Below are 57,671 nucleotides of genomic sequence, written 5' to 3'. Positions count from 1 at the left end.
AAACTTCTTTCCATTGACCGTAAACTATCAAGAAAAAATGTACGCTGCGGGTAAAATCCCAGGTGCTTACGGCAAACGTGAAGGCCGTGCGAGCGAGTTTGAAACGCTGACCTCTCGCTTAATCGACCGTCCGATTCGTCCGTTATTTCCTGAAGGTTATGTAAACGAGATTCAAATTACTGCCACCGTCGTGTCATCAGACAAGACGCAGCACGCAGACATCGCCGCGATGATTGGTGCATCAGCGGCATTGGCAATCTCAGATGCGCCGTTTAACGGTCCTATCGCTGGCGCACGCGTTGGCTTTATCGATGGCGAATACGTGCTAAACCCAACGCTTGAGCAGCTAGAAACCAGTGACCTTGACCTTGTGGTTGCGGGCACCAAATCAGCAGTATTGATGGTTGAATCAGAAGCAGCAGAGCTGTCAGAAGACCAAATGTTAGGCGCAGTCTTGTACGGTCACGAGCAGCAACAAATCGTCATCGACAACATCGTTGCCCTTGCTGAAGAAGTGGGCACACAAAAGCAAGAATTCACCGCGCCTGCTGCCAATGCTGAGCTAGAGTCTGCGGTAAAAGAACAGTTCGGCGACAAAATCGCTGAAGCCTACACCATCACTGAAAAGCAAGAGCGTTACGCGGCCCTTGATGAGATTAAGCAAGCCATCATTGAGAGCCTAGCAGGTGATGCTGAAGCGGACGACTACAGTGACAAAGTGTCTGAGCTCAAAGACATCTATGAAGAACAAAAATACCGCACCGTGCGTGACAATATCTTGTCAGGTAAGCCGCGTATTGATGGTCGTGATCTTGAGACGGTTCGTGCACTTGACGTACAAGTGGGTGTTCTACCATATACACATGGTTCAGCACTGTTTACCCGCGGTGAGACGCAAGCATTGGTGACAACCACGCTTGGTAACACCCGTGATGTCAATATGATTGACTCACTAGGTGGCACGATTCGCGACCATTTCATGCTGCATTACAACTTCCCACACTTTTCAGTAGGTGAGACGGGTCGTGAAGGCGCGCCAAAGCGTCGTGAAATCGGCCATGGTCGCCTTGCACGCCGCGGTGTACAAGCGATGCTTCCAGATAGCGAACGCTTCCCATACGTCATCCGTGTGGTATCAGAAATCACTGAATCAAACGGTTCATCTTCTATGGCGTCTGTTTGCGGTGCAAGCTTGGCGTTGATGGATGCAGGCGTACCATTAAAAGCACCAGTTGCTGGTATCGCGATGGGTCTGGTTAAAGAAGGCGAGCGTTTTGCTGTCTTGTCAGATATCTTAGGTGACGAAGATCATCTAGGTGATATGGACTTTAAAGTAGCCGGTTCTAAAAACGGTATCACTGCACTACAGATGGATATCAAGATTGAAGGTATTACCCCTGACATCATGGAGCAAGCGCTTAAGCAAGCCCACGCTGGTCGTATCCATATCTTGGACGCAATGAACCAAGTATTGCCTGAGAGCCGTACTGAAATCAACGCTCATGCACCAAACTATGCCGTTATCGAAATCAACCCAGACAAAATTCGTGACGTTATCGGTAAAGGCGGCGCAACTATCCGTCAGCTAACCGAAGAGACTGGTGCGGTTATCGATATCGATGACGCTGGTACGATTCGTATCTTTGGTGAAAACAAAGCAGCGACTAAAGCCGCTATCGGTAAAATCGAAGCAATAACTGCTGAAGTTGAAGTTGGCAAAACTTATGAAGGTACGGTTGCTCGTATCGTCGACTTTGGTGCGTTTGTTAACCTATTACCAAACACTGATGGCCTAGTGCACATCTCACAAATCGCAGAAGAGCGCGTAGAAAATGTATCTGATTATCTGAAAGAAGGTCAGGTCGTTAAAGTGCTTGTGCAAGACGTTGATAACCGCGGCCGTATCAAACTGACGATGAAAGGTGTTGAGCAGAACTAAGGCTCAGTATTTGATGTAGTTTGATTCATAAAAACCGCCTTGGGATGCTCTTATGAGTGCCCAAGGCGGTTTTTTTATGGGCGCAAAAAAATGATGACTGGCTAGAGAGCCATTTATAAATCAATGCTTTTGGGCATATGTATATCGATACGCAGTTTTGGTAGGTCTTGTAAATACGTGGTCAATAATGGCAACGTATCAGTCTGCCAATCTAGAGGTAGCGAATTTATACTCCCATTTTTATTAGATATAGGATCGCGAGGATTATCGGAGATAAGCGGACGAGCGAGTAGCGCAACCCTACGGATACCCTGATAGCGTATGAGCGGAATTAATTTCTGCTGTAGGTCAATCAAAGCCGCGATGAGCCAACGCGACCGCGCAGGATGGTATGGGTGGTTTGATACAGCAAGGTTGGCGATATAACTTGGTTGATTGCCGTTACTACTGATGCCAAGACCAGATTGCTCACGTGTGCGCTTATACAGTAAGCAGCTGCCAACACTCAGACTGCCATCACGGCACACGCTATGATAATGATGATAGTTATCAGGAAACAATGTTTTGGCTCGCGTGAGCACAGGGTCTAGAATGACACCAGCGTTATTGACAGGTAAAACAAGCAGCTGTGCATTGCTATTTAAAATAGAGGCATGCGTAAGTTGCAGAATCGCCATTATAGACCTCTTTGTGAAAATCCTACGTTTATTGTGTCTCTGTACTAGTAGAGCTATCCGCTTCTAATTGTGCTATTTGCTGTTCAAGTAGAGCGATTTGTTCTGCTTTCATATCGGTTAGCTGTTTATTCATTGCCAATTGCTCAGCAGCCAACTTTTCTTGTTCAGCTAAGCGTTTACGTTCATCTTCTAAACGATCAATTTCTTCTTTGGCTAAGCTGTCCGTCTTTGGCAGCGGTGCATTTAAGATAGCTTTAGGGTTTCGCGTTTCAACACCCTTATTGTCGTCTGCACTGGCGCTTTCATCAGTGAAACTGCTGTCAGTGAGTACAGTGTCAGGCTCATCAGTTATGATGTGTGGAGTCGAAGCCGCTTGAGCAGCCTCGGTTTGCTTATTCATCGTAGTTGATTGAATGATAGGTGAAACCACTTCTGGCTCGGGTTTTACCCAAAGTAAGTAACCAACAGCAATGAGTATCACCGCAAAAATAAGGATAATCCAAACTCGTCGGCCAGCTGTCGCAGATGTTGCCCTAGAAGGCTTGGTCGATAAAGGGCGCATTTTTTTACGGTTCATATTATGATCGATTTGTGTCAAGAATATAAGTAGACCTACTATAGCAAACTCAAAATAAAAAGCCTATCTATTGATAGATAGGCTTAAGTCAGTATGAAATAGTGAGTTGCTTAGGTGGTAGTCTAGAAACAACACTGGATAACTAGGGTTTGAACTTGACTGTACCACTGGTGCCTGTTGTCATGGCATCGCGAGCAAGCTGATCCTCAAGATGGTTTTTGGCGCTGATGGCATCAGGGTCAGGGCGATGTTCCGAATGTCCGCATTTTGTGCATTCGATGTATTCATCTGGCGCTGGCGTAACAATATTTATCTGTACCACAGCATCCATCTCCTGGCATTTTGGACAGCGCACTCCTGCTAAAAATCGACGTTTAGGGCTTGATGACTGATAGCGCATTTAGATAGCCTCGCGTGTTGTTTGAGCATTTGCAGCATCAGTGTTTTTTGCATCAGTGAAACCGTTATGGCGTAGCAAGGCATCTATGTTCGCACTACGGCCACGGAAGTTTTCGAAATTGGTTTTGGCTGGAAAACTGCCTCCAACAGACAGGATCGACTCACGAAAAGCTTTACCCGTTGCTGGGTTAAAAATACCGTCTTCTTCAAACTTACTAAACGCGTCAGCTGATAGCAGCTCAGCCCATTTATACGAGTAATAACCTGCAGCATAGCCACCTGCGAATATATGGCTGAAGCCATTGGCAAAGCGGTTATAGTCAGGTGTTTGCATGATAGCGATATCGCTACGCACGGCATTTAAAGTCGCTAAGATACCCTCATAATTAAGTGCTGGTGTATGGGCATGAATCAGCAAATCAAACAGCGCAAACTCAATCTGGCGCAGCGTTTGTAGGCCGCTTTGGAAGTTTTTGACAGCCAATAGTGCATCAAGTTTGTCTTTAGGCAATGGCTCGCCAGTGTCGACATGACTGCTAATAAGGGCAATGCCTTCAGCATCCCAAGCCCAGTTTTCCATAAACTGACTAGGAAGCTCGACGGCATCCCATTCGACGCCATTGACACCCGCGACATCACCGACCGTCACTTGAGTTAACAAATGATGTAAGCCGTGACCAAATTCGTGGAATAAGGTCAGCACCTCTTCATGGGTCAATAAGCTTGGCTTGCCATCAAGTGCGGGCGTAAAATTGCCAACCATGAAGCAAACAGGTAGCTGCTGATGGTTTTGTTCCTCGTAACTGTAACGAGATTGAAAACCACTCATCCAAGCACCGCCGCGCTTGCCGCTACGAGCAAACAAATCAAAATAAAATCCGCCAATCAATTGATCATCAGCATCAAACAGTTGGTAAAAACGTACGTCATCGTGCCAGCGTGATACAGAATGATCATCTGCACCCTCATAGCTTTGCTCTTGTACTGTAATACCATATAGACGTTCGACAATGGCAAACAAACCGCTCGTCACTTTTGGCAGTGGGAAATAAGGACGAATCTCTTCTTGTGACAAGCTAAATTCACTTTGTTTTACTTTCTCAGCGATGTAGGCGCTATCCCAAGGTTGCAATTTATCAATGCCATAATCCTGCGCATACCTCTGTAACTGTGCTAAATCTTTCTGCGCGGCTGGGGTCGCTTGAGTGGCCAAGTCACGCAGGAACGTTTCTACCTCTGAGACACTGTCTGCCATCTTAGTCGATAGGGATACTTCAGCATAATTATCAAAGCCTAATAACTTGGCCTTTTGTTCACGTAAGGTGAGAATTTTGCTCATGATGTCAGCATTGTTTAATGACTCACCTTTAGCATTGGTATGCGTATCAAATTCAGAGGCGCGCGTGACATAAGCGCGATACAGCGTTTCCCGTAAGCTGCGATCATCAGCGTGGGTCATAACCGCTAGATATACAGGAATGTTCAAGCTTGCGACATAATAAGGCGTCGGAAGCGCGTCTATATCTGTTTGACTCAGGGTGCCATTAGCAAGCTCACGCGTTTTGTACTGTGCACCTGCATCTGCCAATAGCGCCAAACCGCTCTCTGTTAAGCCTTTTAGCTGACTTTCTTCTAAAGGCAATGCAAAGGCTTGGGTTGCATCCAAGATATGATCTGAGAATGTTGCAGATAAGGTTGATAGCTCGCTTTGGATCGCGGCAAACTGCTCTTGCTCAGCTTGAGGCAAGGCGACCCCTGATAACTCAAAGCTACGTAGTGCCAGCTCGATCGCCCGCGCACGTGCCGGCTCAAGTGCCGCAAAAAACTCGTTATCATCGGCGATCGTTTGATAGCGGGTAAAAAGTGGCTGATGTTGACCAACCCGCGTCCCGTAAGCCGATAACTTGGGCAGTAGCTCGTGATGGACATGACGAATCTCATCGTTACTCATCACGCCATTGAGATGAGACAAGATTCCCCAGCTACGATCCAGCGCTAGATTGATATGATCAAACTGCATCACATCTGCCAGTGCTTGCTCAGCGCTTAATTTTGCAATGCCAGTACTATTGTCAGCCCCCGCCGTCAAGTTATCTAAGAAACTATTGGCATCGTCGATAGCATTGATGACTTGGGTTTGTAATGTACTTGGCGCAGCATTGGTAAAATCAACAAGGCGCAAATCTGAAGAAGGAAGAGACATAAAGGTATCCGATATTAATGATTATTATGAAAGAAACATTGGGCAAACGTAGCTTTTAAATCGCGCTTGATACGATCTAACTTTGCGATGTACTACGACTCGCGCCATTTAAAATTTATATTTAGTTATATAAAAGATGGGTTCATTTAGTCAAAATACAACCTGAGTACTTATAAACTAAGAGTGAATGCTTAAACTAAAAGTGAATGCTCAAAGGAAACGACAAATAATATAGTAAGTTGAGATGTTAGAAATCTTTAACAATACAGAGTGCTCTACTTACAAAGTGCTATCATTTGCTTGCAAATTAACCCTATAGCGAGCTTAGGGTAGCTGATAGCATCAAGATAAAGGAATTTAAAAATTGTACGCCGATCAGGCGTACAGATAGACAATGGACAAAAAATATTGATGAATTGACAGAATAATTCGTTGTTTACCGACAATGATTAGAGCTGCTATTAATAATAAATAAGGCAAGATGCCCTGACATTGTACTCATAAAAGAATGTATAAAATCGACAGTAAATGATAATAAAACAAGGAGCAATATATGAAAGCGACTCTTAAAAGCTTACGTGAAACCAAAGCCAATCCAGCGGTAAGTATCTTTGTTAAGACCCACCGCGCGCATCCAGCTAACGAGCAAGATCCTATCGCTCTAAAAAATCAGTTGAAAGTTGTCGAAGACCGCCTAAATAAAGAATATGATAAGAGCACAGCGACGACTATTTTAGATAATATTCATGCAAAGACCAAAGAATTAAATCATAACTATAATCTTGATACTTTAGCGATATTTGCTAGTACAGATGATGTGCAAATCGTCCGTATGCCAATCGATACGACCGAGCGCGTTGTCATATCAGACAGCTTTGCCACTCGTGATTTGGTGCGTGATATGGCCAGTGCGGTACATTACTACACGGTTGTCCTAACCCGCGATAATTCTCGTCTGATTGAAGCATCAAATGATCGCGTCATTAGAGAGTTTGATAAAGATGACGACATACAAAACAACATGGAAAATATCCAGTTTCCTGTTGAAAATAACGGGCTGTATACCACAGGTGACGGTGGGTCAGATCGTTCATCAAATAATGAAAGCAGCCACTTAAAAGAATACTTTAATCAAGTCGATAAAAGCGTACAAGAGCTATGGGGTGAGCACAAAATGCCACTCGTGATCGTTGGTGACGCCAAAAACATCGGTTACTATAAAGAAGTCTGCGACCGTCCAGACAACATCATTGCTACCGTGTCAAATGTTACTAATTTAGAAGATGGCAGCGCTCAGCATATCGTTGATAGTGTACAAGAAGCGGTAGAAGAATACCGTACATCATTACATCATGCTGCTTTGGGCGAAATCGATAAAGCCCGCGGTGCGAATATGCTGCAGACTGATCTGCAGGAAGTATACCGTAGCGCTTTCCAAGGCGCTGGCGAGACCCTTTATGTACGTCGTGGCTATATCCAATCTGCCAAAATTGATGAAAAAGCGCAAACTCTAAGCCTTGTAAGCGACGCTAGCGCAGAAGGCGTGACTGATGATGCGATCGGTGAAATCATCGAGCATGTCATCCATAATGGTGGTAAAGCTGTATTTATGCCACAAGATATCATGGGTGAAGATCAACCAATCGCGTTGGTTATTCGTTACTAATTTAACGATGATCTAACAATAACACCTACGTGCGATATTCATTTATGAATTGGCCATCAATAATGCATAGGTGTAATATGAGAGCATTGGTTCGATATGAGCCAGTGCTCTTTTTATTTCTTTCATTACTATCACTCTGGGTGTTATCGTAGCTGAGCTATTGATTTTTACTCCATAAATATTGAGCGTACAATTAACCAAATTATGACTACCACCTCTTTTGTTTTGACCAGCTACAACATTCATAAAGGCATGTCACCACTAAACCGTCAGGTGAAAATGCAAGGTATTGCTCAAGCGTTAGAAGCGGTGGGCTCCGACATCTTATGTTTGCAAGAGGTGCAAGGGCAAAACCTTAAACGCAATATGCAATATAACGAATATCCCAATCAGTCTCAGCATGAATGGTTTGGCGAATTTTTGGATTTAGAAAATAGCTATGGCAAAAACTCAGAATACGAGAATGGTCATCACGGCAATGCCGTATTAAGCCGGTTCCCATTAGACCCAAAGCACAATGTCAATATTACGGTCAATCGGCTAGAGCAGCGCGGCGTCCTGCATTGTGAAGTGCAGCCTATCGGTTGGGACAGACCAGTTGTTGTACTGTGCGCGCATCTAAATCTGTTTGAGCGTGACCGTATCAAGCAATATCAGGCCATCAGCGATTATGTAAGAAATGAGATTGCACCTGATCAACCGCTCATCTTGGCAGGCGATTTTAACGATTGGAAAAAGATGTCTTGCGACAAACTGGCTACCGAGCTTGGTATGATAGAAGCATTTAGACATTGTCATGGCAAATTGCTACCGACATTCCCAGCAAAACTGCCAGTGCTCAGTTTAGATCGTATCTATCTGCGTAATTTGGTTGTCAAAGACGCATGGGTACATGGTGGGAAGCCGTGGTCATCATTGTCGGATCATTTGCCGATTAGTGCAGAACTGATGCTGCCTTAATACTTTCTTAATACTTGGTGGTGATGTGCTCGGATGCACTGCCTTGATAATCTATCGAGACTAAAACATCTTTTTAGCAAAAATACTATCGACTAAAATTGCCCCTTATGAAATAGTCATCTAACTTGCAATAAATAGTAAGCACTAACTAATAAACAAAATATAAGGATATATCACTATGGCAACGCCATCTACTAACGACAATAACCAACAACCTCAACTCCCCAATACCCAGCACGCTGCCCTGATATGTGAATTCGGTGAACCAGAAGTAATGATATATCAGGATGGTGTCGACATCCCTGAATTACAGGACGATCAGGTATTGGTCAAAGTCGCCTATGCCGGTATCAACCCTGTCGATTATAAAACCCGCCAAGGCAAAGGGTGGGGCGCAGAAAATATCCAAAAACAAAAATTCGACAATAACCAGCCTGCTATTTTAGGGTTTGACGTATCAGGTACAGTGGTTGATAGCAACAGCGATGAGTTCGTTATTGGAGATCGCGTTGCCGCCTTGACCTTTACTGGTGGTTGCTATGCGCAGTACGTGGCGGTAGACACCAAAATGCTTGCCAAAGTGCCAGAGAGTGTGACATTAGAGCAGGCAGGGGCATTGCCGTGCATTGGGCAAACAGCGCTACAGTTTGTGGAATTTGCAGATATCAAAGAGGGTGAGCATGTCGTAATCAATGCACCAGCAGGCGGCGTCGGTCACTTATTAATACAGCTATTAATGGACAAAGTAAGCCGTGATGATATTAAGGTCACAGTTATTTGCTCACCAGAAAAATATGCCAAGCTCGGTGAGCTTATCGATACTGACAAGCTGGCAGGCTGGATTGATTATACCAAAGACGAAGCGTTCCCTGACTTGCAAGCCGACGTACTACTTGACTTAGTTGGCGATGATGCTGGCGTGCGCGCCCTGAGTGTGCTCAAATCGGGCGCGCGCGTGAATGTGTTGCCAACCATTTGGGTGGATAAACTCAAAGAAGCAGGCGAGCAAAAAAGCTTAGCAGTATCAGGGTATAAAGCGCAGCGTAGTGGTAATGATATGGCGCGTGTTTTACAGCTCGTTGCTGATGGTCAATTAACCTTAAAAATCCAAAAAATCTATCCTTTATCAGAAGTGGTAGCCGCGCACCATGAGCTACAAAAGGGTGATGCCTTTGGCAAGATTGTCCTTGCTGCTTCTGAATAAGAGGCGCTAACCAGTTTTTTAAAAATCATAGGGTCCTTTACGTACTTCATAAAACTCTACAAGAATGGTGTCTCTGACAACACAACAGGCCTACTCTCTAATGTTGTCTGCTGTGGGATAGTGAGAGACACGCTGATAAATGAAGTAATAACAAAGGATGTTCTATGACTATGAATAAAGACATTGAAAATAAAGATACAGAGAATAAAAAACAGACGAAAAAGTCATGGATCATGTCGCCTATGAAGCGCAAGTGCGTGAAGAAATAGAAGCATGGAAAAACCCTGATAAAGGTGTTTTGGACAAAGCTTTTGCGGTCCTTAATACGCCTATTGTCGCGGCAGGTGATGCATTAATGGATGTGCCGCAATTCGGCGATGCCTTAAAAAAAGCAACTGAGCAAACCATTAGTACTTTGAGTAATGCCGCCAATTGGACATTGAACACTCAAGGCGTTATCGAGAGCTATCAAGAGGAGCCTGATATTAAAGGCTCATCAATCAAGACGCTTTCTGATATCAAACATCTACCAATTGCGGTTGTCGATAAACAAGTCAAGCTGCTCAAAAGTAAATATGTCGCGCTAACCAGTGCGCAAGGCGTGACGACAGGGGTGGTTGGCTGGGTAGGTATTCCTGCCGACGTCGTTGGTCTTATCTCTACCAATCTACGCGCTATCGGAGAGTATGCGACTTACTATGGCTTTGACATGAATGATAAAGGCGAACAGTTGTTTGCCATGTCTTTGTTGGCGGTGGCTACTCCTGCCTCTGCTGAAGCGCGCAAAGCATTCATGCGGTGGGTGCAGTAGTGGCAGGCGGTGTTAATGCCAACTATACGGCCAATGTCTGTGAAGCGGCGTATCAATGCTACCGTGAACGTTTTTTAGATCGCATTGCATAGGTAATCGTTTACTCAACCTGACCATGGCAGTTTTAGTTTGCAAGCATTTGACGAAAGGTTAGGCTAATCCGTCCAGTATCGACTGTTTTTGTTTTCGTGATTGTATGCTTCCAAAAGCGCTGTGTCTCCCCATGCATGACAATTAATTGTCCAGACTCAAGATAAAGCGCGACTTTTTCTTGAGTTTTTTTGTGCTTAAAAACAAATTTGCGGGTGGCACCAAGGGAGAGAGATGCAATGATTGGTTGATGACCGAGCTCTTTTTCATCATCGGCATGATAGCCCATGCCATCAGTGCCAGTTGGATAATAGTTGAGCAAGCAGGTGTTGAAATGTGCTGCAATACCGATGTCTGCCAACGCTTTTTCTACATATTGTTTCACATGGAACACTATATCTGACCATGGTATTGTCTGTCGCGTGTGCCCTGAATACTGGTAATCTGCATCCGTGTCTCCCATCCAGACAATTTGGCGAGTCGTCACATGAGTTTTACCAAATAACGTCACTATATCCGATTGCCAAGGCAACCCATTTAGCAACGTATTATAGAGGACATTGGCATCGTTTATGACTATGCCTAGATCGTTTACATTACCATCATAGGGCAATATATTATCTGTGGGTGCGGACGCAAAAAGGTCAGTCATAGATTAATAGTTATCTCTCATTATTTGCTGCGTTGATAGTGCTCTTGAATGATCTGAGCACACAGTTTGGGCGCTTCCATTGGCAGCAGGTGACCATAGTCTAGCAATGAGATGATGCTGCTATCAGGCACAAATTTTTGCCATTGTTGTCGTACCTTATCATTGATGAATAAAGTAGGCTTACCGGTAATCAGCGTATAGGGGCAGCGTAGTTTTTTGAGCGCGGCATCGATATGAGGGGCGCCAAAATAGTTGGCCAGCTCTTGCTCTGGAGCAAACATCAAGCTGTAACTTCCATTTGGATTTTTGCTCAAGCTCTGTTCGGCAAATATCTGCAAGTGTTCATCACTGATGCGTCTATAAGCACGCTGCGCACGCAAGTTGTCATAATAAGCATCGACACTTGGCCACGTAGATTGCCGATTTACTGTGCTTTTGAAAGGCTCACGACTCAGCAGGATAGAGCGCGGTAACAGATTATACAAAATAGCTTGGTTTTTGGTGAATGTGACAGGCTCTATCAGATATAGCTGCGAAAATAGCTCTGGACGTTTGGCTGCTGCCATGGCTGTGGCGGTTGCGCCTTGTGAATGTCCGATACCGACGACAGGCTTATCTTGTGTTTTTTCTAAAAACTCAATAAGCAGGTCAGCATCTTGCTCACGCGTTAGACGACGGCTGTGCGGTTTGTCATACCAATAGCCACGCAGGGCAAGTGAGCTGATATCAAACTCAGTTGCCAGCTCATTTAGCAATGGCGTATAGGTACCAACGGTGAAACTATTACCACCATAAAAATGCGCGGGTGTGCGGCGATGGTTATCTGTTTGAACTGACTGATTGAGCTGGCTAAGATGATAGTAACGTGCTTTTTTACCATCAAGATTGATGCTGTTTGTAAATGCTTCCATAAAATAAACACTTCCTTGTGATTTATTTTGATGGGTCTTAGTTGTCTTCACCTAAGAAACCACCGCTTTGACGTTGCCATAATTTAGCATAGACGCCATCGCGTGCGAGCAGCGCCTCGTGACTGCCTTGTTCAATAATACGCCCTTTGTCCATCACTACTAGTCGATCCAGTGCCGCAATGGTTGATAAACGGTGGGCAATGGCAATCACGGTTTTGCCAGTCATCATGTCGTTTAAGCTTTCAGTAATAGCAAATTCGATTTCAGAGTCAAGGGCACTCGTGGCTTCATCAAGCAGCAAAATTGGTGCGTTTTTCAGCATTACGCGGGAGATGGCAATACGCTGGCGCTGACCACCTGAGAGTTTGACGCCGCGCTCACCGACCTGAGTATCAAGGCCGGTGTTGCCTTTGTCATCGCTTAAGTCTTTGATAAAGTCCCATGCTTGGGCTTGCTTAGTGGCTTCAATAATTTCAGCATCGGTGGCATCTGGACGACCATAAGCAATGTTTTCACGGATGGTACGATGCAATAACGAGGTGTCTTGGGTCACCATGCCAATTTGCTGGCGCAGTGACTCTTGAGTGACTTCATCAATTGCCTGTCCATCAATAAAGATTTTGCCACTATCGACATCAAAGAAGCGTAGTAGTAAATTCACCAAGGTTGATTTGCCTGCCCCAGAGCGTCCGACCAGACCGATTTTTTCACCTGGTTTGATGTCCAAATAAAAGTCATCTAGCAGCTTCACACGGTTGCTCGCCAGTGCGGTACCTGCAGTGTGCGCCTCATCGACGCGCGCGCCTTCATCATCGGCAGCGCTCATATCCTCTTCGTAACCAAAATCAATATGATCAAAGACAATACGACCATCAGTGACCGTTAGTGTTTGCGAATTAGGCTTATCGACGATTTTTTGCGGGGCTGATAGAGTACGCATACCATCTTGTACCGTACCAATACTCTCAAACAAACTGGTAGTCTGCCACATAATCCAGTGGGTCAAACCGTTTAAGCGCAGTGCCATAGCAGTCGCTGCGGCAATCGCACCAACACCCACATCACCTTGTTGCCACAAATATACACCGATAGCTGCAGTCGAGCCAATCAGAGTCACACTGATGGCATGGTTGACGACCTCAAGATAGCTGACCCAGCGCATCTGTGCGTGTACCGTACCCAAAAACTGATTCATCGCGTATTTGGCATAACCCAATTCGCGCTGCGAGTGGCTAAACAGCTTGACGGTCATGATATTGGCATAAGCATCGGTGATGCGTCCTGTCATCAACGCACGGGCATCCGCTTGGACAATGGCCGTACGTTTGAGGCGCGGAATAAAGTACCACATGGAAAGCCCAAACAGTACAAACCAAACCGCAAATGGAATGAGCAGCAAGCTGTCCAGATTAAATAAAATCACCCCAGTAGTGACAAAATACACCACCACATACATCATCATATCGGTGATGGTCATCACTGTATCACGCACGGCCAATGCCGTTTGCATCACCTTTGCTGAGACACGTCCTGAAAACTCATCTTGATAAAACTGCATCGACTGCCCAAGCATTCGGCGGTGAAAACGCCAGCGCATCTGCATCGGAAACACGCCTTGGATCACTTGAAAATGTACCAATGACGATAAGCCAATCCAAAATGGGCTGAGGATTAAGACAGCAAACATCAGCAGTAGCATGTCGCTTTTTTCTGCCCACAGTGTCTGCGGGGTATAAGCACCCAGCCAATCCACCAAGTTACCAATCCATGCAAACAACATGGCCTCATAGACCCCAACACCTGCGGAGAGGATCATAAATAAGAACAGCCAGCCACGCAAACCATGAGTACAGGCCCACAAAAACTTCAATAACCCCTTACGAGGCAATGGCATGGGCGTTTCTGGGAAGGCAGGAAGACGGGATTCAAAAAAACGAAAGAGAGCGTTCATAGGCGGCAATAATACGTCAAAACAGAACGGTTTTGAGTCGTTACTTATGTTAATAAAATAGCAGGGTATTTTATCAAAACTTGGCAATCAGGCGTGCAGTAAATTGTAATTTATCCATGCATAGTGCTTTTGGTTGATACGTTATTGCCAATAACGCGCATGGAAATACGGATAAATAGATTGCTGTCAAAAATATATTTTGCTACCTTCTAGACCGCAACTGGCTTAGTTGATCGAATGATGAGCGTTGTAATCATATTTTTTAATGAAATCAGTCAAATACAAAGCGGCTTACTTGATGCTGCGCCACCAGTGTATGGATAATAAATACCCAGTACTAGGGTTCAAAAGGTAGGCCTTAATGATGTATCTAACCATTGCGGTGCTGTGTAGCGTCGCTGTTTCAGTGCTTTTAAAAATACTACGCCAAAAGAAAATGGATATTCGTCAGACCATTGTCGCAGGTTATCCCGTCGCTTTTTTACTGACTTGGCTTTTATTGAAGCCTGATGTCGGCGCCATACATGCGCTAGACAGTGCTTGGGGCATCATCATCGCGCTTGGGATCTTGCTACCGGCCGTGTTTATCATTCTTGGACGTGCTATTGAGGCGGTGGGAATGGTGGCAACGGATGCCTCCCAGCGCCTATCATTGATTATTCCGATCATTGCCGCTTTTTTGCTATTTGGTGAGGTGCTGACAGATACGCGTGTGCTGGGATTGGTACTTGGCTTTTTGGCACTAGGAGCACTGGTTTATCGACCACAGCAGACAGATACCCCTAAGCAAACAAAATACACACCGCTGTGGTTATTCGGTGTATGGGCGGGTTACGGCATCATCGATATCTTGTTTAAGCAGGTTGCCAAGCAGGGTACTGCTTTTCCGTTGACACTGTTTGTGAGTTTTGGCGTCGCAGGGTTATTATTACTCGTCTATTTGCTCGTCACTCGGGTGCGCTGGCAGGCAGACGCCCTTGTCGCTGGATTGCTACTTGGCGCGCTCAACATGGGTAATATTTACGCTTATGTCAGAGCCCATCAAGTGCTCTCCGATTCACCTAGTATTGTGTTTACGGGGATGAACGTGGGTGTCATCGCAGTCGCCACATTGATCGGAGTGGGCGTGTTTAAAGAACGACTCAATCGCATCAATTTGGTGGGGCTGCTACTCGCAGTATACTGTGTGGGCGTCTTATTTTTGGCGTGAGATATGTTGTCCAAAGAAGAATTCAGTAGAGTTTTTAGTGATGTTGTCACGTTTTCTATATAGGCATACTTATCATCCTATGATAAGGTCATCTACAAATAGCAGACCTTATATAGGTGATAGAAAGCTTGATTTATAATGTTTAATTTCACTCAATAAAAATAGGATGTACTTTCAATGGAATACGACAATCAGTTACAGCGCATAAAAGACGGTTCAGGGTTTATCGCTGCGCTCGACCAAAGTGGCGGCAGCACACCAAAGGCTTTAGAGAATTACGGCATCAGCGGCGATGAGTATGAGAATGATGAGGCCATGTTTGATTTGGTGCATGAGATGCGTGCCCGTATCATGACGTGCGACTGTTTTGACAATGAGCGTGTGCTTGGTGCGATCTTATTTGAAGATACCATGGAGCGCGACGTCAATGGTAAGTCGACCGCCAACTATTTGTGGGAAGACAAGCAAATCGTTCCATTCTTGAAGGTAGATAAAGGTTTGGCGGAGCAGATGAGCGGCGTCCAAGTCATGAAGCCGATGCCTAATCTAGACCTGTTGCTAGATAAAGCCAAGAACTATCCAGTATTTGGTACCAAGATGCGCTCAGTCATTTATGAGCCAAATGTCGATGGTATTGAGCTCGTTGTACAGCAGCAGTTTGATGTGGCCAAGCAAATCATCTCAAAAGGCTTGATGCCAATCGTTGAACCAGAGGTTAATATTGATAGTGCCCAAAAACATGATTGCGAAGTGCTATTAAAAGCCAATATTTTGCGTAATCTGGAACGCTTAAATGACGAACAGCAAGTAATGCTCAAGCTGACATTGCCTGAGGAAGCAGGATTTTATCAGGAACTGGTTGACCATCCAAAAGTGCTCAAAGCCGTGGCGCTATCTGGTGGTTATAGCCGCACTGATGCGTGCGCGAAGCTCAAACAAAACCCCGGTATGATTGCCAGCTTCTCGCGCGCCTTTACCGAAGGGTTGAGTAAGCAGCAAAGCGATGAAGAGTTTGCCGATACCATTAATACGTCGATTGAGGAGATTTATCAGGCGTCGAAGGTTTGATATTACTAAATACATAAACTAAAAAAGCCCAAACCTGATAGTCAGGTTTGGGCTTTTTTATTATAGTAAAAAGCTTATACCTCTTTGTATAACTGGCGTCCTTCCTTGTTGTATTTTTCCATCATCTCAGCCATGCCTTGACGGACTTCTTCAGCACTGGCTTCGCCTACTTGTCCGACCAGTTCTGTATCGACTTTTTTGATCAAATGATCATCATCGCTTAAGTCGCCTGATTGCGGCGTTACCTTTTTATTGGCGGCATCTTTGTCCAGTCCTGCTGCATACTCACGCACGTTTTGCGTGATTTTCATGGAGCAAAACTTCGGACCACACATAGAGCAAAAGTGTGCCGACTTGTGCGCATCTTTTGGCAACGTTTCATCGTGATATTCGCGCGCGGTATCAGGGTCGAGCGCCAAATTGAACTGATCATCCCAGCGGAATTCAAAGCGCGCTTTGGATAGCGCATTATCACGCGCCTGTGCACCAGGGTGACCTTTGGCAAGGTCGGCGGCGTGTGCAGCGATTTTATAGGTAATAATGCCGTCTTTGACGTCTTTTTTGTTTGGTAGACCCAAGTGCTCTTTTGGTGTGACATAGCATAGCATCGCGGTACCAAACCAGCCAATCATCGCCGCACCAATCGCACTGGTGATATGGTCATAACCTGGGGCGATGTCAGTCGTTAATGGGCCCAAGGTATAGAAAGGCGCGTCCGCACACAGCTCAAGCTGCAAGTCCATGTTTTCTTTGATACGGTTCATCGCCACGTGTCCAGGGCCTTCAATCATCACCTGTACGTCGTGCTCCCATGCCACTTTGGTCAATTCTCCAAGGGTGCGTAGCTCACCGAACTGCGCTTCATCATTGGCATCTTGCAAGCAGCCGGGGCGTAGGCCATCACCTAGACTGAACGCCACATCGTATTGCTTCATAATCTCGCAGATATCTTCAAAATGCGTGTATAAAAAGCTCTCTTTGTGATGCGCCAGACACCACTGCGCCATGATAGAGCCACCGCGTGAGACGATACCTGTCAAACGCTTTGCGGTGAGCGGTACATAGCGGAGCAGGACGCCTGCGTGAATGGTAAAGTAATCCACACCTTGCTCGGCTTGCTCGATCAAGGTATCACGGAATATCTCCCACGTCAGATCTTCAGCGACGCCATCGACTTTTTCTAAGGCTTGATAAATCGGTACGGTACCAATCGGCACAGGCGAGTTACGGATTAGCCATTCGCGGGTTTCGTGAATGTGATTGCCCGTCGATAAATCCATGATGGTATCCGCGCCCCAACGCGTGGCCCACGTCATTTTGGAGACTTCTTCATCGATCGATGAGCCGAGCGCTGAGTTGCCGATATTGGCATTGATTTTTACCAAAAAGTTACGCCCGATAATCATTGGCTCAGATTCAGGGTGGTTGATGTTGTTGGGGATAATTGCGCGTCCAGCGGCTACTTCATCACGGACAAACTCAGGGGTGATAATTTTGGGCATATTGGCACCGAAGCTCTCACCCTCATGTTGACGCATGTCAGTCAGTTCATGCTGCTTTTGCGTCTCACGTATCGCAATATATTCCATCTCAGGGGTAATGATGCCGCGACGCGCGTAGTAAATCTGCGTGACGTTTTTCCCTGCTTTGGCACGGCGCGGTTTGTCAATATGAGCAAACCTGAGGTTGGCAGTACTGATGTCACGAGCACGCGCTTGCCCGTACGAGCTAGATAGACCGCTTAGTTGCTCGGTATCACCGCGCTCAGCGATCCAGTTTTCACGCAGTTTGGGTAGACCGCGGGTCAGATCAATCTCGACATTGGGGTCAGTGTACACACCTGAAGTATCGTACACATAAAAAGGCGGATTGTGCTCGCCATCCTTATCACCCGTACCGCCAACTGGCGTATCCGTTAAGCTGATTTCACGCATCGGTACTTGAATATCAGGCCGTGAGCCTTCGATATAGACTTTGCGCGAGGCGGGTAGGATACGGTGTAAGTCGCGCGCGTCTTCTTCAAAGCGTGCATCACTGGCGGCGCGGTGGGCAGGCGTTTTTAGTGCGTCGGCTTTTTTATCGGCTTTGGTGTCTGATACGAGAGGTATGTTATCGGCTGGGTTGTGCGTTTGGACTTGTGATGCCGCTGAGGCACTGTCAAAAGAGCTGCTGTTTGAAATAGTCATATGCTGTCCTAGCGTGTTGGTTTTTGAATAAAAGCAACACCGCCAGTAGCTGCGGGGCAAACACTCGTCATTCAGACAAATTTATATTATCAACACCTAACAGCGAGCAAAGAAGTTGTCGCGGTTAATGGTCATCAAATAGTGGACGCCCCTTTCTATCTTCTCTCGTTATCTACGTATGCGGCGTGCATCGTTAGACAATAGCGATGATAAAAAAGTATTTCTACGCGTCCGTTGTCATCAATAACAACGTGCTTAAGACTTCCCTGCGTCGGTACTAACCGCATCAGGTTCGGCGGGTGATCTCTCAGCGAATGTAGATAAGCGGCTACTTTTATCAATGTTTAACTATAAACGTTTAATAAAGTAGGCCAATGCTACACCGCACCCCGAGTCTGTCAGTGTTGTAAATCTTCTTCATACTAACAAAATTCTGCGTTAACGGCTAATGGAATTTGGATGAAAATATCAGGCGCTTATTTTGCTATTTAGCATGGATACAAAGAACAGGAGTTATTGATAGTAATTAAAATTCCTTGATATTACTGATACTTAGAGGCGATTGCTAAATATTGTGTAAAGCGAATGCAGGATTTGAGAGGTTGTCATTAAACTGTCATAAAGATTTGGCAAGATAACGCTCATATCACAAACAATGCTTTTTTATATCGTTGTTAAATTTTAGGAGTCCTACATGCGTTATTCGTTATTAGCAGTGGCCGTTAGTTGTACATTAATGCTTACGGCGTGTAATAAGTCAACAGAGACGGCAGAACCAGCTGCTGATACGACCAGTAGCGCCGCTACCACGGCTGAAACCACCACTCAGACTCAGGCAACGCCTTCTGCTGACACGGGTTTCAAATCTGCTGAAAACATCGCCATGAATATCACAGGTGCAGGCGCATCATTCCCGCAGCCGATCTATGCCAAATGGTCTTCTGACTATAACGCTGCCACAGGTGGCCAAGTCAACTATCAATCTATTGGCTCATCTGGTGGTATCAAACAAATCCAATCAAAAACCGTCGATTTTGGTGCTTCTGATGCGCCATTAACACCTGAAGAGCTTGAAGAGTCTGGTCTTATCCAGTTCCCAACCGTGATTGGTGGCGTTGTGCCAATCGTTAACATCGATGGCGTTGAGCCAGGTCAGTTGAAGCTAGATGGTGAAACCTTAGCCAATATCTATCTGGGTAAAATCAATAACTGGAATGATCCTGCGATCAAAGCCTTGAACCCAGATTTGACTTTGCCAGATGCCGCCATCACCACAGTATTCCGCTCAGATGGTTCAGGTACGACGTTTAACTTTACCGATTATCTCGCCAAGGTATCACCAGATTGGAAAGACAGCGTTGGGGTTGATAAAACGGTCAAGTGGCCAACCTCTGCGACTGGTGCAGGTGGTAAAGGTAATGAGGGCGTCTCAAGCTACGTCAACCGCATGAAAAACTCTATCGGCTATGTGGAGTATGCCTACGCCAAGCAAAACAACATGTCACATGCCGCGCTTAAAAATGCCGCGGGCAATATCGTGCAGCCATCTGCTGAAACCTTTGCCGCCGCTGGTGACATCGATTGGTCACAACAAGAAGGCTTTTATAAAGTCATCACCAACTCTGAGACGGATCAAGCATGGCCAATCGCTGCTGCTACTTTCATCTTAGTACACAAGCAACCAGAGAATCCTCAGCAAGTCGCTGGCGTGTTGAACTTCTTTGACTGGGCGTATACCCAAGGTGATGATGATGCCATGGCGCTAGACTATGTCCCATTCTCTGATACAGCAGTGGCTCTATTCAAAGAGAAATGGAATGAGGTCAAAGGTAGCGATGGACAGCCTGTTTATAAGCCAGCGCAATAAACGATCTGTACAAGCTGCTGCTTAATGACTTTTTGATCTCCTCTTAAGCCACTATTCTCCGGTAGTGGTTTGAGAGGTTTTATCACAGCAAATTTGACCAAAACACTAATCGCTATGTTTCACGATAACCATTAGTACGGATACAAGTTGCGTTTGCTGTCATAAAACGAAATGAACCCCCTGGTTTTTTGAATTCACCCATTCAATGCTGAGACACTTATGACAGACTTAAGGTCCCAACTGGCTAAACAAAAACGTTACGACGCTTTATTTGTCAACTCTACCAAAGCGTTTGCCATACTCGTCCTCCTATCGTTAGGGGGCATTTTGGTGTCTCTGATTGTTGGGGCGTGGCCGAGTATCCAAGAGTTTGGTCTGGGGTTTTATAGCAGTAATAATTGGGATACGGTTGCCAATGAGTACGGGGCACTCGCGCCTATTTATGGCACCTTGGTGACGTCATTTATCGCGATTGTTATCGCTGTACCAGTCAGTTTTGGTATTGCGATATTTTTGACCGAAATGTGTCCAAAGTTCCTCAAAAAACCGCTTGGCATTGCCATTGAGCTGTTGGCAGGTATTCCTTCTATCATTTATGGGATGTGGGGCTTGTTTGTCTTTGCGCCTTTCTTTGGTGAGCATATTCAGCCATGGTTTATTGAGCATGTGGGCCCGCTACCGATCATCGGTAAGCTGTTTACAGGCGCACCCATGGGACTAGGGATGTTTACCGCGTCCTTGGTACTTGCCATCATGATTATCCCTTTTATCGCTGCCACCATGCGTGATGTTTTCTCTGTGGTGCCAGATCTACTCAAAGAGTCGGCCTACGGTATGGGTGCGACGACGTGGGAAGTGATGTTCAAGATTATCTTGCCTTATACCAAAGCGGGTGTCGTTGGCGGCGTGATTTTGGGACTGGGTCGTGCGCTCGGTGAGACCATGGCAGTGACTTTCTTGATCGGTAATGCGTTCAATATCAGCCCAAGTCTATTTACTTCTGGTGTGACCATCACCTCAGCATTGGCCAATGAGTTTGCCGAAGCGTCAAGTGAGCTGCATCTAGCATCTTTACTACATCTGGGCTTAATCTTGTTTATTATCACCTTCATCGTGCTGTCGTTGGCCAAACTGATGCTCATGCGCATGGATCACAAAGCAGGTAACCGATAAGCCTAAGCATGGTTATTGGATCTCGATTGATATTGATAAAAGATATGGGAAATAAATAGTATGGCTGCTAACAATGCGATGAATGCGCCCATGACCACCAAGCCAAGCAGCGTGGGGCGTTACAACAAGAGTCTGTACAACAAACGTCGCTGGATGAATAAGCTGGGTTTGGGGTTTGCCATGTCAGCCATGGTGTTTGGCTTATTTTGGTTATCATGGATCTTGGTGACGCTGTTTATTGAAGGCTTCCAAGGCATGGTGCAGCTGCCAATTTTTACCGCTGACACGCCACCGCCGATGAGTCCAGGTGGTTTGCGCAATGCGATCGTGGGTTCTGCCATGCTGGCGTTTTCAGGGTTGTTCATCGGCGCACCCATCGGGCTTATGACTGGTATTTATTTGTCTGAGTTTTCTAGAGGCAGTATGCTTGGCCAAGTGACGCGCTTTTTGAACGATATTTTATTATCGGCACCATCCATTGTCATTGGTCTGTTTATATATGCTTTAATGGTCAAAGGTCAAAGTTTCTCTGGTTGGGCAGGCGCATTGGCATTGGCATTGATTGTCATTCCAGTCGTCGTACGTACCACAGAGAATATGCTGAATCTGGTACCCAATAGCTTGCGCGAAGCGGCTTATGCACTTGGCACGCCCAAGTGGAAAATGGTGACGCAAGTGACTATCAAGGCTGCCAAAGCGGGACTGACGACAGGGGTACTTTTGGCTTTTGCTCGTATCACTGGTGAGACGGCGCCATTACTATTTACCGCCCTCAATAATCAGTATTTCAGTACCGATATGGGTCAGCCAATTGCCAACTTACCCAATACCATCTATCAGTTTGCGATGAGTCCTTATGATAATTGGCACACACTGGCATGGTCAGCCGCGCTGCTGATCACAGCGTCGGTCTTGGTATTGAATATTTTGGCAAGATTTATTGGCAATCGCGGTCAGGTCAAATAAAGACAGATATCGCTGCAAAGATACCAAGTATTTACTTATATTTATACGAAATACACTAAGCTAGGTTGGATAATATTATGAATGATGTCGTAAGCAAAGCCCGCACAGAAACAACGGCTGATCGCTTTAACAGTACAACAGACAGCTTGTTAAATAGAACCACGTCTCATAGTGCGCAATCGCAGCAACCCAATACTGCTGACTTCACCAAGCAAAGTATTCATGATATGCCCAAAAACATGCCTAAAGCAAAAATGGAAGTCCGCGATCTTAACTTTTACTACGATGATTTTCAGGCATTAAAAAACATCAATATCGATATCGCAGAAAAGAAAGTAACGGCGTTCATTGGTCCATCAGGTTGCGGCAAATCGACGCTGCTACGTACCTTTAACCGCATGTATGATCTGTATCCAGGAATGCGTGCAGAGGGCGCTATCAACCTTGATGGGCGCAATATTTTGGGCAAAGACATCGATGTCAACTTGCTACGCGCGCAGGTCGGTATGGTATTTCAAAAGCCAACCCCGTTTCCCATGTCGATCTATGACAATGTTGCCTTTGGTGTCAAACTCTATGAGAAGCTCAGCAAAGACGAGCTAGATAATCGCGTGGAGTGGGCACTAAAAAAATCGGCGCTATGGCCAGAAGTGAAAGATAAGCTAAAAGCATCCGGCCTGTCGCTATCAGGTGGTCAGCAGCAGCGTCTGTGTATTGCCCGTAGTGTCGCAACCAAGCCTGAAATATTGCTGCTCGATGAACCAACCTCTGCGCTTGACCCTATCTCGACGGGCGCTATCGAAGATCTGATAGAAGATCTCAAAAATGACTATACCATCGCCATTGTTACCCACAACATGCAGCAAGCGGCGCGGGTATCAGACTATACCGTCTATATGTATCTAGGCGATATGATCGAGATGGGTGAGACCGATCAGATCTTTACCAAACCTACCCAAACTGCGACAGAAGATTATATTACTGGTCGCTATGGCTAGGGGTGATTAATTAGTACTGAAGAGCTAATACTGAAGTTGGGTCGTTTCACTCAATCAGCATATCGCGCTACTAAAATATAGATTTCAGGGAATACCTCTTATGCAAAGTGATAAGCATATCTCCAAAAGTTTTGACCAAGATCTTGATGAAGCCATCCGTTTGTTCTTATACATGGGTGATAGTGCTGCCAACCAAGTGGCCAAAGCGATTCATGCACTTATTGATAGAGACGAGACACTGGCGCAAGAGGTCATCGAGATGGATTTTGATATCAACCGCATGGAGGTTGAGCTCGATGAACATATTTTATTGTTGGTTGCCAAGCGTCAACCTGCCGCAGGAGATTTGCGTCTGGTTATGTCGATCAGTAAAGGCGTGGTAGATTTGGAACGTATTGGCGATGAGGCGGTAAAAATCGCGAAAATGGCCAGCAGAATTGCCGCACAAGGCAAATCGTCTTACGGCTATGCTGAAGTGCAGCATTTGAGCAATCAGGTAAGACTGATGCTTAATAATGCGCTAGAGGCTTTTAGTCAATCAAATGCTGAGCAAGCGTTTGAGGTCATGCGCAATGACAGTGTGGTCAATAACGAATATCAATCTGCCATTCGCGCGTTGATGACCTATATCATGGAAGACTCAAGACAAGTCTCAAAGGTTATCAATATCATGTGGATTTTGCGCTCGCTTGAACGTATCGGCGATCATGCGCAAAACGTGGCCGAGCTGGTGATCAACTATATCAGTGGTCAAGATGTACGCCATTCAGACTATGCCATGGTCGAAAAAGCAGTGCAAGAAGCCAATGATCGTCTGGCTGCTCGTCAAGTGAGCACGATGTCAGTCGACGACTACGAAGCTTTAGAAAGTAATGACGACTAATAACGCAGGCAAAATAGTCTTCTTACGTAAAAAACGCGCTTACTATAGCGCGTTTTTTATGGATGTAATACAGTGGTCTCAGCCTAGCTTTCTGGCGTCCAGCCTTGGGCGCGCTCATAATCTTCGTTGTCCAAAAACTTATCACGTTGCTCGGTCAAGAATTTTTTGGCTTCAGGATCCATCATGCTTAGATGGTTCTCATTGATAAGCATGGTTTGATGTTCTAGCCACTCTTTCCATGCCTTGTCAGAGACTGTGTCTTGTAGCTCTTGGCCTTTTTTGTTAGGGAAGGGCGGATGCGGCATTTTAGGCAGTTTTTGCTTATATTTGCGGCAAAACACGGTATTGTCTTGGGGATTAAAAGTCTCAGTCATCAGGTGTTCCTTATTTATCATATTAGGGCATGCCATCAATTAGCCCATTAAATCATTTAGCGGTCTTAAAATGGCTACATCTTGTCAAACATCGTCAAAAACTTTGTGAATATACCGATATTCTCTGCAGTTTTTTCCTTGTTTGACTACCATTTATCTTATTTTGAGCCTCGCTATCTAAATGATGACATGCCCTAGCAGGCAAGTTAAATAATCATATGAGTCTATGATAACGCTCTTGGTCAATTTAGCAAAGGGTATCTCGTGTCTGTTATTAAACAGACACAAATCTATAAGGTGTTATCCGTACATTCTACTTTTTTTCTGCTTTTATTGTTGCTGGTTTCATATGATGCCGAATGAGGCTACGCTATAGCTCTTTTACAGGGGATTGACTATAAATAAAAAACACCCGCATCAATAGCGGGTGTCAGATGTAGCGCGGTCAGTTCACTTATGCTTAAAACGATATGATCAAGCAAAGGCTTTTAAACGAGCGCGGCCATTGATTACGGCTTGCTTGACTTGGTTTGGCGCAGTACCGCCCAGATGGTCACGAGCTGCTAGTGAGCCCTCTAGCGTGAGATAGTCAAAGACATCCTCACCGATGGCATCGCTGAATTGCTGTAGTTGTGCCAAGGATAAGTCACTGAGATCAACGCCTTCTTTAATGCCTAGTGCAACCGCATTACCCACGACTTCATGCGCATCACGGAACGCAACGCCTTGACGGACCAGATAATCGGCTAAGTCAGTGGCAGTAGCATATCCTTTCATTGTCGCAGCACGCATACTTTCTTTGTTTGGGACAATGTTGGGCAGCATATCAGCAAAGGCAAGTAGTGAGCCTGTTAGCGTGTCAACACAATCAAACAAAGGCTCTTTGTCTTCTTGGTTGTCTTTATTGTAGGCGAGTGGCTGGCTTTTCATCAGGCTGAGTAATGTCATTAGCTGACCAAAGACACGTGCCGCTTTACCGCGTACCAATTCTGGCACGTCAGGGTTTTTCTTCTGCGGCATGATTGATGAGCCAGTACAGAAACGATCGGGTATCTGCACAAAGTTAAACTGCGCTGACATCCACAGAATAATCTCTTCACTCATACGTGACATGTGCATCATCAGAATCGAGGCGGCGGAGGTGAACTCAATCGCAAAATCACGATCTGAGACCGCATCGAGCGAATTTTGACAAATACCTTCAAAACCCAATAGCTCAGCGGTGATAGTACGATCAATCGGGAACGTCGTGCCAGCGAGTGCGGCGCTACCAAGGGGCATCTGGTTGATACGGCGACGGGCGTCAACCAAACGTTCGGTATCACGATACAACATCTCAAACCACGCCATTACATGGTGACCAAAGCTGACAGGCTGGGCGGTTTGTAAATGCGTAAAACCAGGCATAATGGTATCGGTATGTTGATCAGCCAGGTCAAGCAAGCCACTTTGTAAGCGTATGAGCAGCTCGATAATATTATCGGTTTCTTCACGTAACCACAAACGAATGTCGGTCGCGACCTGATCGTTACGGCTACGACCCGTGTGTAGTTTTTTGCCAACAGCGCCTATAATATCAGTGAGGCGTGATTCGACATTCATGTGCACGTCTTCGAGGGCGATTGACCAGCTAAACTCACCTGCTTCGATCTCGCGTAATACTTGATGAAGACCGTCGATAATGGTGGCCACTTCATCAGCAGTCAAGATATCGCATTCTTTGAGCATCGTTGCATGGGCAATCGATCCTTGAATATCGTGACGAGCAAAGCGTTGGTCGAAGCCGACAGAGGCGGTAAAGGCAGCCACGAAGCTGTCCGTCGCTTCACTGAAGCGTCCACCCCACATCTGCTGGCCCTGAGCGCTGCTAGGGCTGTTTTGTGCATCTTTGTTTGTTACTGAGACATTCGTGCTAGAATCAGAAGTAAATGAATTTTTACTTGATTCAGGATTACTAAGGTTTGAAGAATTGGCGTTCATATTGGTACAAGACAAGTCAAGAGAGTAAGAACTCAAGTATAGCAAATGATGAGGTTGCCTTACTAGCTACGCGCTTAGAGTTTTTTATTCCAAAACTCATGGAGATCATGAGGCCTTTGCAGTGGCTGACATATATTGCTTTTTGGTCACTGTTTCTCACAGTGATTGAGCGGCATGGTCTGTCCAGTTGGTCGGACTTTATCATCAAGCTTGTTGCGCGAACCATACAAAACGGTTTGACCGTTATACCTTCATTATATTTGGTAGATTATCTGCGCCCTGTCTTCAAAAATGCCAGTATTCCTAGTGTTAGTGTGTGTATCGTCATGCTCATGATGTTTGCCGCTACGGTATCTATGGCTTTAGTCGTTTTGGTTTTGATTAATATGGGTTTGATGGAATATGATCGTCAAGCTTTTATGACCAATCTGTTTTTCAATACCGTACTGACGGGCGGTTTTACCATTGTATTTTTATTATACTTTTTGCGTAGCTACCGTGAGCTTAATGCGCTCAAGCTATCGTTTGAATACAAATTGACCGCACAGAATGACTTAATAAAAACTCGCACTGCCCCGCACTTTTTCTTTAATACCATTAACACACTGGTCTCACTCATTGAGTCCAATCCGTCAAAAGCCTCTGCTTTGTTACAAAACGTTTCGGTCTTATATCGTGCCAGTTTTAGCGGCGTACGTGAGATTAGCTTTGAAGAAGAAGTTGCGTTGTGTGAGCATTATCTAGCAATCGAGTCTAGCCGTTTGGCAGACAAACTCGAGGTCCATTGGGATTTGCCTGATGAGGATATTATGTATGATATGGTGATTACGGCGTTAACCTTACAAAGCGTCCTAGAGAAAATGCTACTCAATGTGGTTGAGATGACCACTGAAACCATCCATTTTAATATTAAAGTCACTTGGGAGCAGCACAGAGTAGCTATTCAGATCGACGTGGAACTTCCTACAAAGACCTTAATCATTAACCATGATTTGCGTCAGCATATGGATTTTTATATTCAAGCGGATCGATTACGTGCGTACTTTGGTCAAAGTGCTGATATCCAAAGCACAGTGACTGGTAACCACATCACTACCATTATTGACTATCCCTTACAAGACGTCAGTTTATAATCTTTCCTCTTTTACCGTTTTTTATGATGTTCTCAGACACTATATTCTTATTATAAGATGTTGTGGCATATTTATTGCATCGTCTTTTATATCTATATGGTTATTGCGATTTTTATTTGGCAATTATTGACAATGAGTGGTTACTATCAAAAATATGATGCAGAAAATTTCACCATATTGAACTGGCCAGTACATTCGTCATACCATCGAAACATATTCAGTAGAGTTTGGGGGTGGGAGTTTACATGCGTATTGTAGTTTGTGATGATGAGCCTTTAGCGCGTGAGCGTTTGGTCAGAATCGTACAGGAGTCAGGTCATGAGGTGGTTGCTCAAGCTACCACAGGGGCAGAAGCAATTGTCGCCGTAAAAACTCAGCAGCCTGACATTATATTATTAGACATTCGTATGCCTGAGATGGATGGGGTGCGCTGTGCCCAAGAGCTGGACAAACTTGATCATCCACCAGCCATTATATTTGTCACCGCTTACGATCATTATGCGATAGCGGCACTAAAAGCCAATGCAATCGGTTATCTGTTGAAACCGGCAAATAAAGACGAGCTATTAGAAGCACTGAACAAAGCAAAAAACCTAAACGCGGCGCAATTGAACGAAATTCGCAAGCTTGCAAATCCAACGGCGCGTCCGATACGCGAGCATATTGCTGCTCGTACCCATCGCGGGGTCGAATTGATTAAGCTCAAAGATATCTATTATTTTGCGGCAGATCAAAAATACGTCAAAGTACGTCACAAAGATGGCATTGTATTGATTGATGAGACCCTAAAAGAGCTAGAGCGAGAGTTTGACGATCGTTTGTTCCGTGTGCATCGCAACGCTATTATCAATCTGAATTTTTTAGACTTTTTAGAAACCCTAGACGCTGGACAATATCAGATACGTTTTAAAGGAATCGATGAGACGTTGGCCGTGAGTCGTCGTCATCTGCCAGCCTTACGTGACAAAATTCAAAGCATGTAATAGGATGTTTTCAGAGCGACATAATCATCCCATATCATCAAACCCTTATTTATGCTTAAATAGGGGTATTTTTTTGCGCCAGCATTTACTATCTCTGATGTGAGTCGACCATTTTTTGTGGCAAGTTTTCCTAATCGCTTAGCAGCAACTTAGCACTGACATTGTAGCATTTAGATTATAGTACCGAATTTATTGAGGCCCTTTATGAGCAATCTGCAGCAACCTGCTTTGACTACCTTAACCATCGCCACGCGACAGAGTCCTTTGGCTCTATGGCAAGCGGAGCATATTCGTGATCGCTTACTGGCGCTCTATCCTGAGTTGACAATTGAGTTACTAAAAATTGTCACTAAGGGTGACAAGATTTTGGACACACCTTTGGCCAAAATTGGCGGTAAGGGTTTATTTGTCAAAGAGCTTGAGCAAGCATTGTATAACAAGCAAGCAGATATTGCGGTACATTCGCTAAAGGACGTACCGATGCAGATGCCTGAAGGCTTGACACTAGGTGTCTATTGCAAGCGTGCTTCACCAACTGATGCTTTTGTCTCAAATACTTATAATAGTATTGATGAATTGCCGCAAGGTGCAGTTGTTGGGACGTCAAGTTTGCGCCGTCAGTGTCAGATCAAAGCCTACCGCCCAGATCTACAGATCAAAACCTTGCGCGGCAATGTTGGTACGCGTTTAGGCAAGCTAGATGCAGGCGAGTATGATGCCATTATTTTGGCGACCAGTGGCTTGCAGCGTATCGAATTAGATGAGCGCATTCGCGGACAGCTAGATATTGATGCCTGTTTGCCTGCCGTTGGTCAAGGTGCGTTAGCCATTGAATGCCGTGAAGGTGATGACGAGGTGTTGAAATTACTAGCGCCATTGAACGATGATAAAGCGCGTATTCGCCTTATCGCTGAGCGTGCGCTTAACCGTCACTTGGAGGGTGGCTGCCAAGTCCCGATTGCAGCCTATGCTGTCTTGCAAATGGCTGATGAAACCAGTGCGAATAACGATGACAATGGTGAAAACGGCAACAACGATAACGGTAATGTACTGTGGCTCCGTGGTCGTGTGGGTCAGGCGGATGGCAGTAAATTGCTAAAAGCAGAAAAGCGAGTGACATTGGTTGGTACACAAGACGAGCAAGAGTCGCAGGCAAATCAGCTCGGTATTGATGTTGCCAATATACTACTTGCTGATGGTGCAGGGGCTATCTTGTCAGCGATTTATCACGCTGAGTAGCGTATTCACTTTGTCATACTGAGTCATTGATCCACATATCCACTGTTTGGTCGATGATTCAGTCCATTCTACAAGCCTTTTGTCGTGGTACATCTATGTCATCAACGTCAACTAAAGCTAGGTCTACTCATAAAAATCAATCCACTGATGGGTCGGTGCCAAAAATTGTCATCAATACGCGGCCGATAGCACGCGCTGCGCCATTGACGAATCATTTGCGAGCAGCAGGGTTCACGGTGGTTGAGATACCGATGTTGACGTTACAGCCGCGCCCAACGACTGGCGATGACCTAGCATTAATGCGTGCGTGGCTAGCAGGTGAATATAAGGCTCTGGTCATCATAAGCCCAACGGCGGCCACTTCTGGGTTGAATGTTTGGCAGTCGCTTGTGTACAGTGAGCATGACGATAGTAGTTATGCGCAACTGGACAATAAAGCAGCCAACATAGCTTCTGAAGCTTTGGTAGCCCCAAGTCAAATCATTGCAGTGGGTCAAGCAACCGCTACGGCATTGACTCAAGCCAATATAGACTCGGCAAACTACCAAGTACGACAGCCTGAAGTTGCCAATAATGAAGGTATGCTAGCAATGCCTGAGATAGAGCGTTTACAGGCGGGTGATAAGCTTTTGATATGGCGCGGACTGGGCGGGCGACGATTATTGGTCGATACTTTACAAGCACGCGGTGTACATGTCGATAGTATTGCGTGGTATAAGCGTACAATGCCTACCGAGGCAATGACTCAGTATCAGCAGTGGCAAAAAGATTTTTTTGTATGTAATCAAACGACAAATACAACACCAAAGCAAGCAAAACCTATCGTCGTCGTGAGTAGTGGCGTTGCTTTTGAGCATTGGACGAGCATCGTCCAAGGTGCAAGAGAAAGAATGTCAGAACCAAAACGTAGTAATGACATAATGACTGATGGAAGAGATAATTTGCCACTCACGCTAGCGGACTTTTCTTATGTCGTATTGGGTGAGCGCTTAGCAAATATGGTTGCAGCGCAGCGCTTGAGCTATTGGCGTGTAGAGGATTTGGCGCCAGACACCATTCTTTCAGCCATCACTACCAATACTTAGGGCGTGTCTCTATTTTAAAAATGGTGATAAAAATGAGATAAATCACAGGCAAACAGCGGCAAAGATTTAGCCATTTTTAGTCCATTTAGTGACAAACGTTTGAATTGGGGACATGCCCTAATTTTATAATTTCTATTTGATTTAAATATGTTTATACCTACCCATCACGGTACTGTCTTATGCCAATGAATTCTGAGTCTTTATCTAAGGATCCTTCTGCTATACAGCAGCGTCGGCAAGCAAATATCTTGCTGCTGCGGATGCAGTGGTTGGTCATTTTGCTGCTTATCGCGGCATTACTCTGGCTCTATATTAGTCAGCAGCGTTTTCAGCACAGTGTCAATGAGCGGTTGCAGAGCAATGAGCAGGTTGTCAGTCGTCTAAATGAGATGGACGATCGTTTATTTGCCATGAGTCAGCAGACATTGCCAGAGCCTAGAATCAAAGCCAGTAGCCAAGCGCAAAATCAGCTGGATTTACTACGTATTCAAATAAAAGCCGCTGACAGATTGCTAGCAGACAACAATGATAGTGCCGCGATCGAGTTGTTGCGAGGTTTGCATTGGCAATTGGCACAAAGCAGCAACGAGATTGCACCTGCATTGACCGTCGTAATCAAGCAAAGTTTGCTTAAAGACATCGAGCGATTACAAGCGCAAAGCTCACAACCTAGCCCATGGCAAATACAAAATCTTGCGATTCAAAACATCCAAGAGTTTTTGCACAGTCATGAGCGCCTTGGGAGTTACGAGGGTACTGATATCCAGCGCCGAGAGCTAGTTGATGCTGCAACTGAGGGTGACCAAAAGCGTGCAGTAGCGAACCCGCCTGCTCAAACGTCAGTGCGTAACGATATGACATTAACGCGTAGACAACTGACGATTCATGAAGTCATCATGACGTTGAATTTGGCGAGCCAAGCGAGCAATATGCGCGAGCAGGATCAACTGATCAATTATTTGACCCAAGCGCGCAAACAGCTAAAAACCTTACTACCTAAATCATCGGTTAGCAATGGCAAAAACTCCGCGCAAGTTGGCGCCATTGGCATTGCTCCATCCGACAAAAAGCCAAAGGGTACGGACAACAACCTAGAGACCATGCAGTCGCCAAATGATATACCAGAGGTCATTGCCTGGCTTGACCAACTGATTGTCAATGCTCCTAAGCCAACACCCTTGTTAACCACACAGATTTTGGATAAGCCACAACCTTAATCGATACGGTTCGAAACAGCTATATATAGACAACATGAGACACAAGGTAAGTTATGACCAATATGAGTGAAAAGCCAGATTTTATGTCTGAGGTAGCAATTGATCGACCTGAAGTACTGGCGCATTACCCAGTGATTCATTATCAGCCGATTCATTGGGGTGAGATGGATGCCTTTAACCATTTAAATAACGTGGTGTATTATCGTTATTCTGAGTCAGCGCGCATTGGTTATTTGCACGCGTTAGATATGTTCGATGGCAGTATGGTCACCGTCTTGGCACAGTCGAGCTGCCAGTATTTGCACCCAGTGACCTATCCTGATACTTTGTTATTGGGGGTTCGCTGTAAGCGTCTGGGCAATACCAGTATTGCGATGGAATATAGCTACTATAGTACAGCACAAAACAAAATCGTTGCGACCGCTGATGCCGTCGTAGTGCGTCTCGATAGTGATGGGAAAGGTAAGTTACCGTGGACAGCAGAAGAACGTGCGCGCTTACTGGCACTAGAGGCAAAATTTGGTCATACCCCTGAATATTAGAATAGGCTTTAGCTGCGTTGATGACCTATCTCGGATAGTGTTATATAACCATCAAAAATAAAAAAGGCACGCTAACATTATCGTAGCGTGCCTTTTTTCATGACTTTTCTCAGGCCATTTTCCAAGTAGATTTTAGCTCTCTTGCGGTGCGTGCACAAAATCCACCACATTGAGATCAAAACCTGATAATGCATAAAACTTCATGGGCGATGACAGTAGACGCATATCACGGACGCCTAAATGACGTAATATCTGTGCACCAACGCCGATACTGCGATAAGGCTGCTGGGTGATGGTCGATTGTGACTCATTGTCCAAGGCTTTATCTAATGCATCCCCTAGATCGACCGGTTGATGATTGCCGACCCAAACCAACACACCGCGCTCTGAGGCGCTAATCTCTTCTAGCGCTGATTGGACGCTCCAGCCACTACGACCAGTCATATCATTTTTGGCGGCAAATAAATCACGCAGTGGGTGGAAACCGTGGACACGTACGGTACTCACGCCTTCGCTCACATCTCCTTTTACCAAGGCGATATGAGTTTCTTCAGCGCCGAACTCGCGGAAACGGTGCAAGGTAAAAGTGCCATGTTCTGTTTCAAAAGGACGAGTTTCGATTTCCTCTACCGTTTGCTCATTGGCGATGCGGTAGTTGATGAGATCAGCAATGGTGCCCATCTTGATGTTATGCTCTTTGGCAAATATCTCAAGATCATCGCGACGTGCCATGGTGCCATCAGCGTTGATGATTTCTACAATCACCGCAGCAGGCTCCAATCCCGCTAGGCGAGCCAAGTCGCACCCTGCTTCTGTGTGGCCTGCACGGTGTAGAACGCCGCCGTTTTGTGCCATGATAGGGAAAATATGCCCAGGCTGCACGATGTCTTCTGGTTTGGCTGCCGAAGATACAGCGGCTTGAATGGTGCGCGCGCGGTCAGCCGCTGAGATACCTGTGGTCACGCCTTCAGCCGCCTCAATCGATACTGTAAAGTTGGTGCTAAATTTTGCCTCGTTGCGATCTGACATCAGCGGCAATGCCAATTGCTGGCAACGCGCTTGTGATAGCGTCAGACACACCAAGCCGCGCGCGTGGGTAATCATAAAGTTAATGTCTTCAGGACGAACATGGGTCGCCGCCATGATGATATCGCCTTCGTTTTCGCGGTCTTCATCATCCATCAAGATGACCATTTTTCCAGCACGAATGTCTTCGATAATCTCAGGAATCGTATTTAAACTCATAGTAAATCTCAATATTTTATTATTAATAAATATGTGTGGTTTGTAATATAAAGGGTTGTCGGCTCATTGTAGCAGTAGTTGGTAACACGTGCTGTTGCCGTTGAGCAAATCGTTTGATCATCGTAGCAACCAAATATGAAAATGTTTCATGATTCTTATTCATCATGACGATAGGTATTTTAACGGTTTTTGCCTCAGCGTGCTGACCCAAAGCTGAACTATAACGCTTAGTCTTTTAAAAACAGGGTTCAGTTTTACCAATAGTATATGCAACTAACTTTCAAACCTTTTGATCCAGTGGGTCAATAGATCAGTCGTTACTGGCCGCTTGGCTTTTTAGCCACGCCATAAACTGCTTGCTATGCTGTTCTCGCTGGTTATCGGCAAACTCATAAAAGCTCGTGCCTGCTAAGTTTTCTGGCAAATAGCTTTGAGGGTAGTAGTGATTGGGATAATCATGCGGGTAAGCATACCCTTGACCATAGCCTTGATTGCGCATCAGTTTGGTCACGCCATTACGTAGATGTAGTGGTACTGGCGAGGCGTCTTTTTCTGCCAACGCCATCGCTGCATTGATCGCTTTATACGTGCTGTTACTCTTTGCACTGGTGGCTAAATAGACCACCACTTGCCCTAGGATAATACGCGCTTCTGGCATACCGATGGATTGCACACTGCGCAGGGCTGCATCAGCGAGGAGTAGGGCGTTTGGGTTGGCATTGCCGATATCTTCACTGGCTAAGATTACCAATCTGCGCGCGATAAAATCGGCAGGCTCACCGCCAACGAGCATTCGCGCCATCCAGTACAGCGCCGCGTCAGGGTCGGAGCCGCGCACTGATTTGATCATGGCTGAGATAATATCGTAATGTTGCTCGCCATCTTTGTCATAACGTACCAACGCGGTCTGCGCCACTCGGCTGACCAGTTCGTCATCGATGACAATCGGTGATTGCTTGGCATCCGCTGTTTGAATCGCTAGTTCTAATAAATTTAGTGCTTTTCTGGCATCGCCGTGGGCCAGTTGACTGATGGTGTCTTGTGCCTGCAAGTCGATGGTGAGCTTTTTGAGTACATGGTCTTCCGAGAGTGCCCGCCGTAATACCGCACTGATTTGCTCAGGCGTTAATGGCTCTAAACGATACACCTGGCAACGTGACAACAGCGCGTTATTCACACTAAACGACGGATTCTCTGTCGTGGCGCCAATCAGTGTAATATCACCAGACTCTACCGCGCCCAATAATGCATCTTGCTGCGCCTTATTAAACCGATGAATCTCATCGATAAAGACCACTGGTGACTCAAATGCCAGTGAGTCTTTGCTATCGAGCACCTCGCGCAACTGCTTGACCCCAGTATTCAATGCAGAAAGCGCATGAAAAGGTCGATTGACCGCATCCGCCAATAGCATTGCGATGGTCGTCTTACCGATACCTGCTTCGCCGTGCAAAATAATAGAGGGCAGATGCCCTTGTTCGACCAAACGCTGTAAAGGTGCGCCAGTGGCCAAAAGATGCTCTTGGCCAATAATAGCCGCGAGAGAAGCAGGGCGCATACGCTGAGCAAGAGGGGTGTCGGCATGAAAGTTAGGCGGCATAAGGTTCTCTATTAAAAAATTAAAAAATTAAAAAACGGTCTATTGGCTAAAGTGGCGGCCATTGAGAGATTTTATAGTAAAATCTAAATAACGACATACTCGTCTATAGTTATCATTTCTATTGAAGTGAAAAGCGTTTGTTTGCTTGGCATGATTCTCGCAGCAACTTTACTATGACAATGAGTATTAGACATCAGCAGTCAAAGTAGGCTAATTTATAAGTAGGGTACTTGCTATAAACAATACACGCTAGGCTAACGCAAAAACATGTTAATGAAAGCTAACGAAGCGTATAGCTTATGTCCCCAGCACTTTATTTTTAATCATTCATCCTTACTAACGGTTCAATGGTAACGATCAGAATGGTTGACCAAACACCATTTATTATCACTGCCCTAACAAATATAAGGTATTACATTGACGATGTCTGGACAACCTCTCAAGCGTTTGTTGAATCGATATTCACGCAGCAGCGTAAAAAAGCAGCAGTCGCGTTGTCTGACAATTGGCGAGATAGCACTGGCACGCTCAGTGTTCGGTGACAGTATCAGATTAGATGAAGTGCGACTAAAAACCACTTGGTGGGTTCTCAAAAGTTATGCGGTGAGTCCGAATGGTAATATTTACTTTAATCCAGCCGATTGGATCACAGATTTTAGTGTGGCCTCGTTGGGCAAGCAAAGCTGGCTCATCCATGAGCTCACCCATGTGTGGCAGTTACAGCAAGGCTTGAAAGTGGTACGCGGTGCCCTTATCGATCGGCGATATGATTATGTGCTAGAGACGGGTAAGTCCTTTTTTAAATACGGTATCGAGCAGCAGGCGCGAATGGTTCAAGATTATTTTGTGCGCCGTCAAAAAGGACAGGATTGTCAGGATTTAGAAGCCTGTATACCATTTTTGACAGTAAACGCCATGACTGACAAAAAACGCGCCAACAGCAATTTTACTATTTAAACTGCCTCATAGTAAGCGAAAAGCCTACGTGCATCACCATTTTAGCTTTTTATATTTTAGCCTTATTAAAGGATATTTACGCTTATGTTTCGACTTTTGCCAGTAAAGCCTCATGTTGATACTTCTGCTAGCTCAGCTCTGGCCGCAGTAGCGCTAACGGGCGTGCTATTTCTGACCGGCTGTCAGCAGCAAGCTGACGCACCGCCTGTACCAGATGAGGCTCAGACAACTGAAAAAACAAGTGAGGAAGACAGTCAACCTATGCAGCAAAGTGATTCTGCTGCGGCGCGTATAGAGCAGTTTCAGCCTATATACGTTGCGCAAGCGCAAGGGCTACAGCGTCGACTACAAGCAGAGTATGAGTCACTGGAAGCGGCAGATACTTCAGATAGCGAAGAGTCGCTATTACTCAATGGAGCGACTAACGATTCAGCTACTCTTACAGAAAATGCGAATAGCGCCAATTCCGAACCATTACCAGCTGATAGTCCAGTAGAAGCTAACGCTACCAGTGAGGAAGGTTCGGATGCAGAGATGAATACAAGTACGGAAGTTGGAGAGCGTGACTTAACGGTATTAAAACGTATTAGCCTTGAGCCGCGCAAACCGATTATATTGACGGAAGAGCAGATCATCGAGCGATATCAGCAAACGATGGCAGCGTTATATCAGCCTGTGACCACGCCCCTTAGTGCAGAAGATGCGGATACGCTAATCAACATAGCGACCTTAGTTCCTCAGTTATTTGAGCATGCAGAGATTGCAGGAAGGGTCAGTGCAAAAAGCCCTGCGCTGGCTCGGTTGATTATTCAGCACCAAGTATGGGAGCAAATAGAAGCGCAGCAAGTGGTTGATATGCAGCAAATGAAGCAACAACAGCAGCAAGAATTTGAAACGCTCATGGCCAAATTCAACGATACGATTAAAGGATATGACGAGCAGATTGCTAAATATGAGCAGACGTTAAAAGAGTTTCAATAACGGTTTAAATGATACACATAGTAACGAGTTTGCCAATAATTGGATGAAGTATATCCAATAGTATCTATCCCATCATAGCAATAAAAAATCCCGCACGATGGCGGGATTTTTTATTGTGTCTGTACTATTGGACTTACTTGCGGTCTTCAACCTTGACAAAGTCACGGCGCGTTTCACCAGTATATAACTGACGTGGACGACCGATCTTGTATGGGGCGCTGTGCATCTCTAACAAATGGCTGATCCAACCTGAAGTACGAGCCAGTGCAAAGATTACCGTAAACATTGATGTTGGGATACCGATGGCTTTTAAGATAATACCAGAGTAAAAATCAACGTTTGGATATAGGTTACGCTCGATGAAGAACGGGTCTTCTAGTGCAATTTTTTCGAGTGCCATTGCCAATTCAAGTTTAGGATCGTTGACACCAAGTGCTTCTAATACTTCATCACAAGTCTCTTTCATGACTTTCGCACGTGGATCGAAGTTTTTGTAGACACGGTGACCAAAGCCCATTAGCTTCACTTCACGGCTTTTCACTTTTTCCATAAATGCTGGCACGTTTTCAACCGTACCGATTTCATCAAGCATTTCTAGTACAGCTTCGTTGGCGCCGCCATGCGATGGACCCCAAAGAGCTGCGATACCAGCAGCGATACAGGCATAAGGGTTGGCACCCGTTGAGCCGGCTAGGCGCACAGTAGAAGTCGAGGCGTTTTGCTCGTGGTCTGCGTGCAAGGTGAAGATTTTGTCCATGGCGCGGGTGACGACGTCGTTTGGCTCATAGTCCACATCAGCAGGAGTCGCAAACATCATGTACAAGAAGTTCTCAGCGTAGCTAAAGTCGTTACGTGGATACATGAACGGTTCGCCCTGCGAGTATTTATAGCTCATCGCCGCAAGCGTAGGCATCTTAGCAATCAAACGAATAGCTGTGATTTCACGATGCTCTTCGTTACTGAGGTCTAGGTTGTCATGATAGAACGCTGATAACGCACCAACGACACCAACCATAATGGCCATTGGATGCGCGTCACGGCGGAAACCTTCAAAGAATTTACGCAATTGATCATGAACAGCCGTATGTTCACGAATTTTTTCAAAGAAATCTGCCTTTTGCTCAGCGTTAGGTAGCTCGCCATTTAGCAACGCATATGCCACTTCTAGATATTCAGCATGGTTTGCTAACTCGTCGATAGGGTAGCCGCGGTGTAATAATTCGCCTTTGCCACCATCGATATAAGTAATTTTTGATTCAACGGGAGCAGTTACTTTAAAACCAGGGTCATAAGACCAAAATCCTGATTCTTGCAAAGCAGCAACATCGATAACTGGGCGCCCTAAAGTACCTTCAATAATAGGAAGTTCGTATTCTTCACCATTCACGGTTAGTTTGGCATTAGTGTCAGCCATAAATTGCTCTCCATTGTTTTTGATTCGTTAGAATAAAATTACTACAGACGCATACCTCACGTCGTTATCTGTCAAACGGCAAAATCCGTTTCACTCATTTAATACGCAAGGTATATTAGCAGCAATTACTTGTGATTTGAAAAAACTTTTATTGACCGTGGGTCTAATTGGCACGGTCTAGCGGTGGTTGTTCGCTGTAATTTTTGTATCAAAATATGTCTGATTGGTTATTTTGCGCCAAACTTTCTGTTTATCAAACATGTTTACAACGTCAATATTGACGTTATATTTTGGGGTTTGTCGCAAAAACGCAGCAGGATTTTCGCAAAAAACGAGGCTACAAACAGACAGGGCATGAGCAGTAGACAAGTTAAGTGTCGAGCATAATTGTCAGAGGTAAGCGTTTTCCACATTCAGTATTGCATATATCTATTCGTTTGTTAATTAAGTGTGTGACTTTATTACTTTAGGGATAAATTTGTAATTATCGCCCAGTCATTTTATAATTGCAGGAATTGACTGGCACTAGCTTTGTGCGAATTGATAAGTGGTCATGATATAGTGTCGCCTAGAGCTTACTTTATACATGCTTATTTACGATTGTCTGGTATTTTGATAAACCAAACCGAATTCTATGGTTTAAATGTTCTTGTTAACTGCTCTATTTTTAGATGCTCAGCACCAGTATTTAGTGCTCAGTACAAGGTTTATTTTGATAGAGAAGACATATTAACGTTGTCTGGCTATTCATACGACCAATAAAAATAGACTGGTTAGTCGATCTTACTGATGTTTATTTTCTTTGTTGTATAATAGATAGGTTGTTTTGTAGGCCTGTCAGCTCGACAAGCGACACCAAACAGCTTATCAATACCTTATATACATGATTCTTTCTTCATATTTAGCACAAACTAAAAGAAGTCAGCTAGCTCTTCCTTACTTTATTCGTCTCGTGTGTTGCTCGATGCTCAACTGACACTATTTTTGTCAAGCGTTGATAGCAGATACAGGAGTATAACCGCAAAAAGGATGCCCGCTGTGAAAAGCAACCGACCTATTGATCTGCCTTTAAGCCAAGTGATTAGCGTTAATCGCTCACCGATCGCAATCGCCTCTATTTTGCATCGTATCTCTGGCATTATTTTATTCTTATTAATTCCTGTAATGCTGTGGCTATTACAGAACTCATTGGCGTCGCCTGAGAGTTTTGAGACCGTATTTGACAACGTACTTGTGCGCTTTTTAGCATGGATATTTGTTGCCGCCATCGCATATCACTTCGTGATGGGTATCAAACATTTATTTGCTGATATGGGCATGAACGAAGAGCTAAAATCTGGCCGCACTGCCTCTATGGTCAGTTTTGTAATTGCAGCGATTTTAGTTATCGCGTCATTTATATGGGTGATGTTCTAATGATTAAAAATGATTCAGGAATCAAAAGTGCTACTGGTCTGACAGGTTCAGGCTCACGCGATTGGATTATTCAGCGTATTAGTGCTGTTGTTTTAGCCGTTTATAGTGTGGTGTTGCTGGGCTTCTTTTTGACCCACGGCGATGTCACGTATCTTGAGTGGTCATCATTCATGACTAGCCTGCCAATGCGTTTATTCAGCTTAGTTGCTGTACTTGCATTAGCTGGCCATGCTTGGGTGGGAATGTGGACAGTATTTACTGACTATATTACGACAGGCAAACTGGGCTCAAGCGCAGCAGGTTTACGTTTAGTGCTACAGTCATTGATGATTATCGCTATTTTAGTATTTCTATTTTGGGGAATCATGATTTTTTGGGGTAACGGCTTTAGTGTCGTTGCTGTTTAATGATTGAGTGACCAGCTTTAGTATTGATATAAGCATCTATATATAACGGATGCGCGCAGCTGGTATGTCAGCTGATAGAGTAGTTTAAAAGTATCCGTTGATAGCCAAAAATAGTCATAGCATTGAACCAACAGCGCCCACTATTTAGATTGTCGCTGAATGAGCAACAAGGTTGAGCAGGTTTGGTTCAGTATAACGATAGATATGCAAATTAAGTGGTCAAAGACTGTTATATCCTCTTCTTTAATAAGTGCATGTAATGGCCAGATAAAAGCCCTTAAACCTGCAATAAGAAGATTTTAAAACACGCTTTTCATTTACTTATAAGCATTAATAGGCATTAGGAAAACCGTAATGGCAACTAGACAAGACAATACCATTAGTAATATTAAGACCCTAAACTACGATGCAGTTATCGTTGGTGGCGGTGGTTCAGGTATGCGCGCTTCATTGCACTTAGCGGAAGCGGGTATGAAGGTTGCAGTCCTGACCAAAGTATTCCCAACACGTTCGCACACGGTTGCTGCTCAGGGTGGCATCGGTGCAAGTTTGGGCAACATGAGTAACGACAACTGGCATTTCCATTTTTATGACACCGTAAAAGGGTCAGATTGGTTAGGTGACCAAGACGCTATCGAGTATATGTGCCGTGAAGCGCCAAAGGTAGTCTATGAGCTTGAGCACATGGGCATGCCGTTTGACCGTAACGAAGATGGTACGATTTATCAGCGTCCATTCGGCGGTCATACGTCAAACTATGGCGAAAAAGCGGTACAACGTGCGTGCGCTGCTGCTGACCGTACAGGTCACGCATTGCTACACACGCTGTATCAGAAAAACTTACAGCAAGGCACTGAGTTCTTTATCGAGTGGATTGCGCTTGATTTGATCAAAGACGAAGCGGGTAACATCAACGGTGTTATCGCTCTTGAGCAAGAGACAGGTACTGTTGCGGTATTCCAAGCACCAGTTACTGTTCTAGCAACAGGTGGTGCAGGTCGTATCTTTGCCGCCTCTACCAACGCTTATATCAACACTGGTGATGGTATTGGTATGGCAGTTCGCGCTGGTATCCCACTACAGGATATGGAGTTCTGGCAGTTCCATCCAACGGGCGTTCATGGTGCAGGTGTACTATTGACCGAAGGGTGCCGCGGCGAAGGTGCTATCTTGCGTAACAAGGATGGCGAAGCTTTCATGGAGCGTTATGCCCCAACCGTTAAAGATTTGGCACCACGTGATCTCGTATCGCGCTCTATGGACCAAGAAATTAAAGAAGGTCGTGGTTGTGGCCCTAATGCTGACCATATCGTCATGGACATGACCCATTTGGGTGTCGACACTATCATGAAGCGTCTACCGTCAGTATTTGAGATCGGTAAAAACTTCGCCAACGTTGACATTACTAAAGAACCTATTCCAGTTATCCCAACCATTCACTACATGATGGGTGGTATTCCAACCACTATCCATGGTCAGGTAATCGTGCCGGATCTAGAAGCGGGTACAGATGAAGACGGTTTATATGCTAATGGTAACGTCGTTAAAGGCCTATACGCTATTGGTGAGTGCGCTTGTGTGAGTGTACACGGTGCCAACCGTTTAGGTACCAACTCACTACTTGATTTGGTTGTGTTTGGTCGTGCTGCTGGTAAGCACATTGTTGATGAGTTCCATCAAAACGATCATAACTACAAACCACTTGATCCGCATGTACTTGACATCACGGTTGGTCGTTTAAACAAATTGCAGCAATCAACATCAGGCTACAATGCACAAGACGTGGCTGATGAGATTCGCGCCACCATGCAGAAACACGCCAGTGTATTCCGTACGCAAGCCATGATGGATGAAGGCGTTGAGAAAATTTTAGCGCTGGGTGAGAAAGTCGAACAAATCCATTTGGGTGATAAATCACAAGTCTTCAACACTGCTCGTATCGAAGCGTTTGAAGTGGCAAACCTATACGAAGTAGCAAAAGCGACGATGGTATCAGCCGCGAGTCGCCACGAAAGCCGCGGCGCGCATAGTGTCTCTGATTATGATCGTCCAGAAGATGATGACTATGCACCAAACGGCCGTAATGACCACGATTGGATGAAGCATACTTTATGGTATTCTGAAGGCAACCGTATCATTTACAAACCAGTTCGCAAAGTGCCACTGACTGTTGACTATATCGAACCAAAAGTTCGCGTCTATTAATCCTAGACTATGCGCTCGATATAAACAGAAAGCTTAAACGTTTTATCCCTTATTCATTTATTAAAAAGGTGACCGCCAGCTACATGCTCATAGGAGTGCTGCTAGGCTATTAATTGATATTCAATTATCAGTAGTGATTAATAGCCAGCACTCATATGTTGCAATCTTTGTATGCCCGCCATCACCTACGTGTGGAGTTTAGCATTATGAGCCGAGGTACTCGCACCATCGAAATCTATCGCTACGATCCTGATGTGGACGCAGCCCCACGCATGCAAACTTATACGATTGAATTACTTGATTCAGATCGTATGTTGCTTGACGTGTTATTACGCCTAAAGAAAGAAGATGAAACAATCACTTTCCGCCGCTCTTGCCGTGAAGGTATTTGTGGTTCTGATGGCATGAACATCAATGGTAAAAATGGTCTAGCATGTCTAATCAACATGAACACGCTACCAGAAAAAGTAACCGTTCGTCCGTTACCTGGTTTGCCAGTGGTTCGTGACTTGGTTGTTGATATGAACCAATTCTACGAGCAATACGAAAAGGTACATCCGTACTTGATTAATGATCAGCCAGCACCCCCAACTGAGCGTCTGCAGTCTCCTGCTGAGCGTGAAAAGTTAAATGGTCTGTATGAGTGTATTCTGTGTGCATGCTGCTCAACGAGCTGCCCATCTTTTTGGTGGAACCCTGATAAGTTCTTAGGTCCATCAGCATTGCTACATGCGTATCGCTTTGTGGCTGACAGCCGTGACGGTGACACGCAAGCACGTTTGGCGCGTTTAGACGATCCGTTCAGTTTATTCCGTTGCCGTGGCATCATGAACTGTGTGTCAGTTTGTCCAAAAGGCTTGAACCCAACCAAAGCAATCGGACATTTACGTAATATGTTGATTGATCAAGCTGGTTAATTGTTTTGATTATTATTGACTAACAAAAACACCACCTATTTATTAGGTGGTGTTTTTGTTAGTCAAAATCACTGATTATAGTAGTGTTAATTTTCTGATTACTATTGTTTAAAGTGGGCTTCTATTGGTAGCGATGAACAATCCTGCCGGATAGGTAGAACAAGAAGCCTAGTACACTGGTGAATAATAGGGCGTTAGTCTATCCGTAAATCCGTACGGGCGATACGTTGACCATATGTAAGAAGACATATTATATAAACAGTCAATCTATACAATCAGATACACGTAAAGTTTGTTATAATTACACCCTGAACTTGATCAAACATTGCAAAGTTTGTTTCCGATGCATTAAAAGTAGCATCTATAAGGGCTATTGCATTAATACAATAAAACGTTATGTATACAATAACGAGGCTTCTATAATTGATAATAGATATTCATTACGTAAATACTTAGTATTGAACAAACAAACTATATCGCAAAAAACGCTCATGATATTCTATACAGCAATGCATGTTTATCTGAAACAATAAGATTTGTTAGCAAATAGCGGATATTTCAGCGATAATAGCCAGTTTATAGGCTAGCTGAAATATTGACCATTTATTAATAATTTATCATTGATGAATTGGTTATGGCTAAAAGAAGTATATATAAATTAATGTTGTGAAACGAGCCAGATCAGAAAACTGAGTGTTCACAAATAAATTTATTTTTAACATAGGTGTTGCAATAAGACTTGTTATCACTATTTAGCATTACTTGCTCTTTTAGACAATGACAGCAATATTCTATAGTGACGGCAATACTTAGGGATAAAGGGTTTTATCGAACTGTATACAATGGGGTATGACGAATTGTCTAAACGCCTAGCATACAACGACTGACACCATAATAAGCACGATTCCATTCATTTATCTATCAAATAGACGATTATTATGAATAGTATAACCAAAGAAAAAGCGGACCAAGGACATACTGAACTGGCCGCCGATAATGCCAGCTATATAGAAGCTCTTTATGAGCAATACCTAACGGACCCTGATAGTGTTGACACAGATTGGCAAGCGTACTTCGAACAGTACAAATCGTCAAATGATGCCCAGCATAATGCTATTAAAGACCAATTTTTGTTACTTGCCCGCAATCAAACGGCGAACAAATCGAGTAACGAAAGTGCCGGTACAAGTAGTAGTAATTCAGACAACTGTACTGATCCAAAGCAAATGGGTGTACAGCAACTCATCTCCGCATACCGCCGCCGTGGTCACCGCCGCGCCAAGCTAGATCCATTGAACTTACATCCACGTGCAGAAGTGGAAGATCTGACCCTAGCTTATCACAACCTATCAGAAGCCGACCTTGATACTGTATTCCCAACCAATGATTTAGTGATCGGTAAAGATGAAGCACCATTACGTGAAATTATCGAGATCATGGAGCGTGTTTACTGCCGCCATATCGGTATTGAGTATATGCATGTGACCACCAGTACAGAAAAACGCTGGATGGAAGAGTATGTAGAAAGCAATCTAGGCTATATCAAGTTTGACAAAGAAAAGCGTTTGTCTATTCTTGAGCGTCTAACAGCGGCCGAAGGTCTAGAAAAATATTTGGCGCGTAAATATACAGGCGTTAAGCGTTTTGGTCTAGAAGGTGGTGAGAGTTTCATACCTGCAGTCAATGAAATCATCCAACGTGCTGGTGGCTATGGTACAAAAGAGATGGTCATTGGTATGGCTCACCGTGGACGTCTAAACGTGTTGGTCAATATTTTGGGCAAAAACCCTGCAGACTTATTTGATGAGTTTGACGGTAAAGTGCAGCCAGAGAAAGGCTCAGGAGACGTTAAGTATCACAATGGTTTTTCATCTAACGTGATGACCCCAGGTGGTGAAGCGCATTTAGCCTTAGCATTTAACCCATCGCATCTTGAAATCGTTGCACCAGTATTACAAGGCTCAGTACGTGCACGTCAAGTGCGCCGTAATGATCAGCCGTCATTAGATAATACTGGTGGCAACTCAGTATTACCTATCGTTATCCATGGTGATGCGGCTTTTGCTGGACAGGGTGTGGTTCAAGAAACCTTCCAAATGTCACAGACCCGTGCTTATACCACTGGCGGTACTGTACATATCGTTATCAATAACCAAGTTGGCTTTACCACTAGCCGTCAAGAAGATGTTCGTTCAACCGAATATTGTACTGATGTCGCAAAAATGGTACATGCACCAATCCTACACGTGAATGGTGATGATCCTGAATCAGTCGTTTTCGCGGCTCAATTAGCCTTAGACTATCGTCATCAGTTTGATAAAGACATCATTATTGACTTGTTCTGCTACCGTCGCAACGGTCATAACGAGGCAGATGAGCCTTCAGCCACTCAGCCATTGATGTATGCAGTTATTAAGAAGCTGCCAACGACACGTACCCTTTATGCACAAAAGCTCATCGCAGAAGGTATCTTAAATACTGAAGAAGAAAAACAGTATGAAGATAATTATCGTGAATCTTTAGACCGTGGCGATTACGTTGTCAGCTCACTGGTTCAAGAGCCTAACGAGCAGCTATTTGTAGACTGGAAGCCTTATCTAGGTCATGACTTGGTTGATGATTGGGATACCAGTGTTGATATCGAAAAGCTCAAAGGGTATGGACGCCGTATGGCTGAGATGCCAGAAGGCTACAAGCTACAGCGTCAGGTTCAAAAGGTTGTTGAGCAGCGTCTAGCCATGCAAACAGGCGAAGAGCCTCTCAACTGGGGTGCCGCTGAGACATTAGCCTATGCATCATTAGTTGATAACGATGATGTCTTGGTACGTATTACTGGTGAAGATGTCGGCCGTGGTACATTCTCACATCGTCATACTGAAATCTACAATGTTAATGATGGCAGCATGTATGTGCCACTTGCTCATTTGAGCGAGAAACAAGCACGTTTTGCTACTTATAACTCATTATTATCAGAAGAAGCTGTATTGGCCTTTGAATATGGCTATGCAACCACCGTACCGAATGCTTTGATCGTTTGGGAAGCGCAGTTTGGTGATTTCGTTAACGGTGCTCAAGTTGTCATTGATCAGTTCATCTCAAGCGGCGAGACCAAATGGCAACGCGTTTGTGGTTTGACCATGTTGTTACCACATGGCTTTGAAGGTCAAGGCCCTGAGCATTCATCTGCTCGCCTTGAGCGCTTCTTACAGCTATGTGCTGAAGACAATATGCAAGTCATCACACCAACGACGCCCGCGCAAATTTTCCATGCCTTACGTCGTCAGGCGATACGCCCAATTCGTAAGCCTTTGATCGTTATGTCACCAAAGAGCTTATTGCGTCATAAGCTAGCAACTTCTCATTTAGAAGAGCTTGCTAACGGTAAGTTCGAAACGGTATTGCCAGAGATGGACGATCACAACGCAGACAAAGTGACTCGTATGGTGCTATGCGGTGGTAAAGTATATTACGACTTGCTAGAGCAGCGTCGCGCATTGGGTCTTGATCATGTTGCGATCGTCCGTATCGAACAGCTATATCCGCTACCAGAGCAACGTTTGGTCGCTGAGATTGAAAAGTATAGCAATTTAACTGAGATTGTATGGACGCAAGAAGAGCCATTGAATCAGGGCGCTTGGTACTACTTAGCACCGCATATGTTCCGTATTGTTGTACCACATCCAACCAAAGCAAAAGTTATGGAGCCCGTGGCACGTCCTGCTAGTGCAGCACCTGCAACAGGATCACCAAAACTACATGCGCAGCAGCAGCAAGCACTGATTGCTGGTGGCCTTGGTGTAAGTGTTGATGAGTTAGCTCAATAATAGATTGTCTATTAAGACTATAGAAGATAAATGAATCAGGCGATGACAGTCAGTATGTTTTAATATTCTGCCAAATAGCATTATTAAAACGATACTGATTGCCTATCACGACTTAATAATAAGTATGAATATCCAAATCTAAGGAGTATATCGATGGCTGACATCAAAGCCCCCGTTTTTCCAGAATCGGTTGCCGATGGCACAATCGTTGAATGGCATGTCACTGAAGGTCAACAAGTTAGCCGTGACGACCTATTAGCTGAAATCGAAACTGATAAGGTGGTACTAGAAGTTGTGGCACCTGATGATGGTGTTGTGACCAAGATCGTCAAAGATGTTGACGATACTGTTCTGTCTGATGAGCTAATCGCACAATTTGAAGCAGGCGCAAGTGCTGGTGAAGCACCAGCGGTAGAGACAGATCAACCTGCTGCGCCAGTACAAGAAAAGCAAGCTGCAGATGGTGGCGAGCCAGTACAAGTCACTGACAAAAAAGATGAAGCAGAGCACAAAGATCAAAGCCCAGCCGTCCGTAAAGCGGCAAAAGAGTCAGGCGTTGATCCTAAAGATGTGGAAGGTAGCGGCCGCGGCGGTCGTGTCACCAAAACAGATATGGCTAACCCAACACTAAAATCAGACAGCAGCATCAAATCTGACAGCGGTCGTCCTGTAGCAGAATCAACGGGCGAGCGTACTGAAAAACGCGTACCGATGACTCGCTTGCGTAAGCGTGTTGCTGAGCGTCTATTATCAGCATCACAAGATACCGCGATGTTGACGACGTTTAACGAAGTGAACATGAAGCCATTGATGGACATGCGTGCTAAGTACAAAGAGAAGTTCGAAAAGCGTCATGGCGTACGTTTAGGCTTTATGTCGTTGTTTGTAAAAGCAGCGACAGAAGCACTGAAACGCTTCCCAGCAGTAAACGCTTCACTAGATGGCGATGACATTGTTTATCATGGTTTTTATGATATCGGTGTAGCCGTATCATCAGATCGTGGTCTGGTCGTTCCTGTACTGCGTGATACTGACCGTATGGGTATGGCGGACATCGAAGCCAAAATCCGTGAATACGGTAGCAAGGCGCAAGAAGGCAAGCTTGGTCTAGACGAGATGACGGGTGGTACATTCACTATCTCAAACGGCGGTGTATTTGGGTCATTGATGTCAACCCCTATCTTGAACCCACCGCAAACTGCCATCCTAGGTATGCATGCGATCAACGAGCGCCCAATGGCGGTCGACGGTAAAGTTGAAATCTTGCCAATGATGTATTTGGCGTTATCTTATGACCACCGTATGATCGATGGTAAAGAAGCGGTACAGTTCCTAGTAACTATCAAAGAGTTGGTCGAAGACCCAGCTATGTTGCTACTAGACTTGTAAGCTTCTAAGCTTGTATTGGCAACCGCTGATACAAGCTTTTTAGCTTTGGTGCAGATAATAGCTCTACCTGATAAGCAGCAACTGATTTGCTACTAAATATATTCAAAGAATTTAATAATGGTGACTGACGCTCAGTGATCGATAAGTGAGTCTTTCTCACGGACATAGCGTATTAGCTATCAAGTGTAGACAATGCTGAGCGTTTGGTAAATAAACCAGTTTAAATAACACATAAAATTAAAAATAGGAACGTACTATGAAAGATAATTATGATCTAGTCGTTATCGGCGGCGGACCTGGTGGTTACGAAGCGGCTATTCGTGCCGGTCAGTTGGGTATGAGCGTCGCTTGTATCGAAAAACGTGTTTACAAAGGCGAGCCAGCACTTGGCGGCACTTGCTTAAACGTTGGTTGTATTCCATCAAAAGCTTTACTTGATACCTCACATCGCTATGAGGCGACAAAAGACGAGCTCGACGAGCATGGCATCAGCACCGGTGATGTCGGCATCAACGTCGAGAAGATGATTGAGCGTAAAGAAGGTATCGTCAAGCAATTAACCGGCGGTGTTGCGGCACTACTCAAGGGCAATGGTGTTGACTGGCTACAAGGTTGGGGCACGTTAGTCGACGGTAAAGGCGATGACAAAAAAGTTAAATTTGTTGCGCTAGAGGATGATGCAGAAAGCACCATTACTGCCAAGAACGTTATCTTAGCCTCAGGTTCTGTGCCTATCGATATTCCAGTTGCCAAAGTCGATCACGAGCATATCGTCGACTCGACTGGCGCGCTTGATTTCACTGAGACGCCAAAGCGCTTGGGCGTGATTGGTGCAGGCGTTATCGGTCTTGAGCTTGGTTCAGTATGGCGTCGCTTGGGCGCGGAAGTCGTGGTTTATGAAGCGCTGCCTGAATTTTTAGCCGCTGCGGATAAAGATATCGCCAAAGAAGCTCGTAAGATGTTCAAAAAACAAGGCTTAGATATCCGCGTCGATACCAAAGTGACTAATGCAGAAGTCAAAGACGGTCAAGTCGTCGTCACTAGCGAAAACAAAGGCGAAGCCTCAGATGAGAGCTTTGATAAATTGATCGTTTGTGTCGGTCGCCGTGCTTACTCTGAGAAGCTACTTGGCGAGGACAGCGGTGTGACGCTAACCGAACGCGGCCTTATCGATGTCGATGATCAGTGCAAAACCAATCTAGATGGCGTCTATGCTATTGGCGATTTAGTACGTGGCCCGATGCTCGCGCATAAAGCGATGGAAGAGGGCATGATGGCGGTTGAGCGCATTCATGGCGAAAAAGCACAAGTCAACTATGACACTATTATCAACATTATCTATACCCATCCAGAAATCGCTTGGGTTGGTCTGACTGAAAAAGAAGCTGCGGATGCAGGCTATGAGGTCAAAACAGGCTCATTCAATCTAGCTGCTAACGGTCGCGCGCTGGCGCAAAGTGAAGCGCAAGGCTCAATCAAAGTCGTTGCCGATGCTAAGACCGATCGTTTACTCGGTATGCATGCTATCTTTGCTGGCGCGGGTGATATCGTCCATCAAGGCATGATCGCGATGGAATTTGTCTCTAGTATCGAAGATTTGCAGCTGATGACATTTGCGCATCCAACGATTTCAGAAGCAGTGCATGAAGCGGCGCTATCTGCAGATGGCCGTGCTATCCACGCTATCCAGCGCAAAAAGCGTAAGAAATAACTAGTTGCTCGTTTAATTATTATCGATTTACAACCTGATTGGGGTATCGCTATTTTGGTGATGCCACAATCATGAGTGCGTCAGACGTATGATTCATATGTATATGTGCGCACTTGATTTCACTTTTTATTAATTGTAAAAAATAAAGGATACAATCAATGAATTTACATGAGTATCAAGCAAAAGAGCTATTAAAAAGCTACGGATTGCCAATTCAAGAAGGCATCATCGCCCATAACGGCGACGAAGCTGCTGCAGCTTTTGATAAAACCCCAACGGATATCGCGGTAATCAAGGCGCAGGTACACGCTGGCGGCCGTGGTAAAGCGGGTGGCGTAAAACTGGTTAAAACTCGTGAAGAAGCCAAGCAAGTGGCTGAAGAGCTTATCGGCACGAACCTTGTTACTTATCAAACTGACGCAGAAGGTCAGCCAGTCAACTTTGTATTGGTTGCAGAAGATATGTATCCAGTACAAACTGAGCTATATCTTGGCGCTGTTGTTGATCGTGCAACTCGTCGTGTAACTTTCATGGCGTCTACCGAAGGCGGCGTAGATATCGAAGAAGTAGCACACAACACACCAGAAAAAATCTTCAAAGTACACGTTGATCCTTTAGTTGGTTTAATGCCTTTCCAAGCGCGTGACGTTGCGTTCAAACTTGGCCTTGAAGGCAAGCAAATCAATCAATTTGTTAAATTGATGACTGGCGCCTATAAGGCATTTGTTGAAAATGACTTTGCATTGATGGAAATCAACCCATTAGCCGTTCGTGAAAACGGCGAAATCGTTTGTGTTGATGGCAAAATTGGCATCGACTCAAACGCCCTATATCGTCTGCCAAAAATCGCAGCACTACAGGATAAAACTCAAGAAAACGAGCGTGAGCTTAAAGCCGCTGAGTTTGACCTAAACTATGTTGCTCTAGAAGGTAACATCGGTTGTATGGTTAACGGTGCTGGTCTTGCCATGGCGACCATGGACATCATCAAATTGTATGGCGGCAAGCCTGCTAACTTCTTGGACGTTGGCGGCGGCGCGACCAAAGATCGCGTTGTTGAAGCGTTCAAAATTATCCTTGAAGACAGCAGTGTTGAAGGCGTACTAATCAACATTTTCGGCGGCATCGTACGCTGTGACATGATTGCAGAAGCGATTATTGCTGCAGTAAAAGAAGTTGATGTACAAGTTCCTGTGGTCGTGCGTTTAGAAGGTAACAATGCTGAGAAAGGCGCACAAATCCTGAACGAATCAGGTCTAAAACTGATTTCAGCGCAAGGTCTGTCTGACGCTGCACAAAAAATTGTCGACGCTGTAAAAGCGTAATAGTCCCGATGTGATGGCAGCTTGCCCGTTATTGGCACTGCCGTCATAAGACAACCGAATACAAGGAAAACATAATGAGTGTATTAATTGATAAAGATACCAAAGTATTGGTACAAGGTTTTACTGGTAAAAACGGTACGTTCCATTCTGAACAAGCCATCGAATACGGCACCAAAGTGGTTGGCGGTGTTACGCCAGGTAAAGGCGGTCAAACGCACCTAGGTTTGCCAGTATTTAACACCATGAGCGAAGCGATGGAAGCGACCCAAGCAGACGCTTCTGTGATCTACGTACCAGCACCTTTCGTTCTTGACTCAATCATCGAAGCGGTTGACGCGGGCGTGAAGCTGATCGTGGTTATCACCGAAGGTGTACCAACCATCGATATGCTAAAAGCCAAACGCTACATCGAAGAAGCGGGCGACGTGCGTATGGTCGGTCCAAACTGCCCAGGCGTTATCACTCCAGGTCAGTGCAAAATCGGCATCATGCCAGGTCACATCCACTTGCCAGGTAAAGTGGGCGTTATCTCTCGCTCTGGTACACTAACGTACGAAGCAGTTGCGCAGACCACCAAGCTAGGCTTTGGTCAGTCAACTTGTATCGGTATCGGTGGTGACCCAATCCCAGGCATGAACCAAATCGATGCACTAAAACTGTTCCAAGAAGACCCACAAACCGAAGCGATCATCCTAATCGGTGAAATCGGTGGTACCGCTGAAGAAGAAGCCGCCGCTTACATCAAAGAAAACGTAACCAAGCCTGTTGTTGGCTACATCGCTGGTGTCACTGCACCTGCAGGTAAGCGTATGGGCCATGCTGGTGCTATTATCTCTGGTGGTCAAGGTACTGCTGAAGAGAAATTCAAAGCGTTTGAAGATGCTGGCATCGCGTACACACGTGACCCATCTAAACTTGGCGACAAGCTAAAAGAAGTTACTGGCTGGTAAGATAGACATTAGTCTATAGTGAAACTACTAAAACTATATTGAAATGTTAAGAAGACACCCCTACAATGGGGTGTTTTTTTATATCTGAAAATCCTATGAAAAGCGAGATATTGGCCATTACTTATAAAGATTGTATCAGTTCTCATAAACATGTTATTTTGAATGATATAGCTCGTAATTTTTGATTCAGGGTTCTTGAACTGATAATTTCTGTATATCTGCTGAGACGTTTGATATTAGCAAGGTACAAATCCAAATCGCTATAATATCTACTAAGTATTTGCTAAGTTAGCATTATTTTACCTAACCTACTTTCTTAAAACAGTCCTCTTATTATGAAAAAAATTACTCATGCTGTTATCCCTGTCGCAGGCTTTGGTACGCGTATGCTGCCATTGTCTAAATCTGTGCCAAAAGAATTGTTACCGCTTGGCAATCGCCCTGCCATTCATTATGTGGTCGAAGAGGCTATCGCTGCGGGTATCAAGCATATGGTCTTGGTCGGTCATGCACAAAAAAGCGCGATTGAAAACTACTTCGATATCAATGCTGAGCTAGATAATCAATTACGTCATAAAGGTAAAGATGAGGTGGCTGATAGTTTAAATTGGCTACCAGAGGATGTAACGGTATCAATAATACGTCAAGGTAAGGCCTTAGGTTTGGGGCATGCAGTACTAGCTGCGCGTCCTATCATTGGCGAACATGATTTTGCTGTATTGCTCCCTGATGTCGTTCTCGATCCGTTTACTACTGATATGGCTGCTGATAATTTGGCCTTTATGATTGATGCTTTTAGTCATGATGGCCATTCGCAAATATTGGTAAATGAAGTTGCTGACGAAGATGTGCACAAATACGGTATCGCCAAACTTATCGATACCAGTCATATAGATGAGATATCTGGCGGCGTTAATGCCAGCTTTGGCGTGGCAGGTTTTGTAGAAAAGCCAAGCTTAGCAGAAGCACCATCAAACCTAGCTGTCGTAGGGCGTTATGTTTTTAGCAATCATATTTTTGATTACCTCGCAAACACTAAAGCTTCAGTCGGTGGTGAGATTCAACTGACTGATGCTATCGATGCGCTTATTAACGAATATGGTGTGAATGTGACAACGATGCGCGGTGCCAGTTATGATGCCGGTGACATGCGCTCGTATATGCAAGCGTTTATCTATTTTGCCGAGCAGCAATTAGCAGATGAAAAATAGCGATGGATAAGATAAAGGACGATAAGAAGTATCATAGCGCTCGCCGTTCCAAATACTGGGAGCAGTTGCAAACGCTTGCGGCGCAGCCATGGTCGCTGGCAAGTTTATTTGCGCAAGATGACAGTCGTGCGACACGCTTTAGTGCGCAAGCTGGCGCGCTGTACATGGACTATAGCAAGCAGTGTATCGATGAGCGAGTTATGGATGCTTTATTGCGGCTAGCAGATAGCTGTGAGTTGTCCGCTCGAATTGATGCGTTGATGCAAGGGGCGATGGTCAACAATAGTGAAGAACGTGCGGCCCTACATACAGCACTACGTCTGCCTGAGAATGCAGAGCTACAAGTTGGTAAGCAAGATGTGGTTGCCGATGTACATCATAGTTTGGCGCAGGTAGCGAGATTATCCGAACGTGTCCGTAGTGGCACATGGCGAGGGTTCTCAGGTAAGGCCATCACTGATGTGGTTAATATTGGCGTTGGCGGCTCTGATCTTGGGCCTCTTATGGCGACCGCTGCGCTTGATGAATGGGCAGATACGGAAATCGGTGTACATTTCGTCTCTAATATGGACGGCACTCAGCTTGATAATTTGCTCAAACATTTAAACCCTGAAACCACTTTGTTTATTATATCCTCTAAATCCTTTGGCACAGTTGATACTTTATCTAATGCCAAAACCGCACTGTCTTGGTTACTTGCGACGGCGACGCTGCGCGCTGGTACTGAAGACAGTGTGTTGCGTCGGCACTTTATTGGAATATCAGCCAATAGTGAAAAGATGAGGGCTTGGGGGATACATCTTGAGCATCAATTAGAGCTTTGGGAGTGGGTTGGAGGCCGGTTTTCTTTGTGGTCAGCGATTGGGCTAGCCATTGCTATTCGTGTTGGTATGAATAGGTTTAGGGAGCTACTAAGTGGTGCTCACAGTATGGATGAGCATTTTGCACAGGCGCATTTTACAGATAACTTACCAGTATTGCTAGGGCTGCTAGCTGTATGGAACAGTACGTTTTTGAGGGTGAATGCCCATACCGTATTGCCTTATGATGGACGGTTGGGCTATCTGCCTAGCTACTTGACCCAGCTTGAAATGGAAAGTAATGGCAAGTCGGTCACTCAGCACGGCGACCATATTGATTATGATACTTGCCCAATTCTGTGGGGCGAGATTGGTTCAAACGCTCAGCATGCCTTTTATCAGCTACTGCATCAAGGCACGCAGCAAGTCTCCTGTGATTTTATCGCTTGTGTACGCCGTTATAGTGGCGAGGTGCAAAACGCCTCGTTGCAACAACAGCATGAGCTATCTTTAGCAAACTGCTTAGCGCAAAGTCGAGTCTTGGCATTTGGCAATGCTGCTGTCACAGAGGCATCGAATAGTGATGCAAAAACGGTATCCAGTGCAGATAAATACAAATATTACCGTGGTAATCAACCATCGACTACCTTGCTTATCGATGAGCTTACGCCTCATAGTTTGGGTGCGCTGGTTGCGCTCTACGAGCATAAAGTCTACGTGATGGCCAGTATTTGGGATATCAATCCGTTTGATCAATGGGGGGTTGAGATGGGCAAGCAAATGGCAGAGTCTGTGCATGACGCTATGCAGCAAGAGGCTCACAGCCAATTTGACACTTCTACCGACCAGTTATTACAGCATATCAAAAAACTGTCTTAGTAATACTGATCAATCAATAATGTAAAAAGGTACACTCATGGGGACTGCTACAAACGATCAATGTATGCCTTATAATGGATTTGCATCAAACCCATTGACCAGTTCCAATGTGTGTGTGCTGGTTGGCCATAGTATTGAAGCGATTACCAGTGCCGTGGTGCTGGCAAGTTTAGGTCAACGCGTTCATCTGTATGCAGATATAGATCTATTGGCTCAGCAGATACAGCAATATAGCTTTGAGCATCATCTGCAAGCGCTATGGCAAATGTATGTACAGCAGCGAGTTATTACAAGTCAAGCATTGCCAGATAGTGCAGAGACGTTAATACAATATTATGAAACGGCAAATCATGGTGACAGCCACGTCGTCAGTCAGAGCATTCATAGTGATGATCAAAATAAAGTGGCGCTTTACTGGTTGTTTTTAGACAGTATTAAGTCTGCGTGGACAGAAGATGGTTGGATTCGGGCTTTTAATCAAAGCCATCAGCAGGCATTACCTGTAATAATGAGCGGAATTAAGGAATTAGGCGCTGTATCAGCACTATCTGAGCGTCTACAGCGAGCGTGGGTCTATTATATACCGTTTGTTTTTTTGCAAGATGGTGATGCTTATAACTCCATGTTGAACCCTGCATTATGGTTGCTGGGTGAAAAAACAGCAGACAGCAACCAACATTTAGAGATGTTACAGCCGTTAATGCAGCATGCTCGCGCCGCTCATCATGCCGATATCGCAACGATAGAGTTTGCGCGTAGTAGTATCATGGCGATGCTCGCGACCCGGGTGAGCTTTATGAATGAGATGTCACGCTTGGCGGATAGCCAGCAGGTGGATATCAGTCAGGTGAGTCGTATTATGGGGTTGGATGAGCGCGTAGGCAGTAGCTATCTACAGGCAGGATGGGGGTTTGGCGGTAATACACTACCTACCGAGCTGGCTAAGTTACAGCAGTCGAGCAAAATGCATAGTTTAGACATGCCTCTTTTACAGTCTGTCGTGCATATTAATGAGGACCAAAAAGAGCTGATATTTCGCAAGTTTTGGCAGTATTTTGATGGTTTCATTGACAATAAAACCGTCATGATCTGGGGTGGCAGTTATAAAGCAGGCTCAGGCCGTACCGCAGGCTCAGCCATTCATCCATTGTTAGCATTACTGTGGTCTTATGGTATCCGTACACTGGTTTATAGTGATAAAGCACAGGGTGAGCTTGCTGCACTGTACGAACAACAACCATTGCTTGAATTGATTAGTAGTCCTTATCAGAGAATCAATGATGCTCAGGCCGTTTTTTTGATCAGCTGGTCGCCACGAGATCGATTGGATATTGATAAAATCAATCAGCAAGCCATGCCAGTATTTGATGCGCAAAATACATTTACTCGATCGCAAATTGAGCGCTTAGTAGGCGACTATGTGGGCATTGGCCGATCTAAATAATGTTATTGAAGTTCTTCATTATTAAAAAAGCTCGCTAATCATGATTAGCGAG

The 57,671-nt window shown here is 45.0% G+C and carries 46 protein-coding genes and 1 riboswitch (1 of these 47 running past the window's edge); of the genes, 33 read left to right on the top strand and 13 right to left on the bottom strand.

Annotation, left to right across the window (positions count from 1 at the left end; genetic code table 11):
* On the top strand, positions 1–1,939 hold the 3' portion of the coding sequence (gene pnp, locus B3V51_RS04320) for a polyribonucleotide nucleotidyltransferase (RefSeq protein ID WP_071002599.1). The gene continues 164 nt to the left of window position 1, outside the view; only the last 1,939 of its 2,103 coding nucleotides appear in the window; its start codon lies beyond the left edge, outside the window; the stop codon is at positions 1,937–1,939.
* A gap of 113 nt (positions 1,940–2,052) precedes the next feature.
* On the opposite strand, the gene B3V51_RS04315 is transcribed toward pnp, so the two are convergent.
* From B3V51_RS04315 to B3V51_RS04300, 4 genes are all read right to left on the bottom strand, one after another.
* Positions 2,053–2,616 carry a hypothetical protein gene (locus B3V51_RS04315; RefSeq protein ID WP_071002598.1) on the bottom strand — a complete coding sequence of 188 codons (564 nt, stop codon included), beginning with the start codon at positions 2,614–2,616 and terminating at the stop codon, positions 2,053–2,055.
* A 28-nt stretch (positions 2,617–2,644) separates the two neighbouring features.
* Positions 2,645–3,193, bottom strand: coding sequence for a hypothetical protein (locus B3V51_RS04310; protein WP_071002597.1), 549 nt, complete (start codon positions 3,191–3,193; stop codon positions 2,645–2,647).
* Between the two features lie 142 nt (positions 3,194–3,335).
* Entirely contained in the window at positions 3,336–3,593 is a 258-nt protein-coding gene (locus B3V51_RS04305; RefSeq protein ID WP_058023599.1) for a YheV family putative metal-binding protein, read from the bottom strand.
* Positions 3,594–5,795, bottom strand: coding sequence for a M3 family metallopeptidase (locus B3V51_RS04300; protein ID WP_186475307.1), 2,202 nt, complete (start codon positions 5,793–5,795; stop codon positions 3,594–3,596). It lies immediately after the preceding gene.
* Positions 5,796–6,348: 553 nt separating this feature from the next.
* Here B3V51_RS04300 and B3V51_RS04295 point away from each other — a divergent pair.
* The 5 genes from B3V51_RS04295 to B3V51_RS04275 all read left to right on the top strand — a co-directional run bounded on the left by B3V51_RS04295 (position 6,349) and on the right by B3V51_RS04275 (position 10,528).
* A complete protein-coding gene (locus B3V51_RS04295; RefSeq protein ID WP_286708042.1) occupies positions 6,349–7,461 on the top strand; it encodes a hypothetical protein in 1,113 nt (370 codons plus the stop codon).
* A 204-nt stretch (positions 7,462–7,665) separates the two neighbouring features.
* Complete coding sequence (locus B3V51_RS04290) at positions 7,666–8,421, top strand: endonuclease/exonuclease/phosphatase family protein (protein WP_186475306.1); 756 nt, start codon at positions 7,666–7,668, stop codon at positions 8,419–8,421.
* A gap of 178 nt (positions 8,422–8,599) precedes the next feature.
* Entirely contained in the window at positions 8,600–9,625 is a 1,026-nt protein-coding gene (locus B3V51_RS04285; RefSeq protein ID WP_186475305.1) for an NADP-dependent oxidoreductase, read from the top strand.
* Positions 9,626–9,851: 226 nt separating this feature from the next.
* Positions 9,852–10,436 carry an EcsC family protein gene (locus tag B3V51_RS04280; RefSeq protein WP_186475304.1) on the top strand — a complete coding sequence of 195 codons (585 nt, stop codon included), beginning with the start codon at positions 9,852–9,854 and terminating at the stop codon, positions 10,434–10,436.
* Positions 10,424–10,528, top strand: a complete 105-nt coding sequence (locus B3V51_RS04275; RefSeq protein ID WP_222436685.1) for an EcsC family protein — start codon at positions 10,424–10,426, stop codon at positions 10,526–10,528. Before B3V51_RS04280 ends, B3V51_RS04275 begins: the two co-directional genes overlap by 13 nt.
* 32 nt (positions 10,529–10,560) lie before the next feature.
* On the opposite strand, the gene B3V51_RS04270 is transcribed toward B3V51_RS04275, so the two are convergent.
* Genes B3V51_RS04270 through B3V51_RS04260 form a run of 3 tightly spaced genes read right to left on the bottom strand, consistent with a single transcriptional unit; the run spans position 10,561 to position 14,040 of the window.
* The gene (locus tag B3V51_RS04270) at positions 10,561–11,178 is read right to left on the bottom strand and encodes an alpha-ketoglutarate-dependent dioxygenase AlkB family protein (protein WP_186475303.1); all 618 of its coding nucleotides are present in this window, start codon (positions 11,176–11,178) and stop codon (positions 10,561–10,563) included.
* Between the two features lie 20 nt (positions 11,179–11,198).
* Positions 11,199–12,089, bottom strand: coding sequence for an alpha/beta fold hydrolase (locus tag B3V51_RS04265; protein ID WP_212564036.1), 891 nt, complete (start codon positions 12,087–12,089; stop codon positions 11,199–11,201).
* Positions 12,090–12,126: 37 nt separating this feature from the next.
* Positions 12,127–14,040, bottom strand: coding sequence for an ABC transporter ATP-binding protein (locus tag B3V51_RS04260; RefSeq protein ID WP_212564035.1), 1,914 nt, complete (start codon positions 14,038–14,040; stop codon positions 12,127–12,129).
* Between the two features lie 361 nt (positions 14,041–14,401).
* Here B3V51_RS04260 and B3V51_RS04255 point away from each other — a divergent pair, with 361 nt between their 5' ends.
* Positions 14,402–15,250 carry an EamA/RhaT family transporter gene (locus B3V51_RS04255; protein WP_212564034.1) on the top strand — a complete coding sequence of 283 codons (849 nt, stop codon included), beginning with the start codon at positions 14,402–14,404 and terminating at the stop codon, positions 15,248–15,250.
* A 177-nt stretch (positions 15,251–15,427) separates the two neighbouring features.
* Entirely contained in the window at positions 15,428–16,318 is an 891-nt protein-coding gene (locus B3V51_RS04250; RefSeq protein WP_212564033.1) for a fructose bisphosphate aldolase, read from the top strand.
* A 74-nt stretch (positions 16,319–16,392) separates the two neighbouring features.
* Here B3V51_RS04250 and thiC read toward each other — a convergent pair whose 3' ends face one another.
* Positions 16,393–18,504, bottom strand: coding sequence for a phosphomethylpyrimidine synthase ThiC (thiC, locus tag B3V51_RS04245; RefSeq protein WP_284718907.1), 2,112 nt, complete (start codon positions 18,502–18,504; stop codon positions 16,393–16,395).
* Between the two features lie 246 nt (positions 18,505–18,750).
* A riboswitch (TPP riboswitch) is annotated at positions 18,751–18,906 on the bottom strand.
* Between the two features lie 292 nt (positions 18,907–19,198).
* Between thiC and pstS the strand changes: the two genes are divergently transcribed.
* The 5 genes from pstS to phoU all read left to right on the top strand — a co-directional run bounded on the left by pstS (position 19,199) and on the right by phoU (position 24,391).
* Positions 19,199–20,371 (top strand): phosphate ABC transporter substrate-binding protein PstS, encoded by a 1,173-nt coding sequence (gene pstS / locus B3V51_RS04240; protein ID WP_071002586.1) that lies wholly within the window; start codon positions 19,199–19,201, stop codon positions 20,369–20,371.
* Positions 20,372–20,590: 219 nt separating this feature from the next.
* On the top strand, positions 20,591–21,544 hold the full coding sequence (pstC, locus tag B3V51_RS04235) for a phosphate ABC transporter permease subunit PstC (protein WP_093069746.1): 954 nt from the start codon (positions 20,591–20,593) through the stop codon (positions 21,542–21,544).
* 153 nt (positions 21,545–21,697) lie between these two features.
* Positions 21,698–22,510, top strand: a complete 813-nt coding sequence (gene pstA / locus B3V51_RS04230; RefSeq protein WP_392397101.1) for a phosphate ABC transporter permease PstA — start codon at positions 21,698–21,700, stop codon at positions 22,508–22,510.
* 77 nt (positions 22,511–22,587) lie between these two features.
* Complete coding sequence (gene pstB, locus B3V51_RS04225; RefSeq protein ID WP_071002584.1) at positions 22,588–23,508, top strand: phosphate ABC transporter ATP-binding protein PstB; 921 nt, start codon at positions 22,588–22,590, stop codon at positions 23,506–23,508.
* A gap of 100 nt (positions 23,509–23,608) precedes the next feature.
* The gene (gene phoU, locus B3V51_RS04220) at positions 23,609–24,391 is read left to right on the top strand and encodes a phosphate signaling complex protein PhoU (RefSeq protein ID WP_058023580.1); all 783 of its coding nucleotides are present in this window, start codon (positions 23,609–23,611) and stop codon (positions 24,389–24,391) included.
* Between the two features lie 83 nt (positions 24,392–24,474).
* On the opposite strand, the gene B3V51_RS04215 is transcribed toward phoU, so the two are convergent.
* Both B3V51_RS04215 and argH read right to left on the bottom strand, forming a co-directional pair.
* Entirely contained in the window at positions 24,475–24,765 is a 291-nt protein-coding gene (locus tag B3V51_RS04215; RefSeq protein WP_286708041.1) for an oxidative damage protection protein, read from the bottom strand.
* A 474-nt stretch (positions 24,766–25,239) separates the two neighbouring features.
* A complete protein-coding gene (gene argH, locus B3V51_RS04210) occupies positions 25,240–26,613 on the bottom strand; it encodes an argininosuccinate lyase (protein ID WP_212564568.1) in 1,374 nt (457 codons plus the stop codon).
* Positions 26,614–26,852: 239 nt separating this feature from the next.
* On the opposite strand from argH, the gene B3V51_RS04205 reads away from it, so the two are divergent.
* The 6 genes from B3V51_RS04205 (at position 26,853) to B3V51_RS04180 (ending at position 32,944) form a co-directional block, all read left to right on the top strand.
* Complete coding sequence (locus tag B3V51_RS04205) at positions 26,853–27,878, top strand: histidine kinase (protein ID WP_286708040.1); 1,026 nt, start codon at positions 26,853–26,855, stop codon at positions 27,876–27,878.
* 245 nt (positions 27,879–28,123) lie between these two features.
* On the top strand, positions 28,124–28,861 hold the full coding sequence (locus tag B3V51_RS04200) for a LytR/AlgR family response regulator transcription factor (protein ID WP_223334320.1): 738 nt from the start codon (positions 28,124–28,126) through the stop codon (positions 28,859–28,861).
* A gap of 204 nt (positions 28,862–29,065) precedes the next feature.
* Positions 29,066–30,100, top strand: coding sequence for a hydroxymethylbilane synthase (gene hemC / locus B3V51_RS04195; RefSeq protein ID WP_212564029.1), 1,035 nt, complete (start codon positions 29,066–29,068; stop codon positions 30,098–30,100).
* Positions 30,101–30,195: 95 nt separating this feature from the next.
* Complete coding sequence (locus B3V51_RS04190) at positions 30,196–31,185, top strand: uroporphyrinogen-III synthase (RefSeq protein ID WP_186475292.1); 990 nt, start codon at positions 30,196–30,198, stop codon at positions 31,183–31,185.
* 179 nt (positions 31,186–31,364) lie between these two features.
* On the top strand, positions 31,365–32,402 hold the full coding sequence (locus B3V51_RS04185) for a hypothetical protein (protein WP_186475291.1): 1,038 nt from the start codon (positions 31,365–31,367) through the stop codon (positions 32,400–32,402).
* Between the two features lie 53 nt (positions 32,403–32,455).
* Positions 32,456–32,944, top strand: coding sequence for an acyl-CoA thioesterase (locus B3V51_RS04180; protein WP_414706363.1), 489 nt, complete (start codon positions 32,456–32,458; stop codon positions 32,942–32,944).
* Positions 32,945–33,076: 132 nt separating this feature from the next.
* On the opposite strand, the gene ribBA is transcribed toward B3V51_RS04180, so the two are convergent.
* Positions 33,077–34,189 (bottom strand): bifunctional 3,4-dihydroxy-2-butanone-4-phosphate synthase/GTP cyclohydrolase II, encoded by a 1,113-nt coding sequence (ribBA, locus tag B3V51_RS04175; protein ID WP_071002577.1) that lies wholly within the window; start codon positions 34,187–34,189, stop codon positions 33,077–33,079.
* A 310-nt stretch (positions 34,190–34,499) separates the two neighbouring features.
* Positions 34,500–35,789 carry a replication-associated recombination protein A gene (locus tag B3V51_RS04170; RefSeq protein WP_286708039.1) on the bottom strand — a complete coding sequence of 430 codons (1,290 nt, stop codon included), beginning with the start codon at positions 35,787–35,789 and terminating at the stop codon, positions 34,500–34,502.
* A gap of 423 nt (positions 35,790–36,212) precedes the next feature.
* Between B3V51_RS04170 and B3V51_RS04165 the strand changes: the two genes are divergently transcribed.
* Both B3V51_RS04165 and B3V51_RS04160 read left to right on the top strand, forming a co-directional pair.
* Positions 36,213–36,746: a type IV secretion protein Rhs gene (locus tag B3V51_RS04165; RefSeq protein WP_186475289.1), complete on the top strand. Its 534-nt coding sequence runs from the start codon at positions 36,213–36,215 to the stop codon at positions 36,744–36,746.
* 84 nt (positions 36,747–36,830) lie between these two features.
* Positions 36,831–37,727, top strand: coding sequence for a hypothetical protein (locus B3V51_RS04160; RefSeq protein WP_286708038.1), 897 nt, complete (start codon positions 36,831–36,833; stop codon positions 37,725–37,727).
* A gap of 133 nt (positions 37,728–37,860) precedes the next feature.
* Here the strand turns inward: B3V51_RS04160 and gltA are convergent, their stop codons facing one another.
* Positions 37,861–39,141, bottom strand: coding sequence for a citrate synthase (gene gltA / locus B3V51_RS04155; RefSeq protein WP_071002573.1), 1,281 nt, complete (start codon positions 39,139–39,141; stop codon positions 37,861–37,863).
* 1,029 nt (positions 39,142–40,170) lie between these two features.
* On the opposite strand from gltA, the gene sdhC reads away from it, so the two are divergent.
* From sdhC to B3V51_RS04095, 12 genes are all read left to right on the top strand, one after another.
* The gene (gene sdhC / locus B3V51_RS04150; protein WP_286708037.1) at positions 40,171–40,557 is read left to right on the top strand and encodes a succinate dehydrogenase, cytochrome b556 subunit; all 387 of its coding nucleotides are present in this window, start codon (positions 40,171–40,173) and stop codon (positions 40,555–40,557) included.
* A 20-nt stretch (positions 40,558–40,577) separates the two neighbouring features.
* Positions 40,578–40,964, top strand: coding sequence for a succinate dehydrogenase, hydrophobic membrane anchor protein (gene sdhD, locus B3V51_RS04145; protein WP_227511562.1), 387 nt, complete (start codon positions 40,578–40,580; stop codon positions 40,962–40,964).
* Between the two features lie 354 nt (positions 40,965–41,318).
* The gene (gene sdhA, locus B3V51_RS04140) at positions 41,319–43,169 is read left to right on the top strand and encodes a succinate dehydrogenase flavoprotein subunit (protein WP_071002571.1); all 1,851 of its coding nucleotides are present in this window, start codon (positions 41,319–41,321) and stop codon (positions 43,167–43,169) included.
* A 206-nt stretch (positions 43,170–43,375) separates the two neighbouring features.
* On the top strand, positions 43,376–44,086 hold the full coding sequence (locus B3V51_RS04135; protein WP_058023969.1) for a succinate dehydrogenase iron-sulfur subunit: 711 nt from the start codon (positions 43,376–43,378) through the stop codon (positions 44,084–44,086).
* A gap of 938 nt (positions 44,087–45,024) precedes the next feature.
* Positions 45,025–47,910, top strand: coding sequence for a 2-oxoglutarate dehydrogenase E1 component (locus tag B3V51_RS04130; protein ID WP_212564025.1), 2,886 nt, complete (start codon positions 45,025–45,027; stop codon positions 47,908–47,910).
* 153 nt (positions 47,911–48,063) lie between these two features.
* Complete coding sequence (gene odhB / locus B3V51_RS04125) at positions 48,064–49,299, top strand: 2-oxoglutarate dehydrogenase complex dihydrolipoyllysine-residue succinyltransferase (protein ID WP_093069779.1); 1,236 nt, start codon at positions 48,064–48,066, stop codon at positions 49,297–49,299.
* Positions 49,300–49,555: 256 nt separating this feature from the next.
* Positions 49,556–51,010 (top strand): dihydrolipoyl dehydrogenase, encoded by a 1,455-nt coding sequence (gene lpdA, locus B3V51_RS04120; RefSeq protein ID WP_186475284.1) that lies wholly within the window; start codon positions 49,556–49,558, stop codon positions 51,008–51,010.
* A 158-nt stretch (positions 51,011–51,168) separates the two neighbouring features.
* Positions 51,169–52,335, top strand: a complete 1,167-nt coding sequence (sucC, locus tag B3V51_RS04115) for an ADP-forming succinate--CoA ligase subunit beta (protein WP_186475283.1) — start codon at positions 51,169–51,171, stop codon at positions 52,333–52,335.
* Between the two features lie 74 nt (positions 52,336–52,409).
* Positions 52,410–53,285: a succinate--CoA ligase subunit alpha gene (gene sucD, locus B3V51_RS04110; protein ID WP_093069786.1), complete on the top strand. Its 876-nt coding sequence runs from the start codon at positions 52,410–52,412 to the stop codon at positions 53,283–53,285.
* 335 nt (positions 53,286–53,620) lie between these two features.
* Complete coding sequence (locus tag B3V51_RS04105; RefSeq protein ID WP_093069789.1) at positions 53,621–54,496, top strand: UTP--glucose-1-phosphate uridylyltransferase; 876 nt, start codon at positions 53,621–53,623, stop codon at positions 54,494–54,496.
* Between the two features lie 2 nt (positions 54,497–54,498).
* A complete protein-coding gene (gene pgi, locus B3V51_RS04100; protein ID WP_093069791.1) occupies positions 54,499–56,175 on the top strand; it encodes a glucose-6-phosphate isomerase in 1,677 nt (558 codons plus the stop codon).
* A 37-nt stretch (positions 56,176–56,212) separates the two neighbouring features.
* Entirely contained in the window at positions 56,213–57,619 is a 1,407-nt protein-coding gene (locus B3V51_RS04095) for a UDP-glucose/GDP-mannose dehydrogenase family protein (RefSeq protein WP_286708036.1), read from the top strand.
* The last annotated feature ends 52 nt before the right edge of the window (positions 57,620–57,671 follow it).

It is taken from the genome of Psychrobacter sp. UBA2514, assembly GCF_002341255.1.
GTDB classification, from domain to species: Bacteria; Pseudomonadota; Gammaproteobacteria; order Pseudomonadales; family Moraxellaceae; genus Psychrobacter; species Psychrobacter pacificensis.
Note: the sequence above shows the minus strand (reverse complement) of the source record. Positions and strands in the feature narration are given on the sequence as shown.

Bases quoted from the DNA above. Each gene is read 5' to 3' on its own strand.
- B3V51_RS04295 (WP_286708042.1), top strand. From the start codon at position 6,349: ATGAAAGCGACTCTTAAAAGCTTACGTGAAACCAAAGCCAATCCAGCG.
- B3V51_RS04280 (WP_186475304.1), top strand. From the start codon at position 9,852: ATGGATCATGTCGCCTATGAAGCGCAAGTGCGTGAAGAAATAGAAGCA.
- B3V51_RS04265 (WP_212564036.1), bottom strand. From the start codon at position 12,089: ATGGAAGCATTTACAAACAGCATCAATCTTGATGGTAAAAAAGCACGT.
- B3V51_RS04315 (WP_071002598.1), bottom strand. From the start codon at position 2,616: ATGGCGATTCTGCAACTTACGCATGCCTCTATTTTAAATAGCAATGCA.
- B3V51_RS04130 (WP_212564025.1), top strand. From the start codon at position 45,025: ATGAATAGTATAACCAAAGAAAAAGCGGACCAAGGACATACTGAACTG.
- argH (WP_212564568.1), bottom strand. From the start codon at position 26,613: ATGTGGGGTGGACGCTTCAGTGAAGCGACGGACAGCTTCGTGGCTGCC.
- B3V51_RS04205 (WP_286708040.1), top strand. From the start codon at position 26,853: ATGAGGCCTTTGCAGTGGCTGACATATATTGCTTTTTGGTCACTGTTT.
- B3V51_RS04095 (WP_286708036.1), top strand. From the start codon at position 56,213: ATGGGGACTGCTACAAACGATCAATGTATGCCTTATAATGGATTTGCA.
- B3V51_RS04185 (WP_186475291.1), top strand. From the start codon at position 31,365: ATGCCAATGAATTCTGAGTCTTTATCTAAGGATCCTTCTGCTATACAG.
- B3V51_RS04135 (WP_058023969.1), top strand. From the start codon at position 43,376: ATGAGCCGAGGTACTCGCACCATCGAAATCTATCGCTACGATCCTGAT.
- pstA (WP_392397101.1), top strand. From the start codon at position 21,698: ATGAATAAGCTGGGTTTGGGGTTTGCCATGTCAGCCATGGTGTTTGGC.
- B3V51_RS04255 (WP_212564034.1), top strand. From the start codon at position 14,402: ATGATGTATCTAACCATTGCGGTGCTGTGTAGCGTCGCTGTTTCAGTG.
- hemC (WP_212564029.1), top strand. From the start codon at position 29,066: ATGAGCAATCTGCAGCAACCTGCTTTGACTACCTTAACCATCGCCACG.
- B3V51_RS04165 (WP_186475289.1), top strand. From the start codon at position 36,213: ATGTCTGGACAACCTCTCAAGCGTTTGTTGAATCGATATTCACGCAGC.
- sdhA (WP_071002571.1), top strand. From the start codon at position 41,319: ATGGCAACTAGACAAGACAATACCATTAGTAATATTAAGACCCTAAAC.
- B3V51_RS04260 (WP_212564035.1), bottom strand. From the start codon at position 14,040: ATGAACGCTCTCTTTCGTTTTTTTGAATCCCGTCTTCCTGCCTTCCCA.
- odhB (WP_093069779.1), top strand. From the start codon at position 48,064: ATGGCTGACATCAAAGCCCCCGTTTTTCCAGAATCGGTTGCCGATGGC.
- thiC (WP_284718907.1), bottom strand. From the start codon at position 18,504: ATGACTATTTCAAACAGCAGCTCTTTTGACAGTGCCTCAGCGGCATCA.
- B3V51_RS04285 (WP_186475305.1), top strand. From the start codon at position 8,600: ATGGCAACGCCATCTACTAACGACAATAACCAACAACCTCAACTCCCC.
- B3V51_RS04290 (WP_186475306.1), top strand. From the start codon at position 7,666: ATGACTACCACCTCTTTTGTTTTGACCAGCTACAACATTCATAAAGGC.
- B3V51_RS04105 (WP_093069789.1), top strand. From the start codon at position 53,621: ATGAAAAAAATTACTCATGCTGTTATCCCTGTCGCAGGCTTTGGTACG.
- pstS (WP_071002586.1), top strand. From the start codon at position 19,199: ATGCGTTATTCGTTATTAGCAGTGGCCGTTAGTTGTACATTAATGCTT.
- sucC (WP_186475283.1), top strand. From the start codon at position 51,169: ATGAATTTACATGAGTATCAAGCAAAAGAGCTATTAAAAAGCTACGGA.
- sdhC (WP_286708037.1), top strand. From the start codon at position 40,171: ATGCCCGCTGTGAAAAGCAACCGACCTATTGATCTGCCTTTAAGCCAA.
- pstB (WP_071002584.1), top strand. From the start codon at position 22,588: ATGAATGATGTCGTAAGCAAAGCCCGCACAGAAACAACGGCTGATCGC.
- B3V51_RS04200 (WP_223334320.1), top strand. From the start codon at position 28,124: ATGCGTATTGTAGTTTGTGATGATGAGCCTTTAGCGCGTGAGCGTTTG.
- pgi (WP_093069791.1), top strand. From the start codon at position 54,499: ATGGATAAGATAAAGGACGATAAGAAGTATCATAGCGCTCGCCGTTCC.
- B3V51_RS04305 (WP_058023599.1), bottom strand. From the start codon at position 3,593: ATGCGCTATCAGTCATCAAGCCCTAAACGTCGATTTTTAGCAGGAGTG.
- sucD (WP_093069786.1), top strand. From the start codon at position 52,410: ATGAGTGTATTAATTGATAAAGATACCAAAGTATTGGTACAAGGTTTT.
- phoU (WP_058023580.1), top strand. From the start codon at position 23,609: ATGCAAAGTGATAAGCATATCTCCAAAAGTTTTGACCAAGATCTTGAT.
- lpdA (WP_186475284.1), top strand. From the start codon at position 49,556: ATGAAAGATAATTATGATCTAGTCGTTATCGGCGGCGGACCTGGTGGT.
- B3V51_RS04270 (WP_186475303.1), bottom strand. From the start codon at position 11,178: ATGACTGACCTTTTTGCGTCCGCACCCACAGATAATATATTGCCCTAT.
- B3V51_RS04170 (WP_286708039.1), bottom strand. From the start codon at position 35,789: ATGCCGCCTAACTTTCATGCCGACACCCCTCTTGCTCAGCGTATGCGC.
- gltA (WP_071002573.1), bottom strand. From the start codon at position 39,141: ATGGCTGACACTAATGCCAAACTAACCGTGAATGGTGAAGAATACGAA.
- B3V51_RS04160 (WP_286708038.1), top strand. From the start codon at position 36,831: ATGTTTCGACTTTTGCCAGTAAAGCCTCATGTTGATACTTCTGCTAGC.
- pstC (WP_093069746.1), top strand. From the start codon at position 20,591: ATGACAGACTTAAGGTCCCAACTGGCTAAACAAAAACGTTACGACGCT.
- B3V51_RS04250 (WP_212564033.1), top strand. From the start codon at position 15,428: ATGGAATACGACAATCAGTTACAGCGCATAAAAGACGGTTCAGGGTTT.
- B3V51_RS04180 (WP_414706363.1), top strand. From the start codon at position 32,456: ATGACCAATATGAGTGAAAAGCCAGATTTTATGTCTGAGGTAGCAATT.
- B3V51_RS04190 (WP_186475292.1), top strand. From the start codon at position 30,196: ATGTCATCAACGTCAACTAAAGCTAGGTCTACTCATAAAAATCAATCC.
- ribBA (WP_071002577.1), bottom strand. From the start codon at position 34,189: ATGAGTTTAAATACGATTCCTGAGATTATCGAAGACATTCGTGCTGGA.
- B3V51_RS04215 (WP_286708041.1), bottom strand. From the start codon at position 24,765: ATGACTGAGACTTTTAATCCCCAAGACAATACCGTGTTTTGCCGCAAA.
- B3V51_RS04300 (WP_186475307.1), bottom strand. From the start codon at position 5,795: ATGTCTCTTCCTTCTTCAGATTTGCGCCTTGTTGATTTTACCAATGCT.
- B3V51_RS04310 (WP_071002597.1), bottom strand. From the start codon at position 3,193: ATGAACCGTAAAAAAATGCGCCCTTTATCGACCAAGCCTTCTAGGGCA.